The organism is Streptosporangium sp. NPDC004631 (genome assembly GCF_053601935.1).
On record NZ_JBSGCR010000002.1, the window covers coordinates 1 to 57,040 of the forward strand.

A 57,040-nucleotide genomic window follows, 5' to 3' on the forward strand; every position below is an offset into this window, starting at 1 on the left:
GGCTACCTCGCCGGCCTCTACCTGCGCGCCTCAATGATCTGGATCAAGGACCTCACCCGAACCACACATTGATCACGACCCAATACATGCCCTAGGGCCGGGCCCAGAGCCGTACGGTCGGCGGGGCTGTCGATCACGCTCGCCGCGGCGGCGATCACCGGCGGGGGCGTTTGCGCCAGCGCTTCCCGCAGGTGCCGTGACTCCCGCTCGTGGAGCACGTCCGCGCCCTCCAGGACGAAGGTCTCCGCCGCGGTCCTGCCGCCGTACCGCGCGGCGAGGTCGGGGTCGCTGTCCCGCAGGCTCCGGTCGAGCGCGGCGGCCAGGAGCCGGGCGACGGATGACTTTCCCGAGCCCATCAGGCCCATGACGACGATCGGGCTGTCATATTTCAACGGCTCCTCCAGGGATGACGTTTGAGATTCGCATGGAGGATAGGTGATGAGGCGCTGGTTCGAAGGAGGGAATCCCCATGACCATCGCAGGTGGCATCATCCTCATCATGCTCGGCGCCATCCTCACGTGGGCGGTCGAGTTCGACATCGCCGGGTTCGACGTCAACGTCGTCGGGGTCATTCTGATGCTCGGCGGCCTCGTCTGGCTGCTGTTCGCGATCTACCGGCTCAGCGTCGCCCGCCGGGCCGTGGCCCCCACCACCACCGTGATCGAGGACCCGGTGACCCACCGGCGCGTCTACGAGGAGCGCCACTACGACGACCCCCCGGTCGTGTGACATTCCGCCGTTCCCGGGGGAGGGGCGGCGGGTCCGGGGTTCCCCACCTCGGCCGCCCCGGTTCTGAGGTTCGCACCGGCCCCGGCCGGCCTGGGAGATCCGTTGGTCCAGGCCGTGCCAGGGGAGGTGCCACCTCCCATCAGGTCCTTCCGAGGGGGCCGTTGCCTTCGGGCGACGGGAAATCCGAGGGCGGGGTTTGCCCTTCGTCGGGCTGCGCGAGCGGCTTGGCGAGAAGCCGCTCCCTTCGGGGAGTGGAGGAGTCACCGAGTGTGAAACGGAGGACGGGACATTGAGCAGGGTCGTATCCCGAGGGGCGGGCGCCGTGAGCGGAATGCTCGGCGGTGCCATCGCCGGTGTCGTTTTCAAGCAGGTATGGAAGCTCGCGTCGGGCAAGGAGGACGCGCCACAGGCCACATCCGGAGAGTACGGCTGGGGCGAGATCCTGGTCGCGGCCGCGATTCAAGGAGCGATCTTCGGCGTGGTCAAGGCGGCGATCGACCGCTCGGCGGCCCGGAGTGTCCACCGAGCCACCGGCAGGTGACCTCGGGAGGGGAGTCCCGGTCCCGATACCAGGGGCCGGGGCTCCTCGCGTCCACGGGCGGCACGGCGCGCGGGTCGAGGGCGCTCTCCAGCGGCGTGAGGCCGGGCTCCTCGCGTCCACGGGCGGCGCCTCGGGTGCCCGGCTCCCGGAGGGTCGCCCGGCCCGCCGCCGGTCCGTCACCACCCCGACCTCGTTCTCCGTGATCTCCCCCTCCGCGGCCGGCTCAGGCGGCTCCCGTACCCGGGCAGGCGTCGCCTCCCGCGGGTGCCCGGCCGCGGAAGGCGAGTACCTCGGTGTAGACGGCGGCGGTCCCGGCGGCCACCCGGGCCCAGCCGTAGCGGGACCTCGCCCGGGCGGCGGCGGCCGTGCCGTACGACGTGAGCGAGCGGGGGTCGGCGAGCAGCCCTCGCAGCGCGCGGCCGAGGGGCTCCTCCTCACGTGGTGGGACCAGCAGGCCGGTGACGCCGGGGACGACCGTGTCCAGATGGCCGCCCACGGCCGAGGCGACCACCGGGACACCGCAGGCCATGGCCTCCAGCGGCACGATGCCGAACGGTTCGTACCACGGCACGCTCACCACGACGTCCGCCGAGCGCATAAGCGCCGGAACGTCGTCGCGGCTCACGTGGCCGAGAAAACGGACACGGTCCGCCACGCCGCACCTGTCGGCGATCCGCGCCAGACGCTCCGGTTCGGGTTCGCCGGGACGGCCTCCCGCGATCACGAGGGTGGCTTCGGGCACGTGGCGGAGAGCGCGGATCGTGGTCTCCACACCCTTGCGCGGTACCGCCCGGCCGATGGCGAGCAGGACCGGCCCCGGCCCCAGGTCCGTCCTCGGGCCCGAAGGGGTGAAGGCGCGCAGGTCGACGCCGCAGGGGACGACTCTCGTGGTGCCGCCGGGTGTCCGCATCCGGCGTAACTCGGCCACCTCGTCGGCGCAGGTCGCGATCACCCTGTCCGCCTGGCGGGCGATGAGCCTCTCCGTCTCGACGCGCTCGCGTGGGCTGGTGTCGGCACCGCCCTGGTGGCGCCGTTTGACGGTGCCGAGGGCGTGGAAGGTGTGCACGACGGGCACCCCGCTGTCGCGGGCCGCGGCCAGCGTGGCCAGGCCGCTCATCCAGAAGTGGCTGTGCGCGATGTCGGGCGGCGCGGTGCGCCAGTGCCGGATGAGCAGGCGGCCGAAGTCCGGCATCCAGGGGAGCAGGTCGTCCTTGGCCATGGTCACGGCGGGCCCCGCCGGGATGTGGACCACGGTGACCCCCGGGGCGAAGGCGACCTCTTCCGGCTGGCGCGCCGATTCCCGGCGGGTGTAGACGGTCACCCGGTGTCCCCGTGCGGCGAGCGCGCGGGAGAGGGCGGCGACGTGGACGTTCTGTCCTCCCGCGTCGACACCTCCCACGGTGGCCAGGGGACTGGCGTGCTCGGACACCATTGCGATCTTCACAGGCACTGCCTCCGCGGCGGTACGCGACAGAAAAAGTGCCTGCGTCTTAGGCATCCGATCGTCCTGACTTCCCTCCGGCGGTCTTTTAAACGCGTTTCACGCCGGGTCTGCCGGGAACGCGAGGTTTCTGAGGGAAAGGAGTTCGACGATGGAGGCTCCGCAGTACGTCGCCGCGCGCGTGCAACGCGCACTGGCCGAAGACGAGAGAACCCACGAGCTCGGCATCCGGGTGGACGTCCGGGGCGAACAGCTCTTCCTGCGCGGCCAGGTGACGTGTGACGAGCGCCGCCTGCTGATCGCCGACGTGGCCGGCGAGGCGGCTCCCGGCCTGACCGTCCGCAACGAGGTCACCGTCACGGAGGTCCGGGGACCGGGGGAGGGGGAGAGGCTGTGAGAGGGCTGCGGATCGCGGCGGTCGGCGACATCCACCTCGACGAGAGCCTCGGGGGGCGTTACCGCAAGCAGCTGGACGACATCGAGGAGCACGCCGACGTGCTGCTGCTCGCCGGGGACCTGACCCGGCACGGCACGCTGGAGGAGGCGCGGGTGGTGGCGGACGAGTTCCGTGATCTGCCGGTCCCGGTGGTCGCCGTGCTCGGCAACCACGATCATCACTCCGACCACCCGGCGGAGATCGCCGCCATGCTCTCCGACGTGGGCATCAGGGTCCTGCACGACGAGGCCACCGTGCTCGGCATCGGCGGGGTACGGCTGGGCGTGGTCGGCGGCAAGGGCTTCGGAGGGGGATACGCGGGCAAGTGCGCCAGCGACTTCGGTGAACCGGAGATCAAGGCGTTCGTCGGGCACACCAAACGGATCGCCGAGCGCTGGCGGACGGCGCTCAAGGAGCTGGAGGCCGACCGCCGGGTCGTGCTGTCGCACTACTCGCCGGTCAAGGACACCCTGACGGGGGAGCCGCTGGAGATCTACCCCTTCCTGGGCAGTTATCTGCTGGCCGAGGCGGTGGACGCGGAGGGCGCCGACCTGGTCGTCCACGGTCACGCGCACGCGGGCACGGAGAAGGGCGTCACCCCCGGCGGCATTCGGGTGCGCAACGTGGCGCTGCCGGTGCTGGGACGGGCGTACGGGGTGTACTACCTGTAGTCGTCCCGTGGCTCTGTGGTTCCGGTGATGTCCGGGGCCGGGGCGGAAACGAAGAAGCGGGCCGGGTGAGAACCCGGCCCGCTAAGGCTTCTGGTGGGAAATTCGGGGCGACTTGTGTTTGATGTGTGGTTGTGCGAGCGGCGGGCCCGCATCAGACATTGAAGATGCTCACCCCTCCGGGCCCGACGAGGAAGCCGAGAACGATGAGGACGATCCCCCAGAGGAGGTCGCGGCGGGCCAGGATCACGTAGATCCCGGAGATGACGAGAACGACTGCGATGATCCACAGCAAGGTAGCCATAAGAAGCCCCTGCCCTCCTAATTCATGATTTAACATCTTTGATTCGGTAGAGATCCACAACCGGCTGGAGGATCCACAACCACGCGCTGGACAGGGCGATCGCTGCGCCGAACAGCGCGGCCGGCCACGCGTTGACGACCGTCTCCGCCACGAGGGCCACCGAACTGGTCATCGCGATCGCGAGCCCGACGGCTCCGGCGATGCCCAGCTCGTTGGCGCGGTGCAGCATCTTCTCCTTCAGCGGGGTCCTGAACAGCAGGCGGTGCTGGGCCGCGGGGGTGATGAAGCAGATGGAGGCCAGCGCGGCGCTCAGCAGGGCGATGAAGAAAAGCCAGCGGCCCAGGAGGTCCACCTTGTGAAAGCCCGCGGCGAAGGGCAGCGTCAGCAGGAAGGCGAACAGGACCTGCACCCCGGTCACGGCGACCCGCAGGCCCTGTAACAGCTCGCCGAGCTCCCGGTCCACCCGCTCCTTGTGGGTTTCGCCGGACTCGGCGTCCTCGTCGGGTACGTGTTCCGAATCAATCATGGGGGTGCGCTGCCCGAGTCAAGGTTTACTATGCCTACCTGCTGACCTATGGGGTACCCGGGGTGATATGGGAAGCCACAGTCACGAGGTAACCGACGCGATCCTGGAGACGCTGAAGCGGGCGAGCACCGGATTGAAGGACGCGGACGTCAGGTTCGCGCTGGCCGGAGGATGCGCGGCGTACGCGCGCGGGGCCGCGCCCTCGCTGCACGACGTGGACTTCGTCCTGCCCAGGGAGGATGTGCCGGTCGCCTTGGACGCGCTGCGGAGCCTGGGTTTTGAGACGGTCAAGCCACCGGAGGACTGGCTGGTCAAAGCCTATGACGAGGGCAGGCTGGTGGATTTGATCTTCAGTATCTGCGATCGCCCCGTCACCTCCGGGCTGCTGGCGCGGGCCGAGCCGTTGAAGGCGTCCGCGGTGATCCTGCCCGTGCTGGAGGCCACCGACCTCGTCATCACCTGGCTGCTGCCGCTCTCGGAGCACAGTTGCGACTACGGTTCGCTGCTCTCCCAGGTCAGGGCGTTGCGTGAGCAGGTCGACTGGGACCGCGTCGCGGCGGTCACGCGCGACTCGCCGTACGCCCTCACCTTTCTCACCCTGCTGGAACGGCTCGGCGTGCTTCCCGGCCCCGCCGACCCCTCCGGGGAGCCGTCCTGGCCCTGATCACGGGACCGGAAGCCGGAGAAATCGATGTATCGACCACATGTCCTGGTCCGGTAGTCTTATCCGGGTTGGGCGCCGCTAGCTCAGTTGGTTAGAGCAGCTGACTCTTAATCAGCGGGTCCGGGGTTCGAGTCCCTGGCGGCGCACCGGTGAAAAGCCCAGGTCGGCATGTCCGACCTGGGCTTTCGCCATGTGGCGACCATCTCCGCGGTGACACCGGGTCCGGGTACGGTGTCGCGCTCCGGCGTTTCAGCGGGACGGGGCCTCCGGGTGGATTCCCGCCAGGCGGGCCACCTTGAGCCCGAGGTGGAGGGCGAGGCGGTTGTTTCCGTCCGACAGGGTGAGGCCGGTGATCTCCTCGGCCCGGGAAAGCCGGTAGTAGAGGCTGGTCCGGTGGAGGTTGAGGATCTCGGAGGTCTCCTTGACGTTGCCGGCGTGGTCGAGGAACGCCTCAAGAGTGTGCGTGAGAGTGCCGTCCTTGTCGGAGGCGAGCAGGCGGTTGACGCCGGGTTCGAGGACGTTGCGCGTCAGCTTGTCGGTGGGGAGGAGCGCGATGATGCGGTAGACGCCGAGCCGGTCCCATCGGGCGACGTCGCCGGTCGTGGGCACGACCTCGGCGACGTGGACGGCCTGGAGGGCCTGCTCGTAGGAGGCGTTGGCGTCGACGAGACCCGCCTGGGGCTCCCCGACGCCGACGATGACCCGGGCGGGCTGTTCGATGTCCCCCATACCGCGTGACATCGCCTTGCGCAGCACCTCGCCGAGATCGTCGATGGTCCTGGCGCCCGCCGGATCGCCGGGGGTGACGATGAGGATGCCGTGGTCCGGCTTCGCGAGGTGCAGCGCGCGCCGAATCGGGATCTGCCGCCGGGCCTCGGCCAGGGCGGTGTCCAGGGCGAGCTGGGTTCGCTCTCCGGTGCTCTGGGCTCCCAGGGCGCGCACGACGAGGCAGACGACCGTCCCGGTCGAGGGGAACAGCTCCTGGTCGATGAGTTTGGCCGCCGCGTCGCGCCGCAGGTCGGGCCGGTGGTTGAGGAGGTCGCGGATGAGCTCCCGTTCGCGGGAACGCTCCACCTGCTGGACGAGGCTGTTCCGGTAGAGGATCGCGCCCGCCTCCTCCGCCGCGGCCGCCGCCTGGGAGATCTGTTCCCTGGAAAGACTCTCGTCGGCGTCGATCAGCCAGAGATAGCCGAGGTGGAGCCTGCGCTGCCTGATGGGCACGCACAGGCGCGCCATCATCTTCAGGTCCGTGCTGGCGGGCACCCGCATCGGTGACCTGGCCGATCGGATACCCAGGCCGAGGATGTAGGCGACCTCCCTCTCCGGCGCGCGCCTGTGCAGGATCGAGCTGAGCCTGGCGCCGTCGACAGGGCCGTAGTGCGGGCTGTAGGCCAGCAGGTTCAGGTTCGGGTCGTCGATGGCGACCGACCGTTGCAGCACGCCGGCCAGGTTCTCCGCGATGTCCTGCAAGGTCAGCTCCACACCGGTTATTCCAACACACGCCGTCCGTCGTTTGTAGGCTTCGCTGTCCCCGAGTTCTACACCTGTCGAAGTGGCGTTATCGGGTGTCCTTTACCACCAGGCCGTCCTTGACGACGACGACCACCCGCGAGTCGTCGGCGAAGCACTCCGGCGACGCCAGCGGATCGAAGTCGACCGCGACGAGATCCGCGACCTTGCCGACCTCGACGGTCCCGATCCGATCGGCCATCCCGATGATCTCGGCGTTGCGCCGGGTCGCCGAGACGATGGCCTCCATCGCGCCGAGCGCGCGGGCCTTGAGCGAGATCTCCAGGCCCCGCGCGACCTGGCCGGGTCCCAGGAGGTCGGTGCCGGAGCCGATCCGGACCCCCGCGGCGTGCGCCAGTCGCAGTGAGGTCACCATCGCGTCCTGGATGCCGGCCAGCCGGGGGAGCACCTCTTCGGGAACCCCCCACTCCCTCCACCTGTCATGCATGAGGTGGACGACGGTGAGCGTGGGCACCAGGGAGACCTTGGCCCTGGCCATCTCCGCCGCGGTGCCCTCGTCGAGGAAACTTCCGTGCTCGAAGCAGTCGAAGCCCGCCTTCAGGCCCCTGCGGATGCTCTCCGCATTGTGGGCGTGGCCGGTGACGTAGGTGCCGCGCGCCCGGGCCTCCTCCACGGCGGCCGTCAGTTCCTCGATGCTGAACTGGGTGTCCTCCAGCCGATCGGTCAGGGACACGATCCCGCCGGAGATGCACATCTTGATCTGGGTGGCGCCACGCTGGAACGCTCTGCGGGCGGCGATCCGGACCTCCGTGGGGCCGTCCACCAGGTTCGCCAGCGTGGAGAGTCCCGGGGTTCCACTCACCAGCGGACCGTGGTGGTGGTCGAGCAGCCGTGACCACGGCGAGCCGTAGTCGACGTGGCCTCCGGACTGGCAGAGGATCGGCCCGGAGGGAAGCAGCCGCGGGCCGGGGATCAGACCCGCGTCGATCGCCTGTCTGAGGCCGCCGTCCGCGCCGCCGACCTCGCGTGCCGTGGTGTGGCCGGACAGCAGGCACAGTTCGGCGTTGCGGAACAGGTGGGCGGCGTGGAGCGCCGTGGACATCGCGTCGCCGGCCACGGTCTCGACCACGTCGATGATCCCCATGTGCGTGTGCAGGTCGATGAGGCCGGGAAGCAGCCAGAGCCCGGTGAGGTCGAGATCCTCGCCGGCACGGGGGGAACGGCCGGAGAGTTCGGCGATCCGGCCGTCGACGATGCCCACCCGGGCTCGTTCGACCGGTTCCCGCCCGGTGCCGTCGATGAGTGTTGCGCCGTCAAGCACGAGATCCATGGTGTGACGGTAATGAGGCCGGGCGCTCACGCTGACCGACGTTTGTCGAAGGAAGCCGAGCCGGGTTCCGTCAGCCGGCTGTAGGGGGCCGGCGGACGGCGCATTAGCGTCGCTGAATCGACGCCCTCGGTGAACGACACGTTCCCAGTTCTTCGCCAGAGATGAGAGTGATGCCCTGATGATCAACGTTGCGGTACGGAGATCAGCCGCCTGTCCGGCTGCGGCCTAGGGGGACGGCGTGACGAGTACAGCGGACGCCGTGGTCATCGGCGCCGGCGTGATCGGATCGTCGGTCGCCTGCGAGCTGGCCAGGACGGGGCGCCGCGTCACCGTCGTCGAGAAGCTGAACGACGTGGCCGCGGGGTCCACCGGCTTCTCCTCGGCCGTGGTGCGGTTCCACTACTCGACGTGGGACGGCGTCGTCGCCGCCTGGGAGTCGAAGTTCGGCTGGGAGAACTGGCGGCAGCACGTCCGAGCCCCCGCCTCCGAGGAGGTCGCCTCGTTCGTCCGGACCGGCGTCGTCATCCTCGACAGCCCGCGCCTGCGGATGGAGCGGATAGTCCCGTTTCTCGACAGACTCGGGATTCCCTGCGAACGGTGGTCGTCCGACGACATCCGCACACGGGTTCCGGCGCTCGACCCGCGGATGTTCGGGCCGCCGAAGGACGTGGACTCGCCCGCGTTCCTCGACGATCCCGGCGGCGAGCTCGGCGCCTACTACATGCCCGACGCCGGCTTCGTGGACGATCCGCAACTGGCCGCCCGGAACCTGATCGACGAGGCGCGACGGCACGGGGCGGAGCTCCGGCTCCGGAGCGAGGTGATCGGGATCGAGCGTCGCGGCGACCGGGTCACGGGGGTAAGGCTCGCCGGCGGCGAGCTGATCTCCGCCCCCGTCGTGGTCAACGTGTCGGGGCCGCACTCCTCACGGGTCAACCAGATGGCGGGGGCGACCGGCATCCGGATCGGCACCCGTCCACTCCGTCAGGAGGTGCACAGCATCCCCCTCCCGCCCACGTTCGGCTCCGCCACGGCCATGGGGCCGATCGTCATCGACGACGACCTCGGGACCTACTTCCGGCCGCACCTCGACGGGAGGCTGCTGATCGGCGGCACCGAGCCGGAGTGCGACCCGCTGGTCTGGATCGACGATCCCGACACCTACGGACCCCACCCCACGGCGGACGTGTTCAACGCCCAGGTCCTCCGCGCCGCCCGGCGCATGCCGGACGTGGCGGTCCCGCCCCGCCCCAGCGGGATCGCCGGCCTCTACGACGTCGCCGACGACTGGGCGCCCATCTACGACCGGACCGACCTGGACGGCTACTACGTCGCCATCGGGACCAGCGGAAACCAGTTCAAGAACGCTCCGACCGTCGGCGGGCTCATGTCGGCCCTCATAGACGCCGTCGAGGGCGGCCACGACCACGACGCGGACCCGGTCCGCTTCCGGTGCCGTCACATCGACCACGAGATCAACGTCGGCGCCTACTCACGGCGCCGCGAACCCAACCCCGCCAGCCCGATGAACGCCAACGGCTAGCCGACGCTCGAAGGAGCCCGTCCATGAAGACCCAATCAGGCCCCAGATCCGGCAGCCGGAGGCGACACGCCGTCGCCGGCGTCCTGGCCGCGGCCGCCATGGCGATGACCGCCTGCGGCGGCTCCACGTCCGGGGGCGCCCCCAAGCCGAGCGGCGGGGAGATTCCCGAGTTCGTCTTCGCGACCCAGGGCACGATCGGATCACTCGACCTCACCAAGGACTTCGGCGCCTTCGGGCCCGTGGCACTGATCAACGAGCAGCTGGAGCACTCCCATTCGGACGGGGGCTTCGCTCCCGGGCTGGCGGCCGAGGTGTCGGAGACGCCGAAGTCCCTGGTCTACCGCCTCCGTCCCGACGCGAAGTTCACCGACGGAAAGCCGGTGACGGCGGCCGACGTGGTCTTCTCGATCGAGCGCGCCCGCGCCGCCGGCGCGCAGACCGCGTCGTACCTCACGTCGGTCGTGAAGGCCGAGGCCACCGGCGACAACCAGGTCACGGTGACGCTGTCACGTCCCGACCCCGCCCTGCGCGCGCTGTTCGCGGGGGCCGTCGCCGTGGTCCAGAAGGCCTACGTGGAGGCGCACCCGGAGAACTACGGCTCCTCGTCCGCCCTGCCGGTCGGAAGCGGACCCTACTCGGTGGGGAGTTTCACCCCGGAGCAGATCGTGCTGAACCGCAACGACCGGTACTGGGGTGAGAAGCCGAAGATCAGGCAACTGACGATCAGGCTGCTCAAGGACGACGACACCACCCAGCTGGCGATGCGTTCCGGCGACGTCGACTCGACCATCCTCATCGACGTCGGCAACGCTCGCAGATACCAGAGCATCGAGGGGACGACGCTCATCCCGATCACCGGGAACTCGATCAGCTACCTGTCGCTGGACACCGGGCAGGCGCCGTTGAGCGACCAGCACGTCAGGAAGGCGATCGCCTACGCGATCGACCGGAAACCGCTCTTCGACACCCTGTTCGCCGGCTACTGGAAGAACCTTGAGGGCTTCATGACCCCCGACCAGCTCGCGTCGGTGTCGTCCCCCTCCGAGGCCGCGGACTTCCTCAAGGGCCTGCCCCAGTACCCGTTCGACATGGAGAGGGCGAAGTCCGAACTGGCGCGGTCCAGGTATCCCGAGGGCTTCGATCTCACGGTGAAGGTCTCCCCGACGTTCGCGTGGAGCGAGAAGCTCATGCTCAGCCTCAAGCAGAACCTCAAGCCTCTGGGAATCGACATCGAGGTCAAGGTCGTCGACCCGAAGGCGTACGTCGCCGAGGTGTACGCCCACAGGAACCTCGGCGTCAAGCCACTCGAACTGGGCGCGCTGACCCCCGACGCGGCCTACATCCTCAAGCTGCTCGTCGGCTCCTCCACCGCAGTGCAGAACGGCCTGAACACGGCGAACTTCGCCTCAGCGGACATCGACGCGGCGATCGCGGTCCTCACCTCGTCGCCGGACAGGGCCAAGCGGTTCGAGGCGGCCAAGCGGCTCCTCGGATGGATCGCGGAGCAGGTGCCCTACATTCCGCTCTTCAACCAGCAGACCGTCCGCGTCATGGGCAGGGGATTCGCCTACGACGCCGCCGTCGCGGACCAGAACGACTACGCGAACGGATCCTGGATCTACAAGATCAGCGCGACCTCCTGAAGAGGGCGCGTCACGCAATGATGTATGGGGCCCCTTTATGACCGCCCTCCGTTTCATCGCCCGCCGGCTCGGAGCGCTCCTGCTGCTGCTGGTCATCGTCTCCTTCGTGGTGTTCAGCCTGCTCTCCCTCGCGCCCGGCAGTCTGGAGCAGACGCTCCTCGGGCCGACGGGCATGACGGACCCGGCGTCGGTCGAGGCCATCCGTGAGAAGTACCACCTCGACGACTCCTTCCTGGAGCGCTACCTCCACTGGGCGGCGGCGGCTCTGCGGCTCGACTTCGGCCGGTCCGTTCACTCCGGTCAGCCGGTCATGGACGTCATAGTCCAGCGACTGCCGATCACGGCGCAGCTGGGCCTGCTGACCCTTCTCCTCGTGATCGCCTTCGGCCTCCCCGCCGGGATGATCAGTGCGATCCGGCGGGGCCGGTTCGCGGACCGCCTGATCAGCTCGGTGTCCATCGTGGCGACGAGCGCCCCGGCGTTCGCGGTGGCGGTCATCCTGATCTACGTCTTCGGAGTCCAGCTGGCCTGGTTCCCGCCGTTCGGCACGGGCTCCGGCCTGGTCGACCGGCTCCACCACCTGGCCCTGCCCGCCGTCGCCCTCGCCGTCGGGCAGTTCGCCTTCATGACCAGGCAGACCCGTGCCGCGGCGATGGACGTCGTGGACCAGGACTTCGTGGTGTTCGCGCGCGGTCGGGGCCTGAGCCGTTCCCAGGTGCTGTTCGGCTACCAGATCCGTAACGCCGCCCTGCCGGTGATCGCGTCGGTCGGGCTGCTTCTGATCGTCAGCTTGTCGGGCACCGTGCTCGTCGAGACCGCCTTCTCCCTGCCGGGGGTCGGCTCACTGATGATCGACTCAGTGTCCAGCGACGACATTCCCGTCGTGCAGGGGCTGACCCTCCTGGCGGCGGCGATGGTGGTGGTCGTCAACCTGCTCGCCGACCTCGCGATGCTGGCTCTGGATCCCCGGATACGGATGGAGGGGAAGGGATGACGACCACCGAGACGACGGCCGCGCCGACCAGGACGGGGCTCCTGCGGCGACGGCCCCGGCCGCCGATCCTGGTCGTGGTGTCGCTGCTGATCCTGCTCGTCGTCGTGGTGAGCGCGGTGGCGGGTGTCGCGCTGGCCCCCGACGACCCCGACCGGCAGCGGCTGGCGCTGGGCGTCACGGGGCCGGGGGCCGGCCATCCGCTGGGGACCGACGATCTCGGAAGGGACATCCTGTCCCGGTTGATCGCCGGCACCCGGATCGCCGTGGTCGGTCCCCTGATCGTCGCCGTGGTCACGGTCGTGGTGGGGACGACGCTCGGGATGCTGTCCGCGCTCCGCGGCGGCTGGACGGACACCGTGATCAGCCGGTTCGTCGACTTCGTCTACGCCCTGCCCGCCCTCCTGATGGCGGTGGTCGTCGTGGGCGTGGTGGACGGCGGCTACCCGGTCGCGCTCGGCGTGTTCGTCTTCTTCTCCGCGCCGGTCGCCATTCGCCTGGTCCGCAGTGCCACCCAGAGTCAGGCCCGCCTGCCGTACATCGACGCCGCCCGCACGCTCGGCATGGGCGACCGCCGGATCCTCTTCGTCCACCTGCTTCCCAACGTGATGCCGACCGTCGTGGCCACCGGGCTCCTCGACTATGTCGGCGCCCTCGTCGGGCTGTCCTCGCTGGCGTTCCTGGGCCTCGGCGTGGCCCCGGGGACGGCGGACTGGGGACTCATGCTCGCCGACAGCCGGTCCTACCTGGACCTCAACCCCTGGGCGGCGCTCGCTCCCGCCCTCGCGATCATCCTTACCGCGTCCGCGGTGACCGTCTTGGGAGACTGGATGTACGACCGATTCTCGATGGGCGTGACCCGATGAACGAGGCCGCCGAGGTTCCCGTCCTGGGAACGGAACGGACCGGGGAGGTGGCGGGTGCCCTGGAGGTGCGCGGGCTCAGCGTCAGCGCGCGGGGCCGGGACGGCGCGAGAACCCTGGTGCGCGATGTGTCGTTCACCGTCGGACCGGGGATGAGCCTCGGCATCGTGGGCGAGTCGGGCAGCGGGAAGTCCCTGACCGCCCGCGCGCTGGTCGGGCTGCTGCCGCGCGGGGTCAGCGCCACGGGCCTCGTCACGTTCGACGGGCGCCCCCTGCTCGGCCGCCCGGAGCCGGAACTGCGCGCGGTCAGGGGCGGCGACATCGCGCTGCTCCTCCAGGACCCCTTCACCATGCTCAACCCGCTGCAGACGGTCGCGCGGCATGTCGTCCAGTCTTTGCCCAGAAGGCGGCGTTCTCGGGCCGAGGCCGCTTCGGAGATCCACCGGCGGCTGCGGGAGGTCGGGATCACCGATCCGGACGTCGCGCTGCGCTACCCGTTCCAGCTCTCCGGCGGGATGCGGCAGCGGATCGCCATCGCGTGCGCGCTGGCGAAGGACCCGCGCCTGCTCATCGCGGACGAGCCCACCACGGCGCTGGACGCCACCGTCCAGTCCGAGGTGCTGGACCTGCTCCGCCGGATCGGGGCCGACCGGGGGATGAGCCTGATCCTCATCACCCACGACCTGCGCGTCGCGTTCTCGGCCTGTTCGCGAATCTCGGTCATGTACGCGGGCGGCATCATCGAGAACGGTCCGTCGGACGCCCTGCGCGACCGGCCGCTCCACCCGTACTCACTCGGGCTCCTGCTCGCCGACCCGCCGTTGACGCACCTCCGGGAGCGGCTGGCCGGTATTCCGGGCGGCGTTCCTGAGCCGGACGAGGTCGCGCGCGCCTGCGCCTTCGCCGCGCGGTGCGACTGGGCCCGCCCCGAGTGCGAGGAGAGCCGCCCTCCGCTGGTCGAGACCGAGCCGTCCCACTCCACGGCCTGCCGCCGGATCGGCGACATCCGCGCGGACCTGGGGGATCGCATGCGGGCGGCGGATCGGATACAGCCGCCGCCGGTGCCGCGGCCCGCCACGCCCTTCCTGACCGTGACCGGCCTCCGTCAGACGTACCGGCGGGGGTCGATGTTCGGACGGCCGGCCACCGTCGAGGTGCTGCGGGGGGTGAGCTTCGAGGTCGGCGTGGGCGAGAGCGTCGCGCTCGTCGGCGAGTCGGGTTCGGGCAAGACGACGATCGCCCGCTGCGTCCTCGGCCTCGCGACACCCACGGCCGGCTCCATCAGGGTCGACACGGACGAGGTCGGCGACTACGCCGCGCTGGACCGGGCGGCGCGCCTGAGGGTCAGGCGGTCGGTGCAGTGCGTCTTCCAGGATCCCTACGCGTCGCTGAACCCCGCGCACTCGCTTGAGGCGATGCTCCGCGAGGCCATCGCCCGGAGGGCCGGTCGTGTCGATCCGCGACCGGAGGTCGCCCGCCTGCTCCGGCTCGTCGGGCTTCCCGCCGGCTACGCCGGCCGGCGCCCCGCCGCGCTGTCGGGAGGGGAGAGGCAGCGCGCGGCGATCGCGCGGGCGCTCGCCGTCCACCCCAAGCTCCTGATCTGTGACGAGGCGGTCGCCGCACTCGACGTGTCCGTCCAGGCTCAGGTGCTCGAACTGCTCCGCGACATCAGGCGGACGACGGACATCGGCATGCTGTTCATCTCGCACGACCTGGCCGTGGTCCGGCAGGCCACCGACCGTGTCATCGTGCTCTACCGGGGAGAGATCGTCGAAGAGGGCCCGACCGGCCGGGTGCTCGACCGGCCCGAGCACCCCTACACCCGGAGGCTGGTCGAGTCGGCCCGGCTCAGATAGATGAGCCCGGCGGTCGCCGGAGGCGGCGTGCCCGACCTCTCAGGGCAGTACACCTAGGCCGTGAGCTCCTGGCGGAAGAGGCGCATCAGGTTTCCTCCCAGGATGCCCGTGACTGTGGCCTCGTCGAATCCGCGCCGCAGCAACGCGGCGGTGACCAGGGGGAGTCCACTCGGGCCTCGCAGGCCGGCCACGTGCGCCAGCGGGTCGAGGCCCTCCACCGAGAGGTCGTCGCACCAGCGCGGCGTGAGCTCGGAGAAGACCTGCCATACGAAGTCGGGGCCGATGCCCACGTGCTCGGGCCCGGCGACCCCGACCATGTGCTCGAAGTGGTCCACGAGCCGTTCCATGGAGGGGTCGCTCTCGTGGACGAACGCCGCGAGGAAGTTGACGCAGATGACGCCGCCGGTGTTCGCGATGCCCCTCAGCTGCTCGTCGGTCAGGTTGCGGTGATGGTCGCGCAGCGCCCGCGCGCAGGAGTGGGTCGCGAGGACCGGCCGGTTGGCGATCTCCAGTACGTGGGCGACGCCCTCGGCTCCGAGATGGGAGACGTCGAGGAGCATGCCGAGCTCCTCCATCAGGCCGACCGCGTCGACGCCGGCGCGGGTCAGCCTGCCCCCTGTGGCGTCCTCACCGCTCCCGTCGGCGAGCGCCGACCGTCCGAAGTGCGTGAACGACGTGATCCGCACACCCAGGCGGTAGAGGGTGGACAGCAGTTCCACATCGGTGTCGACCGCGGGGCAGCCCTCAAGCGCGAGCACGAGGGCGATCCTCCCCTCGGCCACGGCCCGGTCGATCTCGTCGGCGTCGCGGCAGAGGGCCACGTCACCCGGGGAGCCGCCGGCGATCGTGTGCGCCGACTCGATCATGCGCAGTGTCTGGCGCAGCGCCTGTTCCGGCTGGAACGCCGTGTCGATGAAGACCGGAAGCACCTGGACGTCGACGCCGCCCTCGCGGAGCTGCGGCAGCCAGTTCGCGCGGAAGAACGCGGACCACTGGGCGGGCGGCCTCGCCGCGACGGTCATGAGAAGGTCGTTGTGGGCGTCCACGACAACTGACTCACGGTGCAGTACAGGCGCGTCTGGCATTTGGAAACCCCCATTGAGACTCGGATCTGCGAAACGTACTCACCGGCGCCCGGATATCGCACCCGCATATCGACGTGCCCGTCTGCCGGAAGCTTCGACATTTGTCGATCAGCCCAGGGAAAGGCCCCCGTTAATTTGATGTGACAATCCGTTCCCGACTTTTTCGGGCGCCCCTGGAGGGTGACATGACCACCATATGTGCCATTGTCGGCGCCGAGATCGTGCGCCACGACGGCTCCGTCGAACGCGCGGACGTCGTCCTCCACGACGACCGCGTCGCCCGGATCACGGCGGCGGCCGACACCGGCGGCGCGACGGTCGTCGAGGCGTACGGCATGACGGTCCTACCGGGACTCGTCGACGCGCACGTCCACCTGAGCCTGGCCGGTCACGCCGCGCTGCCGAAGACGTTGCCGGAGCTGACCACCAGGGCGGCCGCGAACCTCGCGGCGTTGCTGGAATCGGGGGTCACCGCGGCGCGGGATGTCGGCGGCCACGACGGAGTCGCCGTCGCGCTGAGCCGGGCGGTCGAGCGAGGCTGGCTGCCGGGGCCCGCCGTGTGGGCCGCGAACCGGATCCTCTGTGTGAGCGGCGGTCACGGGTCGACCGTCGCCGGTGTCGGGCTGGAGAGCGACGGCCCCGGTCAGATGCGCGCGGCCGTGCGGGCCCAGGCCCGGAGCGGCGCGCGCCTGGTGAAGATCGCGATCAACTCCGGCCGTAACCGGGTCGAGGTGACCCACGGGGAGATGGCGGCCGTCGTGGACGAGGCCCACCGGCTGGGGCTGCGCGTGGCCTGCCACGCCTCGGTCCCCGACGCGGTGGAGCTGGCCGTCGAGTGCGGCGTCGACACCGTGGAGCACGGCAACGGCGCGCGCCCCGAACACCTGCGGGCGATGGCCGCGGCGGGCACGGTACTGGTGCCGACCGCCTGGGCGTTCCGGCGCGGTCTCCAGGCCGCGGGCAGGGCGCTGGCCGAGGCGGCGGGCGGTCGGGCAGAGGAGGCGATCAGGGCCGCCTGGCAGGGACGGGTCGACGCGCACACGGACACGGTCGCGGCGGCGGTCGCCGCCGGGGTCCGGATCGCGGTCGGCACCGACGCGACGGTCGGCCAGCCGGTCACCTGGTACGCGAAGGAGCTGGAGACCCTGGTGGAGCTCGGCCTGTCCCCGGCGCAGGCCGTCGTCGCCGCGACCGCCGGCGGGAGCGCCGCCCTCGCCGAGCCCGACGTCGGGCGGCTCTACGAGGGGGGTCCGGCCGACCTCGTCGTCGTGGACCGTCCGGCCGGCGAGGTCCTGGCCGGCGTCGGCCGGCCGCTCATGGTGATCCGCGCCGGTCGGGTGGTGGTCGACAACCGCGCGGCCCGGGAGGCCGCCGGCGCGGGACAGGGGGGTGTGCGATGACCGTCCGTCTCGACCACGTCGGGGTACTCGGCGCGGGCATGGTCGGCCTGTCCACGGCCTGGTTCCTCCAGGAGCAGGGCATCCGCGTGACCGTGCTCGATCAGGGCGACGTCGGCGCGGGCGCGTCGTGGGGCAACGCCGGCTGGGTCACCCCGAGCATGGTCGCGCCGCTCGCGGATCCGGCGGTCCTGCGGTACGGGATCCGCGCGATCCTGAGCCCGTCGTCCCCGGTGTACGTCCCGCCGGCCGCCGTACCCGGACTGATCGGTTTCCTGACCCGCTTCGCGCTTCACTCCACGCCGTGGACGTGGCGCCGCGGCATGCGGGCGATGGCGGCGCTGGCCGGAGAGGCCTTCGCGGCCTACGACGTCCTCGCCGCGGCGGGCGTCGCGACCGACGCGATCCGGACCGCGCCGGTGCTCGCGTGCGGTCGCGGGCCGAAGGACCTGGACGGTGTCCTGCACGAGCTGCGGCAGGCCGCCGAACACGGTGTGGCGGTCGACTACGAGCGGCTCACCCCGGCGCGGGCCCGCGAGGTCGCGCCGATCCTCGGTGACGGGGTCGGTGCCGCGCTCAGGATCTCAGGTCAGCGGTACGTCGACCCGGGGCGGTTCGTCGCCGCGCTGGGCGACGCCGTGCGCAGGCGGGGAGGGACGATATCCGAGCGGACCGCCGTGTGCGCCCTTGAGGCCGGTTCCGGTGGCGCGATCGTGCGCGTCGAGGGAGGCGAGGAGCTCCGCTTCGACGCCGTCGCCGTCGCGACCGGCGCGCGGTTGCCGGAGACGGTGCGCCGGTTCGGCGTCAGGGTCCAGGTCAGGGCGGGGCGTGGGTACAGCTTCCGGGTCTCGCCGGAGCACGTTCCGAGCGGCCCGCTCTACTTCCCCGGTCAGCGGGTCGCCGCGACGCCTCTCGGAGACTCGCTGCGCCTCGCCGGGATGATGGAGTTCCGGGCCCCGGGCGCCCCACCGGACGAACGCCGGGTCCGCGCGATCGTCGAGTCGATGCGCCCCTTCCTCACCGGCGTCGATCTCGACACCAGGGCGGACGTCTGGGTCGGCTCCCGTCCGTGCACGCCGGACGGCCTGCCGGTCATCGGGGCCACGGCGTCGGAGCGGATCTGGACGGCGGGCGGTCACGGCATGTGGGGGATCACCCTGGGCCCGGCGACCGGCCGGCTGCTCGCCGGCGCCATGACGGGTGACCGGCGACCGGTGGATCTGGCCCCCTTCGACCCGCTCCGCTGAGCGCCGTGGCCGCCGGGTCCCCGAGTGCCGGTACGCGGCGGCTCGAATCGGACGGGGCCACGGCCGCGTGCGGGAACCCGGCGGCCGCGGAGCCGGCTCAGACGACGCGGCGCAGCCAGCGGTAGGGGTCGGCCGTGCGGCCGAACTGGAGGTCGAGCAGGGCCGAACGGAGCGCCGAGGCGACGGGTCCGCAGGTCCTCCCGTCGCCCACGGTCACCTCGCCGTGCCGCCACGACAGGTGGGCGATCGGGCTGAGCACGGCGGCGGTGCCGCAGGCGAAGACCTCGCGGATCCGCCCGGTCCGCGCGCCGTCGCTCCACTCGTGCAGGGAGACCCGCCGCTCCTCGACCGGGTGGCCCATGTCCTTGGCCAGTCGCAGGACGGAGTCGCGGGTCACGCCCGCCAGGATCGTCCCCGACAGCCCGGGGGTGACGAGCGTGCCGTCCTCCAGCACGAAGAACAGGTTCATCGCGTCGAGGTCCTCGACCCAGCGCCGCTCGACGGCGTCCAGGAACACCACGTGGTCGCACCCGCGGGCGCGGGCCTCCTGGTGTGCGATCATGCTCGCGGCGTGGTTCCCCGCGAACTTCGCCGCACCCGTGCCGCCCGGCGCGGCGCGGACGTAGTCCTCGGACAGCCAGACCGACATCGGACGGTCGTGCGCCGACGCCGGCGGGCCCACGGGCGACGCCACGATCACGAGGGTCACGTCCCGCGCCGGCTTGAGCCCCAGACCGGCGTCGGCGGCGAACATGACGGGACGGATGTAGAGGCTGCGGCCGTCGTCTCGGGAGACCCACGCGCTGTCGGCGCGGACGAGCGCGTCGCAGACGTCGAGGAACGGCTCGACCGGGAACTCGGGCAGCGCCAGCCGCCCGGCGGACTCCGCGAAGCGGACGGCGTTGGCGCCCGGCCGGAACGTCCAGATCGAGGCGTCGGGGTGGCGGTAGGCCTTGAACCCCTCGAAGACGGACTGTCCACGGTGGAGGACCGCGGCGGCCGGGTCCATCGTGATCGGGGCGTACGCCGAGAGTCTCAGATCGTGCCAGCCGTCGTCCGGCGTCCACCGGCCGGTCACCATGTGATCGGTGAAGTACCTGCCGAACCCCGGGTCGCCGAGGATGGCGGCCCGTTCGGCTTCGGTGCGCGGGGCCGGGTTCGGCTCGATCGCGTAATCGGTCAACGACTCCTCGTTTCGCGTCGGCGCGGGCGGACAGGGCCACAGAGATACTCGTCGGCGCGCGAGAACGGATCAAGGTCATATCGTCGGAACGACGGTGCCCGCCGTCCGACGATCGTACGAACCGCGCCCCCGCCGACGGCGGCCGCGGCCGCGCGCTCCCCCCGACGAACGTCGGAACAGTCGAGGGCCGAATTCCGACAGACCGAGCACGAGCCGAGCGTGACGGTCCGGAAGACTGGAGGCCTCAGACGAGGCGGAGCCAGCCGTGGGCGGCTCCGGAGAGAAGGGCGGCCAACGAGCTATGAGCGGTACCGCGGTACGGGAAGTGACGGTCGACGGCCCCGTGGGCACGCTCGCCGCGGTCGACTACGGCGGCGAGGGGCCGGACGTCCTGCTCGTCCACGGCGGCAACCGCACGCTCCTGGACTGGGAGCCGATCCGTTCCCACCTCGGCGGGATGAGGCTGGCCGCGTTCGACCTCCGCGGGCACGGCCGGTCGGCGTCGCCGCCGGACCGGGACTTCCGCCTCGCCGGCCACGAGGCCGACGTGGAGGCGGTCGTCGACGCGCTCGGGCTGCGCGGGCCGGTCGTGGTGGGCCACTCGATCGGCGCGAACATCGCCGTCTTCCACGCGGACAGACATCGGGACTGTCCGGGGATCGTGGTCATCGACGGCTACGGGGCCGGAGTTCCGGACGCCGCCTCGGGGCTGAAGGCCGAGGACGTCGCCCGGATGCGTGCGCGGCTGTACGCCGGCGTGTTCGCGCAGCTGCCCCCCGAGGCGCTCACGGCCGCCGAGGCCGAGGCCGTGATCGAGGGGGCCAGGGCGTACGTGACGTCGCTCGGGCTTGATCCCGACCTCGGTACGGCGACCGCCCGCCGCGCGCTGGCGCCCGGACCGGACGGAACCCTCCTGCGCCGGCCGTCCCCCCTGGACCAGCCCGCGCTGACCGAGGCCCTGGAGGAGCTGGACTTCTTCGGCACGCTGAGCCGCGTCGCCTGCCCCGTCCTGATGGTCAAGTCCGACCGGCCGACCCCGACCGGGCACCTCGACGCCGACGGCAGGCGGCTGGTCGAGGCGCTGGGCCGCGGTGTCGACGAGGAACTCCGCCGGGTCGAGGCGGCCTGCCCCAACGTCGAGGTCCACCGCCTGGACGGCAGCCACATGCTGCATCTGGAGCTGGCCGCGGCGGTCGGCGGCCTGATCGAGAAGTTCGTCGGCTCGCTCGCGCGGTGATCTCCGCGGACAGGTCCGTTCCGGCTGCGACGCCGCCGATCTCAGGAGGAGGAAACCCCCGGTGCCTGTAGGGAAGACGCTGTGGAACAGGCGCGTCGTCATGCGCGACGGTGTCGCTCTCGCGGCCGACGTGCTCCTTCCACCCGGCGACGGGCCGTTCCCGACGGTGATGACCCGGACGCCGTACATGAGGGTCCACCTGCTCGGCCCGCACGGCTGGGGAGGCCTGGTCGAGCACGGCTACGCCTACGTCGGGGTCGACATGCGCGGGCGCGGAGACTCCGAGGGTGAGTTCCGCCCGTTCACGCACGACGCCGACGACGGTTACGACACGACCGAGTGGATCGCCGCCCAGCCGTGGTCCAACGGCAGGGTCGGAATGGTCGGCAGCAGCTACGAGGCGCTGACGCAGTGGTGGACGGCCAAGGCCGGACCGCCGCACCTGAGATGTATCGCCCCGATGGCCGTCGGCGCCGCCCGGCCCGGTCCGCGACCGCACGCCGACTCCGGCGTGCCGGGCGTCTACTACCTGATGCTGCTGCACCGGTTGAGCGGCCGCACCCTGCAGTACGTGTACTCGCCGTCGTGGTACGACGGGCTCGGCCACCTGCCCATGCGAGACCTGGCCGAGCGGCTCGGGATCGAGCCGACCCTGTGGAACCACTACGTGGACGGTGAGATCGACTACCTGTCCGAGGAGTTCGCCCTCTCCGGCGAGGACTGGCGGCGGCTCGACATACCCGCGCTGATCACGGTCGGATGGTGGGACGACGAGAGCACCATGGACACCTGGGACGCCGTGAGGAGATCCCCCGGCGGGAGTCACGCCCGGCTGCTGATCGGACCGTGGGACCACGTCGGCAACACCAGGCCGCGACCGGTCGTGCGGGGCGTCGACACCTCCGCCGGCGTCATGGACACCATCGCCTATCTGGAGCGGTTCCTGGCCCGGCACCTGAAGGAGGACGGGCCGGACCTGCCCCGCTGCCGTGTCTTCCGCACCGGTGCGATGCGGTGGGAGGAGCCGGCCGAATGGCCCGCTCCGGACGCCGAGCCGCGGCACTGGTACCTTCACGGCCGACCGGCGGGCGGCGACGGCGCCGGACTGCTCTCCCTCGACGCGCCCGTCGCCGAGGACGCGCGCGACTCCTTCACCTATGACCCGGCCGAGCCCGGGGGGGACCTGTCCACGATGGACCCGTGGGGTGATCCGCCGCTGGATCGGCGGTTCCTCTACCGCAGGGAGGACCGCCTGGTCTACCGCAGCGAGCCGTTGACCGAGCCGGTCGACGTGTCGGGGCGGGCCGAGCTCCGGCTCTCCTTCTCCAGCGACCGTCCCGACACCGACCTGTTCGCGGAACTCGTCGACGTGTCCCCCGACGGTGGATCACTCGCGTTGATCGGCGCCAACGCCGGGCGGTTGCGGCTGCGCTACCGCGACGGGGCGGTCGCGGAGCCGCTCACCCCCGGCACCGTGGTCACCGCGACGGTCCGGCTGGGCTGGACCCACCACCGGTTCCTGCCCGGACACCGGATCCAGGTGGTCGTCAGCTCCAGCGACTACCCCTTCAACGCGCGCAATCTCAACACGGGCGGGTTCTGGGCGGACGAGACCCGCGCCGACGTGGCTCACAACACCGTTCACTGCGGCTCCGGGGACCGGTCGTCGCTGGTTCTCCCCGTCCAGCCGGCGGCCGGGTCATGACCGGCTTCGTCGACGTCGGCCGGGTCCGCTGCCGGTTCCTCCGCACCTTCACCACCCGTGACGGGGTCGAGCTCTCCGCCGACGTCTACCTCCCGCCCGAGCCGGGCAGATACCCGGTGCTCGTCACCAGGACCCCCTACGACAACAACCGGACCGGCGCCCTGGTCGGGCTCACGCGGTTGCCGGCGCCGTCCGACCGGCACAAGCACTACGCCGCGCACGGGTACGTCGTGGTCGCGGTCGACGTCCGGGGGCGAGGCGACTCCGGCGGCGGCTTCACGCCGTTCCGGCACGAGGCCGAGGACGGCGCCGACACCGTCGCGTGGGCGCGGCGGTTGCCGGAGTGCGACGGACGGGTCGCCGTGTTCGGGACCGGGTACGCCGGCTTCTGCGCGTGGGCCGCGGCGGCCGAGTCGCGGCAGGTGGACGCGGTCGCCGCGATCAGCCCGTTCGGCGGTCCCGGGGCCGGGCTGCCGTGGACGGGGGGCGCGCTGCGGCTGGACTGGCTGTTCTGGATGCACCTCGTGGGCGGCCGGACCGTGCAGCCCGCGGACGTCCCGCCGTGGTCCTCGGTCTGGCGGCACCTTCCCGCGGCGACCATGCACGAGGCGCTGGGCCGCGACGACATCTGGTGGAGCGACTGGAGCGCGCATCCGGATCCGGACGACCCCTACTGGGCCGCCCTGCGCCTCGCGGACCGGATCGCCGGGCTCGACGTGCCGGCGCTGCACGTGACCGGGTGGTGGGACGGGCAACTGGCGGCGACCACGGCGTACTGGGAGGCCGCCCGCCGTTCCCCGGGCGGCGCGCGCCAGCGGCTCGTCGTCGGCCCCTGGGACACCAGGGCGGTACGGCGTCCGACCAGGGAGGTCGGCGGCTTCGACTGGGGGGTCGACAGCGTCGTCGACATCGACCGGACCGTCCTTGACTTCTTCGGCGAGCAGTTCACGACGGCCCCGCAGGCCGGGCCGGCCACCCGGATCTTCGTGACCGGCCGCAACTCTTGGACGGACGGCCGGGGAATGCCCGAGTCGCCGGGTATCCGGTCGCTGTGGCTCTCCTCGGGCGGCCGGGCCAACACCCGGCAGGGCGACGGAAGGCTCGTGGCCGCCCCCGTCGAGGGCGGTGAGCCCGCGGATCGATACGACTACGATCCGGCCAGGCCGGTCGCCTGGCAGCCGAGGTTCGCCTCCCACGCCGTGAACGCCTCACCGGGGCTCGGACTCGACGAGGGCCACGCGACCAACCGCGACGACGTCCTCTGTTACACCGGTGAACCGTTCACGGAGGCGACGGAGCTGTTCGGCACGCCGTCGCTGGAGCTCTGGGCCTCGACCGACGCGCCCGACACGGACTGGGTCGCCACCCTCTCCGACGTGCTGCCCTCCTCCGGCCGCACGCTCCACCTGGGACACGCCGTCGTGCGGGCGGGAGCCCGGAACGCCGTCGTGCCCGGCGAGCCGGCTCGGTACACTCTCCGGTTCCCGCCGCTCGCCCACGTCCTGCTGCCGGGACATCGACTGCGTCTGGCCGTCACGTCGAGCCTGTTCCCGCTCTACGCGCGCAACCCGAACACCGGGGAGTACGCGGAGGGGGAGACGTGCCGGACCGCTCGGCAGGAGATCTTGCACGGCGGCCGGCACCCCAGCCGCCTCGTCCTGCCGATGTCCGACGGACCGGACACCGCGCGCACAACCGATACGGCGTGATACGCGAAATCCCCGAGGAGGAGTGAGTCGTGGCCTTTGCCGACACCGACCTATCCCGATTCCGCACGCTGCTCGGCTTCGCCGACCTCGTCCGCGGCGGCCGCATCAGCCCGCTCTGGCACCCCGACGGGCGGTCGTTCAGCTACCTGGACGACGAGCCCGGCGGCTCCTCGATCGTCTCGGTCGACCCCGCCACCGGCGAGCGGCGGACCGAGCTGACGATCGACTCGGTCCGCGGCGCGGTCGAGCGGGAGATCCCCGGCGGTGCGCCCGCGACCGGGCTGCGGTTCGAGCGGCTCCGCGCCCCGGACCGGGAGGGGGCGGTCGAGGTCAGGATCGCGGGAACGTGGTTCCGGTGGCCCGGAGAGGGCCACGAACCGGTCCCCCTGTCACCGGCGGAGCAGCAACTCCGGCACCGGCGGATCCCACGGGTCGTCCGCGAGGCATTCCTGTCGAACAGTCCGCCGATCACGGAGGTGCCCTCGCCGGACGGCCAGTGGCTGGCCACCGAACGCGGCGACGACCTGTGGCTGCGCTCTCCCCTGGACGACAGGGCGGAGCGGCTGACCTCCGACGGCGAGCCGGACTTCGGCTGGAAGGTCGACGGGGCGTCGTGGTCCCCGGACGGCCTCCGGCTGGCGGCCCGGCGGGTCGACACCCGCGCGGTACGCCGGATACCGGTCGTGCACTGGCTCAAGCCGGTGGAGGACGTCGAGTGGGCGCCGTACACCAAGAGCGGCGGCCCGTATCCGCGATCCACCCTCCACATCATCGACGTGCTCGGCAGGCGGGCGATCCCGGTCGACGTCGGCGACGACGAGCCCTACTTCGTGCACCCGCTGCGCTGGCTTCCCTCCGGCGAGCTCCTCGTGCTCACCCTCGACCGGACCATGAAGGCGCTCCGCCTGCTGGCCGCCGACCGGGCGACCGGGCGCGTCCGCACCGTGGTCGAGGAGCGTCAGGACTCCTTCGTGATCGGGATCAGACAGGGGATGCTCGAAAGCTGTCACCTGGTCGACGGCGATCGGCTGCTGTGGGCGTCCGAACGCGACGGCTGGCGCCACTTCTACCTGTACTCGCTCGACGGAACGCTCCACCACCGGGTCACGTCGGGAGAGTTCGAGGTCGACCAGGTGGTCGGCGTGGACACCGGCCTCGGCGTGGCCTACGTGCTCGCGCACTCCGACCCGCTCCGCCCCTACGACGTCCACGTGTGCCGGGTCGGCCTGGACGGCACCGGCTTCCGGCAGCTCACCGGAGATCCGGGGATGCACAGCGCGACGCTCGCACCCGCCGGCGACCTCCTGGTGGACACGCACTCCAGCCTGGGCCGGCCGCCCCGTACCGACCTGCTCCGCACCGACGGGCGGCTCGTCGCCACCCTGGCGACCGCCGACGTCTCGGAGATCGTCAAGCTGGGCTGGGAGCCGCCGGAGGAGTTCACCGCACTCGCGGCGGACGGCCGGACCGTCCTGCACGGGGTGCTCTGGAAGCCGCCGGGGTTCGATCCCTCGAAGCGGTATCCGGTGGTCGAGTACATCTACGCCGGCCCGCAGATGGTCTGCCATCCCCGCGACTTCGCCCAGACCCCGACCCGGGGGATCGCACAGGCGCTGGCCCGGCTGGGGTTCGTCACGTACATCGTGGACGGCCGTGGCACGCCCGAACGGGGCAAGGCCTTCCAGGACGTCGTCTACGGCCGGTTCGGTCAGTACGAGATCGACGACCACCGCGCCGTCCTGCGCGGGCTCGGCGAGTCGCGGCAGTACCTCGACCTCAGCCGGGTGGGGGTGGTCGGAGGGTCCTGGGGCGGCTACATGACGGTGCGCGCCCTGCTCACCGCCCCGGACGACTACCACGTCGGCTGCGCGCTGTACCTCGCCGGCGATCTGGTCGACCACATCGCGCTGGCGATCGAGCCCTACATGGGTCTCATCCAGGACGACCCCGACGGCTACCGGCGAGGTTCGCTGCTCCCCCTGGCCGAACGCCTGAGGGGGCACCTGCTCCTGATCCACGGCACCAGCGACGTCAACGGCTCGATGTCGGGCACGATGAAGCTGGTCGACGCCTTCGCCCGGGCCGACCGGCCCGTCGACCTCCTCGTCCTTCCCGAGCTGGACCATTCGCTCAACGGCTACCAGGGCGCGTACGCGCTGGGAGCGATCGGCCGCTACCTCGTGGAGCACCTCCGCCCGGAGTCGGGGTGACCACCCGATGACCGGGCAACGGCGGGATCAGGAGGGGGCGCCGGCCGGCGCGAGGCCGTCGGAGCGCCTCGCGCGGCTGGCCGACCGGATCTGGCGGCAGCGGATCGACAGCGACCCCTACCTCCGGGTCCGCCACGGCCTGCCGGTCACCGAACTGCGCGGGTTCTCCCTCGACGTCACGGCGCTGCGGGGGTACGCCCTGGACGAGGTCGAGCAGGAGGCGCGGGCCGCGGGCCGGGCGCTGGCCGACCTCCGTGAGATCGACCTCGCGGGGCTCTCCACGACCGACCGGCTGACATGGAGGTTCCTCGACCACGCGCTCACCGTCACCGCCGAGGCTCCGCGCGCGTACTGGTTCGAGTTCCCGGTGACCGGCTTCGCCATGACCCCGCTGACCTTCTACCCTCGGACGCTCCTCCTGCCGTTCCGGCTCGACTCGCCGGCCCAGGCGGATCTCTACCTGTGGCTCGTCCGCGAGTACGCGCGGCTCCTGCACGAGATGCGCGTCAAGCTCGAAGGGCAGGCCCGGCGGGGGATCAGGCTTCCACGGCCGGCCCTGCCCGCGGTGAGAACGGCGCTTTTCGGCCTGCGAGACGAGGTGCTCCCCCTCCTCGTCCCCGCCGCCGATCGCCTCGCCCGTCTGGGGGCGGCGTCCGGCGGGTTCGCCGATCGGGTCGTCCGCCTGGTGGGCGGCGAGGTGGCGGCCGGCTTCGACCGCCTGCTCGCGTCGCTCGGCCCGGCGTACGAGGAGTCGGCGCCGGAGGAGGTCGGCGCCGGGACGCTTCCCGGTGGGGAGGAGTACTACCGCTATGCGATCCGCCTGCACACCACACTGCCCCTGGAGCCGGAGGAGGTGCACCGGCTCGGTGTCGAGCAGGTCGCGACGCTGGCCGACAGGATGCGGGAGGTCCGCTCCGAGCTGGGCTTCTCCGGGAGCGAGTCCGACTTCCACCGGAGGCTGCGCGGCGAGCCCCGGCTGTTCGCGTCGTCCGTCGAGGAGCTGGAGTCGTGCTACCGCGGGCACGTCGACCGGCTGACGCCTCTGGTCCGGGAGTGCTTCAGGGTTCTTCCGAGGGCGCCGTACCGCGTCGAGCGCCTGGACCGCGCCCTTGAGGCGGTCATGACCTACGGCTACTACGAGCAGCCGACGGGAGACGAGCCGGTCGGACGGTACCGGTACAACGCGGCGGGTCTGGAGCACCGGTCGCTTCTCGGCGCGGCGGCGTTGATCTACCACGAGCTCGTCCCCGGCCACCACTTCCACCTCGCCAGGCAGGCCGAGAACACCGCCCTGCCGATGATCCGGCGCGAGGCGGCCGACCTGTGCGTCTTCAACGAGGGGTGGGCGGAGTACGCGGCCGGGCTGGGCTGGGAACTCGGCCTCTACCGGGACCCGTACGACGCCTACGGCCGGCTGGCCCACGAACGGCTGGTGGCGCAGCGGCTCGTGGTCGACACCGGGCTGAACGCGCTGGGGTGGACGCTGGAGCGGGGGCGCGAGTACATGCGCGCGAACTGCGCGGAGTCCGACGCGCAGATCGCGAGCGAACTGCTCCGCTACTCGACCGGGCACCCCGCGCAGGCGCTCGGATACCGGATCGGTCACCTCAGAATCCAGGCGATGCGGGAGCGCGCGGAGCGCGCCCTGGGCGGGGGCTTCGACGTCCGCGACTTCCACGAGGCGGTCCTCGCCCAGGGCGCGCTCCCGCTCGGGCTGCTGGAGGAGCAGGTCGACGACTACGTGGCGGGCGCGAAGAGGCCTGCCCGGGAGGCGTAGCGGCCAGATGGGCCGGCGCGGGGGGCGCCCGGCGTCCCATACGTCGTGCCCGGAACGCCGGGTGAGCCGGACACTCAGCGCTGCCGCCTCCGGTGTGGACGTCGTGCCCGGAATGCCGGGTGAGCCGGACATTCAGCGCCGCCGCCTCCGGTGTGGACGCTACGCGACGCCCGGCCCCGCCGCCGACCGACAGAGGACGCAACGACGACGTGCCGGTTCCGTCAGATGTCGGTTAGCGGCGGGCGTCCGGCGCCGTAGCGTCGAGCCACGCGGCACCGAGATCGGTGAGACGGCGCACCGCCACCGTCACCGCCCGCGTCCCGGCGGTCGGCGGTCGGCGGGACGCGGTGCTCCTCGTCTCCGGTGACCCGCGTGGAAGGGGCTCGACCTCGTCAGGCGGCACGTCCCGGCCGGGCAGCCGGTCGGCGTGCTTGGCGGGCATACGCCGGCACTACCAAGTGAGGAGGCCTTACACCATGACTTCACCATCGATGGAGCTGGACTCGGAGCACGCCGCGTTCTCGGTGATGTGCCGGGACTTCGTCGCCGACCGGGTACTGCCGCTCGTCGACGAGGCCGAACGGACGCGGACATTCCCGCCGAGGCTCTGGCGCGACCTCGCCGACGCGGGGTTGCTCGGCCTCGGTCACCCCGAACACCACGGCGGATCCGGTGGCGACCCGCTGGCGATCGCGTTGCTGTCCGAGCACCTCGCCCGCGCCTCCGGCGGCGTCGCCGTCACGCCCCTGGTGAGTTCGTACATGGCCGCGCCTCATCTGGCCCGATTCGGAACGGAACGGCAGCAGGAGCGCTACCTGGCGCCCGTCCTCGCCGGTGACGCGGTGGCCGCCATCGCCGTGTCCGAGCCGGGCGCGGGCTCGGACGTCGCCGGTATCGCCACCACCGCGCAGGAGGTCCCGGGTGGCTGGCGGCTCCGCGGAACCAAGACGTTCATCACCAACGGCGGGCTCGCCGACGTTCTGATCGTCGCCGCGGTCACCTCGCCCGGCGCACGTCACCGCGGGATCACGACCTTCCTCGTCGAGCGGGAAGACCGCGGATTCTCCGTCGGGCGGGCGCTCGACAAGATCGGCTGGCGGACGTCGGACACCAGGGAGCTGGTCTTCGACGACTGTTTCCTCCCCGGTGAGCGGGTCCTGGGCCAGGCCGGCCGGGGCTTCCACCAGATCATGGCGGCGTTCCAGACCGAGCGGATCGTGCTGGCCGGCATGGGCGTGGGGCTGGCACAGGCGGCGTTCGACGACGCGCTCGCCCACGCGAGGCAGCGTGTCGCGTTCGGTGCTCCGATCGGGACCTTCCAGGCCGTGCGCCACCGGCTGGGCGAGATGCTGGCCGGCATCTCGGCGGCCCGGCTGCTCACCTACCAGGCGGCCGCCCGTGCCGAGTCGGCCCATTCGGGCGCGTCCGCCTCGGTGGCCATGGCGAAACTCGTCGCCGCCCGGACGGCGAACGACGTCGCCGACGCCGCGGTGCAGATCTTCGGCGGATACGGATTCATTGAGGAGACCAGAGTCGCCATGCACTACCGAGATGCCCGGATCCTCCGCATAGGCGGAGGAACCGATGAGATCCAGCTGGAGATCCTCGCGAAGGGGCTGGGGTTGTGAGCGGGGGACGCGCCGACCTGGACGCCGCCGTCGCCCGTGCCGAGGCGGGCGGCGACCGGTCGAGGCTGGGCACGAAGCTCGCCGTGCGGGACCGGCTGCGGCTGCTGCTCGACGAGGACTCGTGGGTGGAGGACGGCCTCCTCGCGCACGCCACGGCGGAGGGCTATCCGGCGGACGGGGTGCTCACGGGAACCGGCCGGGTGGACGGCAGGACGGTCGCGGTCATCGCCCACGATCCGACGGTCAAGGCCGGATCCTGGGGGCTGCGCACGGTCGAGAAGCAGATCCGAATACTCGAACGTGCCGACCGCGACCTCCTGCCGGTCTTCTACCTGGTCGACTCCGCGGGAGGGCGCCTCACCGACATGGCGGGCTTCTTCGCCCATCGACGCGGCGCCGCGCGGATCTTCCACCTCCAGGTCCGCCTCAGCGGGCGGGTGCCGCAGCTCTGCTGCCTCTTCGGCCCGAGCGCCGCCGGCGGGGCGTACATGCCGGCGTTCTGCGACTGGGTCGCGATGGTCGACGGGAACGCCTCGATGTACCTCGCGTCGCCGAGGATCGCCGAGATGGTCATCGGAGAGAAGGTGACCCTTGAGGAGATGGGCGGCGCGAAGATGCACACGACCGTCTCCGGCTGCGCGGACCGCCTCTGCGCCGACGACGCCGAGGCCATCGGTGCGGCCCGGCGGCTGTTCTCCTACCTGCCGGGCAACTGGTCGGTGAGACCCGGCCACCTGGAGCCCGACGCCGCGGAGAGCGACGACTGGGACGGCGTCGTCCCCGACAACCCGAAGAGCCCGTACGACGTCCGCCTGGTGGTTCGGCGGATCGTCGACTCCGGCAGCTTCTTCGAGGTGAAACCGGAGTACGCGCGGGAGATCGTCGTCGGCTTCGCCCGGCTCGGCGGCCGCGTGGTCGGGCTGATCGCCAACCAGCCGCTCGTCAACGGCGGGGCGATCTTCGTCGACTCCGCGGACAAGGCCGCGCGCTTCATCATGCTGGCCGACGCCTTCAACATCCCGGTCGTCTTCCTTCAGGACGTACCCGGATTCATGATCGGATCCGCGGTGGAGCGCCGCGGCATCATCCGCCACGGTGCCAAGATGATCACCGCGATGGCCTCCGCGGAGGTGCCGCGGTTCACGGTCGTCGTGCGCAAGGCCTACGCGGCCGGGTTCTACGCCATGTGCGCGCCCGGTTTCGAGCCGACCGCGACCCTCGCGCTGCCGACCGCCCAGATCGGAGCGATGGCCGCCGAGGCCGCCGTCAACGCCGTGTACGCCAATCGGCTCGCGGCGATCACGGACCCCGTCGAACGCGCCGAGTTCACGGCGGCCAGACGCGCGGAGTACGACAGGGAGATCGACCTGCTGCGGAACGCCTCCGACCTGGTCGTGGACGAGGTCGTGCAGCCGCACGCACTACGGGACGCGTTGATCGCCCGGCTGCGCGCCGCCGAAGGCTGGGAACGTCGTCCGGCCGGCCGGCACCATCCGGTCTGGCCCGTCTAGCGGAGGTCGTCGTAGATGTCAGGAATGCCGTACGAGGAGCTGGCCGTCGGCCAGATCATCCCGCACGCCACCACGCGGACGGTGACCGAGGCGGACAACACGCTGTTCACGTGCATGACCATGAACCCGCAGCCGCTGCACCTGGACGCGGAGTTCGCCGGGGCGAGCGAGTTCGGCCGGCGGCTGGTCAACTCGCTGTTCACCCTGGGGCTGGTCGTGGGCCTGTCCGTCCCCGAGCTCACCCTCGGCACGACCATCGCCAATCTGGGGTTCGAGAGGATCGACTTCCCGAAGCCGGTGTTCCACGGCGACACGATCCGCGCGGAGAGCGAGATCGTCGCACTGCGGGAATCCAGGTCACGTCCGGACGCCGGGCTGATGACGGTCGACCACCGTGGGATCAACCAGCGGGGCGAGGTCGTGTGCCTCGCACGCCGCGTCGCCCTGATGCGGAGGAGACCGTGAGCGCCCGCCCGGCTCCGGCGGTGCTCTTCGCCCCCGGCCACCGGGCCGAGGTGCTGAGAAAACTGCCCAGGAGCGCGCCGGACGCGGTGGTCATCGACCTTGAGGACAGCGTGCCGGCCGCGGCGAAACCGCTCGCCCGGGAGAACGCGCGCGACCTGACGGCGGAGCTCGCCGCGGTGGCTCCGGCGCTGCCCGTCTATCTGAGGGTCAACCCCGCGGGCTCCCCCTTCTTCGAGGACGATCTCGCCGCGCTGCCGGACGGCCTGGCCGGCGTCGTCCTGCCCAAGCTGGAGTCGCCCGGCCGGCTGGCCCGTATCCCGGGGCTGCCGGTGATCGCCGGAATCGAGACCGCGGCCGGTGTGGCGCGAGTGGAGCGGCTGCTCGTGGGCCCGGTCGTCGCGTGCTACTTCGGTGCCGAGGACTTCGTCACCGACATGGGCGGGCGGAGGACCCCGGCGTCGACCGAGGTGCTCTACGCCCGGTCCCGTGTCGCGCTGGCCGCGCGCCTGGCGAATGTCGTCGCCCTCGACCAGGCGGTGGTCGAGATCTACGACACCGAACGGTTCCGCCGGGACGCGGCGGTGGGCCGCGCGATCGGCTACGCGGGCAAGCTCTGCCTTCACCCCGCCCAGGTCCCCCTCGCCCAGGCGGCCTTCGGGCCGTCGGCCGCGGAGGCCGAGCGGGCCGAACGGATCATCCGCGCCTACGAGGCCGCCGGGGAGGGCGTCATCGTCGACGACGGACAGATGATCGACGGACCGCTCGTCCAGCGGGCCCGCGCGATCGTCGACGCCGCAAGGAGACTGAAAGGAGATCCGCGATGAGTGTGTTCGGCAGAATGGCCGGGTCCGGGTACGAGCAGGTGGTGTTCGGCCACGACGAGGAGACCGGGCTGCGCTCGATCATCGTCATCCACGACACCTCGCTCGGCCCCGCCCTCGGCGGCGTTCGGATGCACCCGTACGACAGTGAGGACGCGGCGCTGGAGGACTGCCTGCGGCTGGCACGCGGCATGACCTTCAAGGCGGCCGTGGCCGGACTGCACCTCGGCGGGGGCAAGAGCGTGATCATAGGGGATCCTCGGACCCAGAAGACCGAGGCGCTGCTGCGGGCGCACGGCCGGCTCATCCAGACCCTGGGCGGCCGCTACATCCCCGGCATCGACATCGGCACGGATCAGGCCGACATGGACGTCCTCGCCCACGAGGTCGCGACCGTGTCCTGCGACGGAGAGGACCCGTCCCCGCAGACCGCCCTCGGCGTGCTGGAGGCGATCAGGGCCGGCGTGCGCGCGGCGTTCGGCACCGACGTCCTGTCCGGTGTCCGCGTGGCGGTCCAGGGGGTCGGGCACGTCGGCGGCGCGCTCGCACGCCTGCTCTCCGCCGAGGGCGCGAGACTCCTGATCGCCGACGTCGACGAGACGAGGGCGGCGGCACTGGCCGAGGAGCTTGGCGCTGAGGTCGTCGACGTGGCCGATGTCGCGTCGGTGTCGTGCGACGTCTACGCTCCGTGCGCGTTCGGCGGGGTCGTCAACGAGACGACGCTGTCAGGGCTGAGGTGCAGGGTCGTCGCCGGCGCGGCCAACAACGTGCTCAGCCACGATCGGCTCGCGGAGAGGCTGCGGGACCTCGGCGTCGTCTACGTGCCCGACTATCTCGCCAACGCCGGCGGACTCGTCTTCCTTGAGGAGGAACTGCTCGGCCACTCCCGGGCGGAACGTGAGAAGCGGATCCGGGGCATCTACCACCTGGCCACCCGGGTCGTCGAGGAGTCGAACCGGCGCGGGGTCTCGACCGTGGTCGCGGCCGACGCGATCGTCCGGGAGCGACTGGCCGCCGCGCGGTCGGCGGGCGCGGCCCAGGTCGCGGTCTGGAGGACACCGTGACCGGTCCGAGAACGGTCGCGCTCACCGACAGGTACAGGCTACTGGACGGGCTGGTACACCTGACCGGTATCCAGGCGCTCGCCCGGCTCCCGCTTGAGCAGGCACGGCTGGACGCGCGAGCCGGCCGGAACACCGCCACGTTCATCAGCGGGTACGAGGGCTCCCCCCTGTCCGGCTACGATCTCGAACTCGCACGCCACATCGACCTGCTGCGCGAGCACAACGTCGTCTTCCAACCCGGCCTGAACGAGGAACTGGCGGCCACGTCGGTCGCGGGCAGCCAGCTCGCGGCGTCGGTCGAGGGTTTCCGGTACGACGGCGTGGTCGGTATCTGGTACGGGAAGGCGCCGGGGCTGGACCGCGCGTCCGACGCGTTGCGGCACGCCAACCTGGCGGGCACCTCCCCCCTGGGCGGAGCGCTCGCCGTCGTCGGCGACGACGGCGGGGCGAAGTCGTCCAGTGTGCCGTCGTCCTCCGAACCGGCCCTCGCCGACCTAGGGATGCCCACGCTCTCACCGGGCGACTCTCAGGAGGTCCTCGAACTCGGCCTGCACGGGGTCGCGCTGTCGAGGGCAAGCGGTCTCTGGGTCGGGCTGAAGATCGCCACCGCGGTCGCCGACGGGGCGTGCACCGTGCGCGTCACACCTGACCTGGTCAACCCGTCGCAGCCGGATATCGAGATCGACGGGCGTCCGTACCGGCACACCGTGACCGGTTTCCTGCTGCCGCCGTGGCTGGCGTCGCTCGAACGGGACCTCTACCGCGCCCGGATGGAGATCGCCCGCCGCTACGCCCGGCTCAACGGCCTCAACCGGATCACCCGTTCCGCGCCGGACGCCCGGATCGGGATCGTCGCCGCCGGAAAGAGCTACCTCGACCTGCGGCAGGCGTTGCGCGCCCTCGGCCTCGACGACGCCGAGCCGGCCGCACGCGGCATCCGGCTGCTCAAGGTCGGCATGGTCTGGCCGCTGGAGCCGGAGATCACACGGGAGTTCGCCGCCGGACTGCGGGAGATCGTGGTGGTCGAGGAGAAGCGGGCGTTCCTTGAGACACAGCTGAAGGAGGTGCTGTACGGGGTGCCGGGGGCGCCGGCCGTCCACGGCAAGACCGGACCGGACGGCAGGCCCCTGCTGGCCCTCGACGGCGAGCTGGACGTCGACGTCATCGCCGCGGCACTCGCCGGACGGCTGGCGGCCCACGGAGACTTTCCCTCCGTCCGGGCATGGCGGGAGCGACGACGTCCCCCCGGGGGCCGGTCACGTCCGCCGCTCCCGTTGCTGACCCGCACTCCGTACTTCTGTTCCGGCTGCCCCCACAACACCTCGACCAAGCCCCCGGAGGGCTCCCTCATCGGCGGCGGCATCGGCTGCCACGCCATGGTCCTGCTCATGGATCCCGGGCAGGTCGGAGACGTGCTCGGACTGACCCAGATGGGCGGGGAGGGAACCCAGTGGATCGGCATGGCCCCGTTCGTCGACAGCGCGCACCTGGTGCAGAACATCGGCGACGGCACCTTCCACCATTCGGGAAGCCTGGCCGTCCGAGCCGCCGTCGCGGCGGGAGTCTCGATCACCTACCGGCTGCTCCACAACTCCGCGGTGGCCATGACCGGCGGACAGCGCGCGGTCGGCGCGCTGTCCGTCCCCGACCTCACCCGGCTCCTGACCACCGAGGGCGTACGGCGCGTCATCGTCACCACCGACGATCCGAAACGGTACGGGAAGGCCGACTTTCCCGTCGGCACGGAGGTCTGGCACCGCGACCGCATCGACGAGGCGCAGCGGGTTCTCGCCGGGGTGGAAGGCGTGACCGTGCTGATCCACGACCAGGAGTGCGCCGCGGAGAAGCGTCGCAAGCGCAAGCGCGGCACGCTTCCGGCCCCGCCGACGAGGGTGGTGATCAACGAGCGGCTCTGCGAGGGCTGCGGCGACTGCGCCTGGAAGTCGAACTGCCTGTCCGTGCAGCCCGTTCAGACCGAGTTCGGGCGCAAGACCCGAATCCACCAGTCCTCCTGCAACGTCGACTACTCCTGCCTCGAAGGGGACTGTCCCTCCTTCCTGGTCGTGCGGCCGGGCCGCGGCGGTCCCCGGCGCCCGCAGGCGCCGGACATCGCGGCCGACGAGCAGCCCACCCCACCGCGGATCGTCGGCGATGAGGACTTCGCCATGCGGATCACCGGCGTGGGCGGCACCGGAGTGGTCACGGTCGCCCAGGTGCTGGCGACGGCGGCCCTGATCGCCGGACGCCACGTACGCGCCCTGGACCAGACGGGCATGGCCCAGAAGGGGGGCGCGGTCGTCTCCGACCTCAAGATCAGCGCTGCCCCCAGGGAGGCGGCCGGCAAGCTCGCCGCCGGCGAGGCCGACCTCTACCTCGGCTGCGACCTTCTGGTGGCGGCCGATCCGAAGAACCTCGCCGTGGCCCACCCGGGGCGTACCGTCACGGTGGCCTCGACGGCGCAGGTGCCGACCGGTGAGATGGTCGTCAACCCCGACGTCGGCTTTCCCGATCCCGACGGCGTCCTCGATCGGCTCCGTGCCGCCGGTCGCGCCGCCGAGAGCGTGTTCGTCGACGCCGGAGCGCTGTCGGAGGAACTCCTCGGCGACAGCCAGTACGCCAACATGCTGCTCGTCGGTGCCGCCTACCAGGCCGGGGCGATCCCCCTGCCGGTCGAGGCCATCGAGGAGGCGATCGGACTCAACGGAGCGGCGGTGGAGGCGAACCGGCAGGCGTTCCGGTGGGGGCGGCAGACCGTCGCCTCCCCCGAGGCGCTCGCCGAGACCCGGGCCCGGCTGCGCTCACCCGGACCGGGCACGCCACCCCCGCCGCCGGAGGGCGTCGGTCGGATACTGCGCCTGGTCGCCGCGGAGCCGGACTCCGAACTGACCCGGCTGGTCGCGATCAGGGTCCCCGACCTCGCCGGTTACGCCGACGCCCGGTACGCCGCCGACTACGCCGGAGTGGTCGAGCGGGTGCGGGCGCGCGAGGCGGCCCTGCTGCCCGGCTCCACCGCGCTCGCCGAGGTCGTCGCGCGTAACCTGTACAGGCTGATGGCCTACAAGGACGAGTACGAGGTCGCCAGGCTGGCCCTGGATCCGGCCGTCGCCGCGGACATCACCACCCGGTTCGGGCCGGGCGCGAGTTACTCGTGGAAGCTGCACCCGCCGATCCTGCGGACTCTGGGGATGCGCCGGAAGATCACTCTGGGGCCGTGGTTCCGCCCGGCGTACCGTGTCCTGCGGGGGATGCGGCGGCTACGGGGCACGGTGTTCGACCCCTTCGGACACGCGGCGGTCCGCCGGGTCGAGCGCGCCCTGATCACCGAGTACCGTGACGTGGTCGACCGTCTGCTCGACGAGCTGACCGCCGGCAACCATCCCGCGGCCGTCGAGATCGCCGAACTGCCGGAGCTCGTGCGAGGCTACGAACACGTCAAGCTGGGCAACGTTGACCGCTACCGCCTCCGGCTCGCCGAGCTGCTGTCGGCCTTCGCCCGGACCGGGCCGCCGGCCGAACCCTGACGTCGCGTGTTCCGGCTCGGCGCAGGGAGGGAAGGGCGACGACGCCTCGCGCGGAGTCGGGCCGGGACGACGCCCGGCGAACCCGGAACGTGACGCCTGGGGGGCGCGCTCCCGGTGCCCCGGTTCTGTCGGCGGGGTGGCGTAGGGTCCCTCCCATGTGCCGGAGTATCAAAACCCTTCGGGAGCCCTACGCCAGCGACGTGACCGACGAGGATGTGCGGGCCGCCGCGCTGCAGTACGTCCGTAAGGTCTCCGGGTTCCGGGCTCCGTCCACGCGCAACGCCGAGGCTTTCGAGCGGGCCGTGGACGTCGTCGCCGCCGCGACGCAGGCCCTTCTCGAAGACCTCCAGCTGAGACAGGCCCCCCGCCGGCGGTCACAGGCGTGAGACCCGGCCCGGTCACCGGGGAAATCCTGCCCGGTCACCGGGGGAGACCCTGGCCGGGCCCCGGGGCGTTCGGCCAGGGAGGACGCGGGCGTGGCTAGCCGACGTTGGCGCAGATCACGTAGACGCTGATGCCGACGTCGTTGTAGCCGTCCTGGCGGCCGAGGCCGATCCAACCGGCCCCGTCGTCGGTGGGGAAGGAGCCGACCAGGATCGCGCGGTTGCCCTGGGCCTCGGCGCCCCCTCCGATGGCCCGCTTGCCGCCGGGGCAGCGGACGACGCGCCGGGTGAAGTTGGGCACGTTGGCGTTGGGCAGCTTGACGATCTGGTAGCCGCTGAAGTCGGCCGCGGAGGGCAGGGGGGCGGAGGCGGCGGCCGGGCCGGCCGCGGCGACCGTCGTCAGACCGGCGCAGCCGATCAGGGCGGCCATGGCGATGGTCGTGAGCCTGCTGTGACGCATGTTCTCTCCTGGGTCTGGTGGTGCCGATGTGGTCACACAAAGTAAATAGATGGATACCTGGAGTGTCCAGGCATGATTCTGTGACCATGAGGTGACTTGCCGTGAGCGGCCCCTCGGCCGTACAAGACCTCGTCGCCGCCCCCGCCCGCCCGGGATGGATGGCCCGCCGGCGCGGGCGGGTGGACGCGGCCGGCGGGCTCACCCTCCGGGCCGCCCCCTCTCGCCGCGCCTCCGGCGTCTCCCGTGTCCCCGGTGGCCCGGTGGTCACGGTGGTTTCGGAGGGGGCGCCGAACTCGCCGTAATCACGTGGGTCTCAGGGGTTGACGGGCCGTGTCCACGCCGTACCATGACGTAAAGTAATCGAACGCGAACCCTCTGTTGTTGGACGGCCGCCCGTTCGGTCCCCTCGCCTCTCGCGTGCGATTACGGGAGCCAAGGAAAGTGTGCAAACCAGACATTTAACTCAACTTCGCTCTGCTCGCCATGTCGGCGGCGCGGTTGTGTCTGGAGGTCCACCCCCCGGCCGATGGAGAACGGCATGCGTCAGTTACGGAAGGTAATCGTCAGGACTCTCTGCGTCGCCCTCATGCTCGCGGCCGGGCTCGTCGCCGTGAACACGAGCGCGCAGGCCGCGGTCCCCAACCGGTGGGGCTTCGCCTACGTCGACGTCCCCAACGGCGTCCCCAACCCCACCCACCAGGCGGGAAGCTGGCCGGCCGCCTTCAACGTCTCGGTCGCGACCCCGCTCGGCGGGCCGACCCTGGTGAGGTTCCCGCAGATCGCGACCAACGGCGGTGTCGTGCACGTCACGGCCGTCTCCGACGGTCCCCACTGGTGCCAGGCCCTGTGGTGGGGGCCTTCGGGCGCCGACCAGTTCGTGGCGGTGCGCTGCTACCGGTACGGCGGGGCCCCGGTGGTCATCCCCTTCACCGTCGTCTTCGAGCAGAGCAGCGGGGTGCTGCCCGCGCCCCAGGGGTTCGGCTACGTCCACTACAGCGGGGTCACGATCGCCACGCAGTTCAACTCCGCCGGAGGCCCGCCCAACACCGTCGTCCCCGGTCCCCCGGGGGTCTGGACGGTCACGCTGCCCGGCCTCGGCTCGACGGGCCGGACCGGCGGCGTCCAGGTGACCGCGCTCAACCCCACGCAGCCGGCCCGCTGCAAGGTGGGCGGATGGGCGTCGGCGCCGGGCGCCCAGGTGGTCCAGGTGCGCTGCCACAACGCTCTCAACGTCCCGCTCAACACCGGCTGGACGCTGACCTACCAGCGCGAACGGGCCATCACCGGGGCGGCGGTCCCGCCGAAGAACTTCGCCTACACCTTCGACAACAACCCGGCCAACCCCGGCCCCTACTCCCCGCTGCCGGTGGCGGTCAACTACAACTCCCAGGGCGGCCTGAACACCGTGCAGACCGCCGGTCCCGGCTTCCGCCTGATCACCTTCCCGGCGGTCGGAGTCCTGCCCGACCACGTCCAGGTCACCGCCTACGGCCCCGGCCCGGAATACTGCAACCTGCTCACCCTCTGGGGCACCGGCGGGCTGAACGCGACCGTCCGTGACGTCGTCTGCTACAACGCCGTCGCCCGAGTGAACCAGCGCTCCCTGACCTCCTACACCTCGGCCCGCTGATCCCGGGCCCGGCACGGGTCTCCCCGCACGGACGCGGCGCCCTGCCCGGCGCCGGCGGCCTCCCCTCGGGAGTCGCCGGCTCCGGCCTCCGCGTGGAAGGCCCGCCTCGCGCGCGGGAATGCCCTCTCACGCGCGGGAAGGCCCGCCGCGCACGGGAGGGCCCGCCTCACATGTTGATCATGTGACCCGCCAGTCCGTGGATCGCCTCCTTGACCGCCTCACCGAGCGTGGGGTGGGCGTGCACGTTCCGCGCCACCTCGGCGACCGTCAGATCCCACTGCTGGGCCAGCGTCAGCTCGGGCAGCAGCTCGGTGACCTCAGGGCCGATCAGGTGGGCGCCGATCAGCTCGCCGTGCTCGGCGTCGCTCAGGATCTTGACGAACCCCGTGATGTCGCCCAGGCCGTGGGCCTTGCCGTTGGCGCTGAACGGGAACTTGGCCACCTTCACGTCGAAGCCCAGCTCCCTGGCTTGGGCCTCGGTGAAGCCGAAGCTGGCGATCTGGGGCTGGCAGTACGTCGCCCGGGGGATCATCACGTAGTCGAGCTCCATCGTCTCGGCGTCCGCGATGGTCTCCGCCGCGACGATCCCCATCGCCTCGGCGGCGTGCGCGAGCATCAGCTTGGCGGTCACGTCGCCGATGGCGAAGATGTGCGGCACGTTCGTACGGCCCCGGCCGTCGACGCGGATGGCGCCCCGGTCGGTCAGGGCGACCCCGGTCCGCTCCAGCCCGTACCCCTCCACTCTGGGCTGGAAGCCGATCGCCTGCAGCACCCTGTCGGTTTCGAGAACCTGCTGCCGCCCGTCACGCGAGACCGTCACGCGGACCCTGTCGCCGGAGTCGTCGATGGACTCCACGCGGGTCGAGGTCAGGATCTCGATGCCGAGCCGCTTGTAACGCCGTGCCAGCTCGGCCGAGACCTCCTCGTCCTCCAGCGGGACGACGCGGTCGAGGAACTCCACGATCGTCACCTTGACCCCGTAGTTGTGCAGGATGTAGGCGAACTCGACGCCGATCGCGCCCGCGCCCGCGATGACGATGCTCTCGGGCAGTTCCTCGCTCAGGATCTGCTCCTCGTACGTCACCACCCGGTCCGTCACCGACGTCCCCGGCAGCAACCTCGTGGTCGCCCCCGTCGCGATGACGCAGTGGTCGAACGTCACCGTCCGCTCGCCGCCGTCACGGCCGGTCACCAGCAGGGTGCCGGCGTCGGCGAACGTTCCCCACCCGTCGTACTCGGTGATGCCGTTCTTCTTCATCAGGTAGTGCACGCCCTTGACGCGCCCGTCGGCGACCTTGCGGCTGCGCCTGAACGCCTCGCCGTAGTCGAAGGTGACCTCGCCCTCGACGCGGATGCCGAACGTCTTGGCCTCGCGGGTGAACAGGTGGGCGAGTTCGGCGTTGCGCAGCAGCGCCTTGGAGGGGATGCATCCCACGTTGAGACAGACGCCGCCCCAGTAACGGTCTTCGACAATCGCGGTGCTCAGCCCCAGCTGGGCGGCCCGGATCGCGGCCACGTATCCTCCGGGGCCCGCACCGAGGACTACCACGTCATAGTGAGTGCTCATGGATCGGACAATATTCAATGCGGGGCCGTCCGGGGTGTGGCGGGATCCGATTTCGCGTCACCGTCACCGTGGGCGGCGGGTGTGCCCCGGGGCGGGCGGTGGTGGGGGGAAGGGAGACCCTGGAGGAGAGACCCGGGCGCGGAAACCGGCCGATCGGGATGGGAGAACCGGCGGGAACCCCTCCGTTTGTGGTCGACCCGTTCGCCGGGCATGCTGGCCGGCCAGGACGAGGGGTTGGACAACCCGATACGGCGGAGAGGGGTTCCGATGACCGATGAGGACGGCAGGAAGGCGGGGGGCGACCTGTCCGGGGACGGCGCGGAGGTCTTCGTCTCGGTCGCGGAACGGGTACGGCGCAGCCTGACCGACTCCTCGCCGGGGGAGCGGCTGATCGCCAGGACCCTGCTGGCGAACTACCCCACGGCCGGGCTGGAGACCACGGCGCGACTGGCCGAACGCGCGGGGGTGAGCGCCCCGACCGTGGTCAGGTTCGTGGCCCGGCTGGGTTTCGGGGGATACCGGGCGTTCCAGCAGGCGCTGCGGGACGAGATCGAGGCCCGGCGGGCCTCGCCGCTCACGCTCGCCCAGCAGCTCGGCTACGGGGTGAGCCCGGACTCGCTGCGGGTGACGGCCGGATCGACCTTCCGGCAGCGGCTGGACGAGTCCTTCGCGGCGCTGTCGGACTCCGAGCTGGAGGCGGTGGTCGCCCTGCTGGCCGACCCGGGCCGCCGGATCGCGTCGATCGGGGGACGGTTCTCGCACCTTCTCGCCGAATATCTCGACCTGCATCTGCGGCAGCTGCGGCCGGGTACCCGCGTGCTCGACGCCCGGCCGGAGAGCCTGGCCGCCTTCTCGGTGGACATCGGGCGGCGCGATGTCGTCGTGGTCTTCGACTACCGCCGCTATCAGCGTGACATCGTGGAGTTCGCCCGCCGCGCGCACGACAGGGGGGCCAAGGTGGTGCTCTTCACCGATCCGTGGCTCTCTCCCGCGTCGGAGATCGCGGATCTGGTGATCTCCGTCCGGGTCGAGGTGCCGAGCCCGTTCGACAGTCTCGTCCCGGCGCTCGCGCTGGTGGAGACGGTGGTCGCGGGGGTGACGGTGCGGCTGGGGAAGGCCGGTGAGGAACGACTGCGGCAGTGTGAGGAGATCGTGGGCGACGTCACGCTCGGCTGACCGGCATGTCCGGATAGATCTGCAATAAAAATTTCACAAGTTCTTGTTAACGGTCTTGGTGAAAGCTAAATTTCATCGACAAGTGCTGGTTGTGTCACCGGCGCCGTTGTCACCCCAGGAGGTGCCATGACCGAAGAACTGCGCCCGCCTCGCAAATTACGCCTGTGGGAGGCGCTGGCCCTGTCCGTCGGGCTGATGAGCCCCACCCTCGCCATGGCCCTGAACGGCGCCGGAGTGGTGACCAAGGTCGGCAAGGCCGTGCCGCTGGTCTTCGTGCTCGGGCTGTTCGGGGTGGCGCTGGTCGCCTACGGGTTCGTACGGCTGACCCGCCACTTCAACCACGCCGGATCGGTCTACGCCCTGGCCGGGGTCACCCTGGGGCCCCGGGCCGGGTTCTTCGGCGGATTCGCGCTGGTGGGAACCTACGTCTTCTTCACCGTGTGCACGCTGGCGGCGACCCCGGTGTTCATCGAGGCGTTCGCCACCGCGGTCGGCTTCTCGCTGCACATCCCCTGGTCCGTCGTGGCGGCCGTGGCGTGCGCCGGTGTCTGGATGGTGAACTCCCGCGAGTCCCGCATCACCGCCAGGACCCTGCTGCTCGTCGAGGGCGTCGGCATCGCCGGCATGCTGGTGCTCAGCGCCGTCATCGTCTTCCGCACCGGGAGCGGGAGCGCCCCCGCCGGGCAGACGCTCGACCTGTCGGCGTTCGGATTCGGCGGCACCACGGCGAGCGCGGTGATGACCGCCCTGGTGTTCGCGTTCCTGTCCTGGGCGGGCTTCGAGGCGTGCGCCTCGCTGGGCGAGGAGACCGCCGACCCCCGGCGTAACGTGCCGCGCGCCCTGGTGGGAAGCGTGCTGCTCACCGGCGGCCTGTACATCTTCGTGATGTTCGCCCAGACCATCGGCTTCGGCACCGACGCCAAGGGGGTCGCCGCGTTCGCCGGCGCCGAGTCCTCGCTGTCGGCCCTGGCGCAGAACTACCTCGGCACCTGGTTCCTGCTGGTCATCGCCTTCACCGCCGCGGCGTCGGCGTTCGCGTCCGCGATCAGCTCCAGTGCGGCGGCGAGCCGCCTCATGTTCGCCCTCGCCAGGGACGGCTTCGGCCCGAAGCCTCTCGCCCGGGTCAACCCGCGCTCCGGGACCCCCAACGTCGCCCTGGGCGCCGCGCTGGCCGTCGCCCTGATCGGCGACCTGATCCTCAACGTCACCGGCGTCTCCGCCTTCGACACCTACTACTGGTTCGCCACGCTCGGCGTGCTCTGCCTGCTGGTGGCCTACGCGGTCGCCGGGGCGGGCGTGATCGCCTTCATTCTCTCCGGCCGGGGGCGGATCCCCCGGTATGAGATCGTGATACCGGTGCTGGCCATCGGCTTCCTCTGCTTCGTCTTCTACCAGCAGTCGGTGGGACAGACCAGCCCGTACAACTACTTCCCGTGGATCGCCGGCGCCTGGTGCCTGGCGGGACTGGCGACCGTGCTGGTCGCGCCGCAACTGGCCCGCCGGATCGGCGAACGCCTCACCGCCGAGCTGACCAGGACCGACGCCATCGCCGCCGCCGAGAAGGAGGCGGCCCAGGCATGATCCTGTCCCCCTACCAGGAGAATCCCGCCATGAACGCAGCAGTGCCCACCGTCTTCACGGCGACCTGCGACCTGGCCGCGCAGTTCCGCGGCCGTGCCGTACCCGCCTCGCGTGAGGAGGCGCTGCTGCGTGGCGGGACCGGGTGGGTCCCCGCGGACCTGGCCATCACCTGCTTCGGGCCGATCGCCGACAACGTGTTCGGCTCCACGGGTGACCTGCGGCTCATGCCCGACCCCGCCACCCGCGTCGACATCCCCGCGGACGGCGACATACCGGGCACGCGGCTCTACCTGGCCGACCAGACGCTGCCCGACGGAACACCCTGGCAGTGCTGTCCCCGGAGGTTCCTGGCCTCGGCGGTCGAGGAGTTCGGCGCCGAACTCGGCGTCACCGTGATCGCCGCGTTCGAACACGAGTTCACCCTGACGGGCATGCCCTCGGGCCCGTCGTTCTCCTTCGAGAAGTACCGGTCCGCCGAACCGTTCGGCACCGACCTGGTGACGCTCCTGGAACAGGCCGGGTTCGCCCCCGAGACCTGGCTGCCGGAGTACGGCGACGCGCAGTACGAGATCACGCTCAGCCCGGTCGAGGCCCGCGTGGCCGCCGACCGGGCTGTACTGCTGCGCGAACTGGTCCGCGACCTCGCCCGGCGGCGCGGGCTGCGGGCCTGTTTCGCCCCGCTCCCCAACCTGGAGGGCAGCGGGAACGGCGTGCACATCCACCTGTCGTTCTACGACGCCGACGGCAACCCCGCGCTCCACGACCCGTCCAGGCCGGGCGGGCTGTCGGCGCTGGGGACGGGGTTCTCCGCCGGAATCCTGCGCCACGCCCCGGCCGTTACCGCCGTGACGGCCGCGAGCCCGGTGTCGTTCCTGCGCCTGACCCCGCACCGGTGGAGCGCGGGCGGGGCCTTCCTCGCCGAGCGCAACCGGGAGGCCATGCTCCGGATCTGCCCGGGGACAGGCCCGGACGCCGGAGCTCAGCTCAACCTGGAATACCGGGCCGCCGACGCGACCGCCAACCCCTGGCTCGCGCTCGGCGTCCTGCTCAGGGCGGGGCTGGAGGGGATCCGCCGAGGCTACCCGGAGCCGGTCGTCTGGCCGGAGTCGGCCACCGAGTCCGACCTCGTCGTCGTGCCGCCGCTGCCCAAGACGCAGGAGGAGGCGCTGAACGAACTGGAGAGGGACGAGGTCGTCGGCGGTTTCCTCGCCCCCGACCTGCTGCACACCTACCTGTCGGTCAAACGGGCCGAGCTGAACACGCTGGCCGGGCTGGACGACGCGGAGCGCTGCCGGAGGATGGCCGATGTCCACTGAATCCCTTGAGCCTCCGAGTCGGGACGGGTCCCTGGCACGGGCGATCGAGGCGATCCCGCTGGTGGATCACCACGTTCACGGCGCCTTGGCCGAGGACGTGTCCCGGCGGGAGTTCGAGGAGCTGATCACCGAGTCCAACCGGCCGGTGCCCGGCTGGATGACCCAGTTCGACTCCCAGGTCGGCTTCGCCGTCCTGCGGCACTGCGCGCCCGTGCTCGGCCTCGACCCGCATCCGGACCCCGAGACCTACCTCGCGCGCCGTACCGAACTCGGCACCGAGGAGGTCAACAGGCGCCTGCTCGCCGCCGGCGGGATCGGTCACTTCCTGGTCGAGACGGGCTACCTGGGGGAGCGGATCCTCGGCCCCGGCCGGATGTCCACCGTCACCGGCCGCCCGGCCGACGAGGTCGTCCGGCTGGAGTCGGTCGCCGAACGGGTCGTCGCCGACGGGACCGACGCCGCCGGCTTCGCCGCCCGCTTCGAGGCGGCCCTGTGGCAGCGCAGCCGTACGGCACGCGGCCTGAAGACGATCGTCGCCTACCGCCACGGGCTCGACTTCGACCCCCGTCCGCCCACCCCCAACGAGGTGACGGCGGCGGCCGGCCGCTGGCTGCGCACGGTCGAGCGGACCGGGACGGTCCGGGTCGACGACCCCGTGCTGCTGCGCCACCTGATCTGGCAGGGGATCGAGCGCGGCCTGCCGCTGCAGTTCCACATCGGGTACGGCGACCCCGACGTGGACCTCCACCGCTCCGACCCGCTCCTGCTGCGGGGGCTCATCGAGCTGGCCGAGCCCCGGGCGGTCCCCCTGCTCCTGCTGCACTGCTACCCGTTCCACCGCAACGCCGGCTATCTCGCCCAGGTCTATCCGAACGTCTACTTCGACGTCGGCCTGGGAGTGAGCTACACCGGGGCGCGCAGCGTGGCCGTCGTGGCCGAGAGCCTGGAACTGGCCCCGTTCGCCAAGATTCTCTTCTCCTCGGACGCCTGGGGCCCCGCGGAGCTGCACCACCTGGGCGCCCTGCTCTGGCGCCGCGCGATGACCCGGGTCCTCTCCGGCTTCGTCGCGGACGGGGAGTGGACCGAGAGCCAGGCGGTACGGGTCGCCACCATGGTCGGCGCCCAGAACGCCCGTCGTGTCTACGGCCTCGGAGAGGCCGAGTGAACCGCGTCGGCCCTTACCGTTATGAAGAGATCGGCGTTGACGACAGGCACGTCCACACGCTCAGGGGGATTGTGTGAACGACATCCACAGACGGCTCCGGGCCGCGCTCCGCGTCGAGCTGCCCGCGGCCTACGACCTGCGGCGGGAGCTGCACGCCGAGCCGTACGTGTCCGGCAGGGAGGAACCGACGCTCAAGCGTGTGCTGGACGCGCTGCCCCAGGGCACCGCGTCCGAGCGGGTGGCGGAGACCGGCGCCCTTCTCCGCATCGGCGGTGACGGGCCCGCCGTGGGGGTCCGCGGCGAGCTGGACGCCCTGCCGATCATGGAGGAGACCGGCGTTCCCTGGGCGGCGCGGAACGGCGTCATGCACGCCTGCGGCCACGATGTGCACCTGGCCGCGCTGGTCGCGCTGGCCAGGGCGGTCGACCGGGTGGACGGCGTGCCCGCCCCGATGGTCGCGGTGCTGCAACCACGCGAGGAGACCTACCCCTCAGGGGCCCTCGACATCGTCGAGTCCGGCGCGCTGGGCCGCCACCAGGTGGCCGCGATGGTCGCCGCGCACGTCCAGCCGGTGCTCGCCGCCGGGCAGACGGCCTGCACCCCCGGCGCGGTCAACGCCTCCGCCGACGAGTTCACGCTGATCGTCCGGGGGCAGGGCGGCCACGCGGCCTACCCTCAGCTCTCCCGCGACCCGGTCCTGGCGCTCGCCCAGATCATCGTGGCCGCGCAGCAGCTCGTTAGCCGTGACGCCGACCCGATGACGCCGACCGTGGTCACCTTCGGGACGGTGTCGGCGGGCACCGCCCCCAACGCCACCCCGGCCGAGGCGGTCGCCCGGGGTACGCTCCGCACGATGTCGGAGGCCTGGCGCGACCAGCTCCACGACCGGTTCGGCGTGATCGCGGACGGGGTCGCCCGCGCCCACGGCTGCGAGGCGGAGGTGCGGATCGTGCGCGGCGAGCCGGTGCTCGTCAACGACACCCGCCTCGCCGAGGAGACCGCCCGCCTGCTCAACGGCGCGACCCGCCACTCGGCCGCCACCCTGCGCTCCTGCGGAGCCGACGACTTCGCCTACTTCACCTCCCTCGTGCCGTCCCTGATGCTGTTCGTGGGCACCGACACCTCGTCGGGGCTGCACAGCCCAGGGTTCCTGCCGGGTGACGAGACGGTGGCGGCGGTCGCCGAGAGCCTCCTGGCCGCCTACCTCGCCGCCGCCCACCTGATCGGCGGCGGATGAGGGCGACGGGGGCTCAGACCTCCGCGCTTATGCGAACGGGGCCGCCCTTGAGGTCGACCGAGGTGAGGATCCCCGTCGGGACACGGAACACCCGGCCGGGAGCCACCGGCCACCAGAGCCGCCTCCGCGCGACGATCTTTCCGCCCTGCCGGAGGACGACGCGGGGAAACGGGATGTAGCCGAACTCCTCGACACTCGCGGAGGTCTCCTGATCGTCGGGCGCGGGTGGTGAATACTGGGTCATGGATCCCAACTCCTATGTTTCCTGTCAGAGGGCGCATCGGCTGGGGCTCCGGAGCCGGGTGGCGTTGCAGCGCCGCCCGGCTCCTCGAACCATCGGAACCTTCAGGACAGAACGATCACCCCGCCCTTGCGTGTGACGGCGTCCTGAATGCTTGACGGCGGTTCCGCCTCGGTGATGAGACCGGCGAACTCGCCCACGTCGGCGACCCGGTGTCGGGCGATCCGCCCGAACTTGCCGGAGTCGGCCAGCACGTACGAGCGCGTCGCGTTCCTGAGGATCGTCCTGCGTACGGCGATCTCGTCCAGGTAGTAGTCGGTCAGGCCGGCCACGGCGTCGACGCCGCCGGACCCCAGGAACGCGATGTCCGGGTTCAGGTCGGCGAAGAACGCCTGGGCGACCGAGTTGGAGAGCGCCAGATCCCCTCCCCGGAGCCTGCCCCCGCAGACCAGGACCTCCACGCCGGCCCGCTCGGAGAGCTCGGCCGCGACCAGGAGGGAGCAGGTGGCCACGGTTCCGGAGAAGTCCAGCGGCAGGGCACGGGCCACGTCGACGGCGGTGGTCCCCACGTCGATCACGATCGTCTGACCGGGGTGCGTGAGCGCCGCCGCGGCACGCCCGATGCGCGTCTTGGCCTCCGCGGCGGTCCCGGCCCGCTCGGCGAACGGGGTCTCCTCCCCGGCCGCCTGCCCGAGCGCGATCGTCGCGCCCCCGTGAACGCGCGCCAGCCTCCCCCGGCGCTCCAGCAGCACGAAGTCACGCCGGATCGTCTCCGCCGACACGCCGAGCTCGCGCGCGATCTCGTCTGTGCTGACCACCCGGGAGGTCCGCAGCGCCTCCCCGATCCGCGAATGCCGCTCAGCGGGCAGCATGCTTGACCGCTTCTGTGGAATTCTGTGCGTCCATGACGGGAAGTATGCTTCGGTGTTGTTTACACGTCAATACACAACCTTGACGTAAGCGGACTTTTTACCCAAAACGCCGCGGTCGCCCTGGGACGCCTCCGTACGAGGTCAACGGCCTGGCGTGACCCGGATCCGCGTGATCGTCGGCGCTGCCGCCCGCTCCCGGGAAGAAGAGTTCCGGTTACCGGTTCCATACGATGACGTCGACCAGGACGCCCCCCTCCGACGGGGCGGGTGGTCAGTATCCGGTGGCGGGATCAACGAGCCCCTCCAACGGATGACCCGCCCGCAGGTTGCGCACGTTCCGCTCGACCCGCTCGCAGAACATCCGCGTGACGTACTCCGCCGAGTCCGCGCAGTGCGAGGTGATGAGGACCCTCGCGTCGCTCCACAGCGGGTGCCCCTCGGGCAGCGGCTCGGGTTCCGTCACGTCCAGCCCGGCCGCGGAGATCGTCCCCGCCCTGAGGGCCTCGACGAGCGCGTCGGTGTCGATGTGCGCACCACGCGCGACGTTGACGACGACGGCGTGCGCGGGCAGCAGCGCCAGTTCGGCGGCGCCGACGATGTGCCTCGTCTCCGGCGTCAGCGCGAGGGCCAGCACCAGGACGTCGGTCTCGGGAAGTACGGCGTGCAACGCCGACGAGGGCAGCGTCTCCTCGGCCCCCTCGATCTGCTCTGGGCGGCGGCGCACCACTGTGACCCGGCAGCCGAACGGCCGCAGAAGACGGATGAACTCCGAGGCTATGCCGCCGCCACCGAGGATCGTCACCCGCAGACCGTGCAGGGACCGGGGATCCACCGAACACCAGTGAGGCGTCCGGGCCTGCAGGGAGACACCGCGCAGGCAGGCCAGCGTCAACATCAGCGCGTGCTCGCTCACCTGCCCCGCGAACGCCCCCTTCGCGCACGTGAAGACCACGGGACGCCGGAAGACCCCCGACGCCGTGAATCTCTCCACCCCCGCCCACGGAAACTGCACCCACCCGATCCCGGGATGACCGTCCAGCACCGGCCCGAGCCGCTCCGGCTCTCCGGGCACGAGCCACACGAGCCCGTTGGCCTCGGCCGGCGGGACATTGACGCCGCCACCGGCGACCACGGCCTCCAGGACCCTGGAGCGCAGCCGGTCCAGGTCGGGGGAGTTGGCACGGCCGTCGGCCGCTACCTCTTCGACGGACGGGGCGATCGCGATACGGGCTTCCATACCCGACATTCTGTCGCGGTCCATCAGCCGGGATCGGGGCGGTACCAGAGCCACCCGGTTCGAGGAGAGCGAAGAGGAGCCCCGTACCGTCCGCGAGTCTGATCTTGCGTCGAGGGAGTCGCCGGGCGCCTCGATCGGTTCTGGGCCACCGTGGCCGGCCGGCTATGACCGGCAAGCCGCGGCCGACGGAAAAAGACGGTCCCCGGGACTAGACTCTGCGCGGAGGAATGGAGGGGCTTGTGGAGTCCGGAAGCAGGCGCTGGGTGGAGGTCACGCCCTCCGAGCACGCCCACGAGCGCGGCGGCCTCGCCGCGATCAAGGCCGCGCTGGACGACGAGGCCCCCTACCGGGCGTGGAGCAACTTCAGCTTCACCACCCGCAGCGGCCGTCAGTACGAAGTCGACCTCCTCGTCATCGGCAAGGGCGGCATCTACCTTCTGGAGCTCAAGCACTGGTCGGGCCAGATCACCGGCGACCACCAGACCTGGTTCCACAACGGCGTCGCAGAGGACAACCCTCGCATCCTCGCCGACACCAAGGCCAAGCACTTCAAGCAGCTCCTCCTCGACGCAGGGGGCAGGGACCTGCCGTTCGTCCACGCGGGCGTGGTTCTCCACCAGCCGTCCGCCGAGGTCAAACTCACCGGCAGGGGCAAACAGGGCGTCTACCGGATCGACGGGCAGGGTCCCGAGAGGCTGGACGAGCTGATCAAGGACGAGCTGGCCGTTACGCCGCGCAACCCGCGCAACGCGGTCGACAGCAGGCGCTCGATCGAGCTGGCCAGGCTGATCGAGCGAGCGGGCGTCCGCCGGAGTGTCCGGCATCGGCGGGTCGGCAACCTGGAGCTGGCGGACACCCCCCTGGCCGAGGGGCCGGGCTGGCAGGACTACCTCGCCTGCCATCCGCTGCTCGACAGCGTCAGGCGGGTCCGCTTCTACCTCGTCCAGCCCGGCGTCTCGCAGGAGGAACGCGCCACGACCCTGCGCGCCGCCCGGCGCGAGTTCGTGGCCCTGGAGAACGTCAACCACCCGGGCATCGCCCGCGCCATCGAGTTCTACGAGCACGATCGCGGCCTCGCCGTCGTCTTCGAGCATGACGCGACCGAGGTGCGTCTCGACCACTTCCTGATCCAGAAGGACGGAGATCTCTCCGTCGATGACCGCATCGGCCTGGTCCGCACCCTGGCCAACACTCTGCGTTACGCCCACTCGCGAAGACTGGTCCACCGCAGGCTCAGCCCGCTGTCGGTCTTCGTGCGCACCCTCGCCCATGGTCGCTACGGCGTGCGGGTTCGCGACTGGCACACCGCCGGGCGGCTCGCCTCGGGGTCTCCCGGCCATGGCAGCCACGTCGCCGGCACCCGTACGCTTGAGGCGTTGACCGACCGGGCAGCCCACGGCTATCTCGCCCCGGAGACGCTCCACGGCCTCGACGCCGATCCGATCCTCGCCGACGTCTTCGGCGTCGGAGCGCTCTCCTTCCTGATCTTCACGGGGACCGCTCCCGCCGACACGAGCGAGGGGCTCCAGCAGCGGCTCACCCGCGAGCGCGGCCTCGACGTCGGCGTCGAGCTGGACGGCGTCCCCCAGAAAATGATCGACCTGGTCAGGAACGCCACGGCGGGCGACGTCGACCTGCGCACCGAGTCGGCCGAGAGGTTCGCCCAGGACCTGGAGGCGCTGGTCGAGGAGATCCTGCTGCGCGAGGAGGTCGCCCAGCAGGTCGATCCGCTGGACGCCACGCCCGGCTCGATGATCGGCACGAGAGAGCAGCAGGGGCGCTTCGAGGTCCTCCAACGCCTCGGCCAGGGCTCGACCGCCCTCGCTCTGCTGGTCAAGGATTCCACGCACGGGCAGGCCGTGCTGAAGGTGGCGCTCGACGAGGAGGGCGCCCGCCGGAGGCTGCTCGACGAGGCCGAGGTGCTCCAGTTCGCCCGCGACCCGCGCATCGCGCGTGGCCTGGAGGGGCCGCTGGCGGTCGGAGGTCGTACGGCGCTGCTCCTGGAGGACGCGGGCCGGGAAAGCCTGGCTGCCATGATCCGCCGTGAGGGGCGGCTCTCACTCGATTTCCTCGCACGCTGGGGCAAGGACCTCCTGGAGATCCTCGCCGCGCTGGATCTGGCCGGCATCAACCACCGGGACATCAAGCCCGACAACCTGGCCTTCCGCGAGCAGGGCAAGAGTCGCGAGGTGCACCTCACGCTCTTCGACTTCTCGCTGTCTCGGGCGCCGCTCGAGCAGACCGGGGTCGGCACCCCGCCGTACCTCGACCCTTTCTTCGATCCGGTCCACCGGCCCCGATACGACGCGGCGGCCGAGCGCTACGCGGCGGCGGTCACCCTTTACGAGATGGCCACCGGCCGCACCCCCGTCTACGGCACCGGCGGCAGCCATCCGGCGGTCATCGAAGGCGACGTCACGATCGATCTCGACACCTTCGAGCCGGGCCCCGCTCGTGACGGGGTTGTCGCCTTCTTCCGCGGCGCGCTCTCCCGCGACGTCAAGGCCCGCCACGACTCGATCGAGACCATGCGGATCGCCTGGCAGGTGGCCTTCGAAGCCGTTCCGCCCGCCGCCGCGACGCCGGCCAGCGTCAACCCGGTCACCGGAGAGGAGCTCGACCAGGCCGTTGCCAGGGCGGTCCTCGACACCGCCATCGCCGCCGCAGGCCTCACGCCCCGCGCCGTCGACGCGCTGCACCGCATCGACGTCAGGACCGTTCGCGACCTGCTGGCCCGCTCACCGTTCGAGCTGTCCAGGCTGTCCGGAGTGGCCGATCCCACCAAGCGTGAGATCAGGCGCCGGGCCAAGCAGTGGCGCGGGCGGCTCCAGCCGGTCACGTCCGTCCCCGATGTGGAGGACCTCCAGGGCGACTCCGACCGTGGCATCGGTTCGGTGCTCGCCGCTCTCTTCCCGAAGAGCATCCGCAAGGACTCCACCGAGGAGCAGGTGCTGCGGCTCTACCTCGGACTCGAGGAGACCGCCTCCGAATGGCCGGGCAACGCCGAGCTGGCAGGGGCGGCGGGCGTCACCGCGGGCCGGGTGGGGCAGATCATCCCTACGGCACGTAAGGGGTGGCGGTCGAGGAGAAGTCTCACCCAGGTCCGCGACGAGGTCGTGGAGACCGTCGAGGACGCCGGAGGCGTGATCGCCGTGGCCGGCGTCGCCGAGGCGCTGCTCGCCTCCCGCAGCCCCGACGCCGTGGGTGGACGGTGGATGCGCCGAGCCCTCGGCCTGGTCCGTGCCGCCGTCGAGGTCGAGACCGAACGCGGCGGGGAGGCCCGCCTCCTGCAGCGGCACTGCCACGGCTCGGTGATCGTCGCGCTGGAGAAGCCCACCGATCCCGACGCCGTTCCGGGCACCGACCTGCTCGACTACGCCGTACGGCTGGGCAAGGTCGCAGACCAGCTCGCCGCTGAGGCCCCGCTGCCGACCGCCGCGCGCACCGAGGCCAGGCTCCGCTCCGTACGGCTGCCGCAGGGGATGGCCGAGCTGCGGGCGGAGAGGCTGGCCCTGCTGGCCGCCGCCGCCTCGCGTGGAGCCGCGGCCAACGGTCGAGGCGAGATCTACCCCGATGGGCTGGACCCGCGCCGTGCCCTGGAGCAGATGGCCTCCTCACTTGGCGTGATCCGCCACGGCATGGATCCCGAGCAGCTCAAGGCCAGGGTTCGTGCCCGCTACCCAAGAGTCGGCGCGTTCCCCGAGCGCCGTCAGGACCTGGACGTCCTCCTCAAGAGGGCGGGGGTCCCGCTGGTTCCGGACCAGGGCGGCTACGCGCCGCGCGACGCCCGTGCCACCCTTCTGCCCTCCTCCAAGAGCCGGGTGTTCACGACCCTGAGCGAGGGACCGAAGGACAGGGAGTTCGCCGACTTCGAGCGCCGTATGGAGCTGTCGTCGCGTGAGCGCGGATTCGTCACCCTCAGCGTGGACTACCGCCTCTACGCCGACGCCATCGCGACGCTCGGCGCCCGCTTCGGAGCGGAGGTGGTGGACATCACCGCCGAGCTTCTCACCGCGATGCGGTCCACCGCGGGCGCTTTCAACGTCGACTGGTCTCTGGTGCTCCGCTCCGACCGCCCTGACGCGGCCCCCCAGGACGCCGCCAACCTGCGGCGGCTCGTCGCGATGGCGGCGGAGAAGCTGGAGGAGCGGCTGCTCACGGATCCGCAGCCGCTGCTGATCGTCGAGGCGGCGCCGCTGGCCCGTTACGACCGGCTGGCCGTGCTCGAGCGCCTGGCGGACAAGGCGACCGCCAGGCCCGCGGCCCGCTGGCTGCTCCTCCCCGTGGAGCGGGGCGGCGTGCCGTACATCGACGACCGCCCCGCCCCGGGCACCCTGGGCGCGCTGAAGGTCTCCACCAAATGGGTCGAGGCCCATCACCGCTCCAGGGTGTCGTAGCGGTCGGAGCGTCCGAGCGCTCGGAGTCAGTCGAGGTTGTTCCGCATCTCCAGGCTTGGTGGAGATCCTCGAAGGCCACCTGTCCTTGTCGCTGCCTCTGGCTCGCGGACGAGTTCATCCGGTTGTAGAGCGGTAGAGGCAGGCCAAGTTCCTTGGCGAGGTGACGGAGGTCGTGACTTCTAAGGTCGCTGGGATCGTGGAGAACAGATCATTCGAGCAGGTCGCACAGGTCCTGCCCGAGGTCGTCGCCGACCAGGCGCAGGGCCGTCTCGGCGCGGGATGCGAGGGCGATGGGGGAGATCCCGGTGGCCAGGTGGGCGTGGGTGAGGCGGTCGAGGGCCGCACCGACCAGCGGGGCCGTCACACGGAGGGTGGCGGGCAGCGCTACGCCCCCGGTCGAGCCGCCGTGCAGCACGATGTTGCGGCAGCGGTACAGCCGGCGCAGCGACACCTCCACGTAGCCGCGCACCCGTTCGAGCACCCGTCTCTCGTCGGCGAGCAGCTCGCGCAGGCGCAGCACCGACGCGACGTCGCTGCCCATCCGCCAGGAACGGACCAGCGGCAGGGAGCTCCGGTTCCGCAGCTCGGCGGCGATGACCGCGGCGCGGTCGCGGTTGGAGACGCAGGCGCCGAGGCGGGCGGCGAGATCGTCGCCCTTCACCTCGCGGATCCGGTGGGAGAGCGCGGTGAGTTCGGCACGCGGCCACGAGGCGGCGACCAGGGCGGCGGCCCGGGTCGCCGCCACCGCCTTTCCCCGCTCGTCGGGGTCGCGCGCCTCGGTGAGCAGTGACTCCAGGGCTGCCCAGCCTCCGGCGAGCGCGGGGGCGAGCGGTCCGTGGTTGAGTCCGGAGGCGATCTCCAGGGCGTCGTCGACCGTGCTCCTGGCCTGCTCTCCGAAGCGCTGCACCTCACCGCCGACCACGTAGAGCCGGCGTTCCGCGGCCAGCGACAGCACCTGGGCTCCTCGCGCGGGCTGCTGCAGCGGCACGGGTTTCGTCTCTCCCGCCACGTAGGCGTCGCCGAGGGGGAGGACGGGGCCACCTGCGGCGAACCTGGCCCTGGCCTGCATCCGATCGACCAGGTCGGAGACGGTCTCCACCGCGCGCGTCGAATCTCTCGCCTCGACGGTGAAGACCAGCGAGCCCACGGTCCGCTCCGGCGGTGTGAGTCCCGCCTTCGCGATCAGCGCCCGCGTCTCGTCGGCCGTCCGCCAGTGGGGCAGGTGCGCGGCCAGCTCCTCGTGCCGGTGCAGCGCGTGGAAGGGGACGACGACGCTCCAGCCGCGTGGCGGCCTGGCGAGCAGGGAGGCCGCCTCGGAGAGCAGATCGACGGCGGACAGGTTCTGCCGCCCGTCGCGCAGCCACCGCTGCAGCCCGGCGAGGCTGTGCCCGCTGTCCAGCAGGTGGGCGGCGACGGCCCTGGCGACCAGCTCCGGCTTCGGCGGTTCGTCGACGGCGACGCAGGCGGCCCAGCGGTCCAGATAGCCGGAACGGCCGACGTCGATGAGGTGGCGCAGCTTACGGCGCCCCTCGCTGGCGATCGTCAGGGTGGTCTTGACGCACTCCTGCAGCTCGCGCCGGTAGGTCTTGGAACCTAGCGCGGGGTCGCCGCCCAGCAGGCGCTCCAGTGCCTGGCGCTGCCAGTCGACCGCGCTCTGCGACAGGACTTTCCGGTCGACCCAGACACCCGCCTCGTGCAGCTCCTCTAGGGCGAGGAAGGAGCCGACGTCCCACAGCCTGCGGGTCCAGGGGGTGGTGACACCGGTGAAGTCGAGCAGGCGGGTGGTGATGTGCCGGGAGTAGGCGGACCTGGGGTCACGCCCGACGGGAGTCGCGTTCATGGCGGCGCAGCCTCGGGACGGAGGGGGAGGTGGGGGAGAAGTAAAGAGGGCGCGGTCCGAAGACCGCGCCCTCGGGGGCATGAAGCCCCGGTTAAGCCTGTGCTCGCTTTCGCGACTCTTCGAATATACCCCTCCTCACGATGATCGACCGCGATTTTCCGGCGAAGTCCCGGGTGCGGCTTCGCGCTCCGGCGGACGGGCGGTGAGGAGACCGCGAGTCGGGGGTCTCAGGGGGATCGGGTCATCCTCCGGCGAGCTGGAACCAGACCACACGTCCGGCCGGGGTCTCGTACCAGCCCCAGGCCGACGACAGCTCGTGGACCAGCCAGAGCCCCCGGCCCCCGCCGCTGTCGGCGTTCACGCCGGGGCGCA

At 71.5% G+C, this 57,040-nt stretch carries 48 protein-coding genes and 1 tRNA gene (1 of these 49 cut by a window edge); 33 read left to right on the forward strand and 16 right to left on the reverse strand.

Features of this window, described 5'->3' with window-relative positions; all coding sequences use genetic code 11:
* Positions 1-17 precede the first annotated feature (17 nt).
* On the reverse strand, positions 18-392 hold the full coding sequence (locus ACWEF2_RS01695; RefSeq protein WP_453811083.1) for a shikimate kinase: 375 nt from the start codon (positions 390-392) through the stop codon (positions 18-20).
* Positions 393-469: 77 nt separating this feature from the next.
* Here ACWEF2_RS01695 and ACWEF2_RS01700 point away from each other — a divergent pair, with 77 nt between their 5' ends.
* Together ACWEF2_RS01700 and ACWEF2_RS01705 are read left to right on the forward strand one after the other, a co-directional pair.
* Entirely contained in the window at positions 470-730 is a 261-nt protein-coding gene (locus ACWEF2_RS01700) for a DUF6458 family protein (RefSeq protein ID WP_453811084.1), read from the forward strand.
* 322 nt (positions 731-1,052) lie between these two features.
* Positions 1,053-1,271: a DUF4235 domain-containing protein gene (locus tag ACWEF2_RS01705; protein ID WP_355592371.1), complete on the forward strand. Its 219-nt coding sequence runs from the start codon at positions 1,053-1,055 to the stop codon at positions 1,269-1,271.
* A gap of 223 nt (positions 1,272-1,494) precedes the next feature.
* Here the strand turns inward: ACWEF2_RS01705 and ACWEF2_RS01710 are convergent, their stop codons facing one another.
* Positions 1,495-2,715: a glycosyltransferase gene (locus ACWEF2_RS01710; RefSeq protein ID WP_453811085.1), complete on the reverse strand. Its 1,221-nt coding sequence runs from the start codon at positions 2,713-2,715 to the stop codon at positions 1,495-1,497.
* Positions 2,716-2,863: 148 nt separating this feature from the next.
* On the opposite strand from ACWEF2_RS01710, the gene ACWEF2_RS01715 reads away from it, so the two are divergent.
* Positions 2,864-3,109, forward strand: a complete 246-nt coding sequence (locus tag ACWEF2_RS01715) for a BON domain-containing protein (RefSeq protein ID WP_453811086.1) — start codon at positions 2,864-2,866, stop codon at positions 3,107-3,109.
* Complete coding sequence (locus ACWEF2_RS01720) at positions 3,106-3,819, forward strand: metallophosphoesterase family protein (protein WP_453811087.1); 714 nt, start codon at positions 3,106-3,108, stop codon at positions 3,817-3,819. The genes ACWEF2_RS01715 and ACWEF2_RS01720 overlap by 4 nt, the downstream gene beginning before the upstream one ends.
* A 151-nt stretch (positions 3,820-3,970) precedes the next feature.
* Here the strand turns inward: ACWEF2_RS01720 and ACWEF2_RS01725 are convergent, their stop codons facing one another.
* Both ACWEF2_RS01725 and ACWEF2_RS01730 read right to left on the reverse strand, forming a co-directional pair.
* Positions 3,971-4,120 (reverse strand): GPGG-motif small membrane protein, encoded by a 150-nt coding sequence (locus ACWEF2_RS01725; RefSeq protein WP_184719841.1) that lies wholly within the window; start codon positions 4,118-4,120, stop codon positions 3,971-3,973.
* A 22-nt stretch (positions 4,121-4,142) separates the two neighbouring features.
* Positions 4,143-4,646 carry a DUF6328 family protein gene (locus ACWEF2_RS01730; protein WP_453811088.1) on the reverse strand — a complete coding sequence of 168 codons (504 nt, stop codon included), beginning with the start codon at positions 4,644-4,646 and terminating at the stop codon, positions 4,143-4,145.
* Between the two features lie 67 nt (positions 4,647-4,713).
* On the opposite strand from ACWEF2_RS01730, the gene ACWEF2_RS01735 reads away from it, so the two are divergent.
* Together ACWEF2_RS01735 and ACWEF2_RS01740 are read left to right on the forward strand one after the other, a co-directional pair.
* Positions 4,714-5,310 (forward strand): nucleotidyltransferase family protein, encoded by a 597-nt coding sequence (locus tag ACWEF2_RS01735; RefSeq protein ID WP_355592382.1) that lies wholly within the window; start codon positions 4,714-4,716, stop codon positions 5,308-5,310.
* A 72-nt stretch (positions 5,311-5,382) separates the two neighbouring features.
* Positions 5,383-5,456, forward strand: a tRNA-Lys gene (locus ACWEF2_RS01740).
* A gap of 103 nt (positions 5,457-5,559) precedes the next feature.
* Here the strand turns inward: ACWEF2_RS01740 and ACWEF2_RS01745 are convergent.
* Positions 5,560-6,792: a PucR family transcriptional regulator gene (locus ACWEF2_RS01745; protein WP_453811089.1), complete on the reverse strand. Its 1,233-nt coding sequence runs from the start codon at positions 6,790-6,792 to the stop codon at positions 5,560-5,562.
* A gap of 76 nt (positions 6,793-6,868) precedes the next feature.
* Positions 6,869-8,101 carry an amidohydrolase family protein gene (locus ACWEF2_RS01750; protein ID WP_453811090.1) on the reverse strand — a complete coding sequence of 411 codons (1,233 nt, stop codon included), beginning with the start codon at positions 8,099-8,101 and terminating at the stop codon, positions 6,869-6,871.
* A 247-nt stretch (positions 8,102-8,348) separates the two neighbouring features.
* Between ACWEF2_RS01750 and ACWEF2_RS01755 the strand changes: the two genes are divergently transcribed.
* Genes ACWEF2_RS01755 through ACWEF2_RS01775 form a run of 5 tightly spaced genes read left to right on the forward strand, consistent with a single transcriptional unit; the run spans position 8,349 to position 15,006 of the window.
* Positions 8,349-9,653, forward strand: coding sequence for an NAD(P)/FAD-dependent oxidoreductase (locus tag ACWEF2_RS01755; RefSeq protein ID WP_453811091.1), 1,305 nt, complete (start codon positions 8,349-8,351; stop codon positions 9,651-9,653).
* A 23-nt stretch (positions 9,654-9,676) separates the two neighbouring features.
* The gene (locus tag ACWEF2_RS01760; protein WP_453811092.1) at positions 9,677-11,296 is read left to right on the forward strand and encodes an ABC transporter substrate-binding protein; all 1,620 of its coding nucleotides are present in this window, start codon (positions 9,677-9,679) and stop codon (positions 11,294-11,296) included.
* Between the two features lie 37 nt (positions 11,297-11,333).
* Positions 11,334-12,290, forward strand: coding sequence for an ABC transporter permease (locus tag ACWEF2_RS01765; protein WP_453811093.1), 957 nt, complete (start codon positions 11,334-11,336; stop codon positions 12,288-12,290).
* Positions 12,287-13,153, forward strand: a complete 867-nt coding sequence (locus ACWEF2_RS01770; RefSeq protein ID WP_453811094.1) for an ABC transporter permease — start codon at positions 12,287-12,289, stop codon at positions 13,151-13,153. Before ACWEF2_RS01765 ends, ACWEF2_RS01770 begins: the two co-directional genes overlap by 4 nt.
* The gene (locus ACWEF2_RS01775) at positions 13,150-15,006 is read left to right on the forward strand and encodes a dipeptide ABC transporter ATP-binding protein (protein WP_453811095.1); all 1,857 of its coding nucleotides are present in this window, start codon (positions 13,150-13,152) and stop codon (positions 15,004-15,006) included. The genes ACWEF2_RS01770 and ACWEF2_RS01775 overlap by 4 nt, the downstream gene beginning before the upstream one ends.
* Before the next feature lie 53 nt (positions 15,007-15,059).
* On the opposite strand, the gene ACWEF2_RS01780 is transcribed toward ACWEF2_RS01775, so the two are convergent.
* The gene (locus ACWEF2_RS01780; protein WP_453811096.1) at positions 15,060-16,091 is read right to left on the reverse strand and encodes a dipeptidase; all 1,032 of its coding nucleotides are present in this window, start codon (positions 16,089-16,091) and stop codon (positions 15,060-15,062) included.
* Positions 16,092-16,276: 185 nt separating this feature from the next.
* On the opposite strand from ACWEF2_RS01780, the gene ACWEF2_RS01785 reads away from it, so the two are divergent.
* Entirely contained in the window at positions 16,277-17,491 is a 1,215-nt protein-coding gene (locus ACWEF2_RS01785) for an amidohydrolase family protein (RefSeq protein ID WP_453811097.1), read from the forward strand.
* Positions 17,488-18,735: an NAD(P)/FAD-dependent oxidoreductase gene (locus tag ACWEF2_RS01790; protein WP_453811098.1), complete on the forward strand. Its 1,248-nt coding sequence runs from the start codon at positions 17,488-17,490 to the stop codon at positions 18,733-18,735. The genes ACWEF2_RS01785 and ACWEF2_RS01790 overlap by 4 nt, the downstream gene beginning before the upstream one ends.
* A 97-nt stretch (positions 18,736-18,832) precedes the next feature.
* Here the strand turns inward: ACWEF2_RS01790 and ACWEF2_RS01795 are convergent, their stop codons facing one another.
* A complete protein-coding gene (locus ACWEF2_RS01795; RefSeq protein ID WP_453811099.1) occupies positions 18,833-19,918 on the reverse strand; it encodes a branched-chain amino acid aminotransferase in 1,086 nt (361 codons plus the stop codon).
* 301 nt (positions 19,919-20,219) lie between these two features.
* Here ACWEF2_RS01795 and ACWEF2_RS01800 point away from each other — a divergent pair, with 301 nt between their 5' ends.
* The 5 genes from ACWEF2_RS01800 (at position 20,220) to ACWEF2_RS01820 (ending at position 28,556) form a co-directional block, all read left to right on the forward strand.
* The gene (locus tag ACWEF2_RS01800) at positions 20,220-21,155 is read left to right on the forward strand and encodes an alpha/beta fold hydrolase (RefSeq protein ID WP_453811100.1); all 936 of its coding nucleotides are present in this window, start codon (positions 20,220-20,222) and stop codon (positions 21,153-21,155) included.
* A gap of 61 nt (positions 21,156-21,216) precedes the next feature.
* Positions 21,217-22,860: a CocE/NonD family hydrolase gene (locus ACWEF2_RS01805; RefSeq protein WP_453811101.1), complete on the forward strand. Its 1,644-nt coding sequence runs from the start codon at positions 21,217-21,219 to the stop codon at positions 22,858-22,860.
* Positions 22,857-24,569 (forward strand): CocE/NonD family hydrolase, encoded by a 1,713-nt coding sequence (locus ACWEF2_RS01810; protein WP_453811102.1) that lies wholly within the window; start codon positions 22,857-22,859, stop codon positions 24,567-24,569. Before ACWEF2_RS01805 ends, ACWEF2_RS01810 begins: the two co-directional genes overlap by 4 nt.
* 29 nt (positions 24,570-24,598) lie before the next feature.
* Positions 24,599-26,779 carry a DPP IV N-terminal domain-containing protein gene (locus ACWEF2_RS01815; protein WP_453811103.1) on the forward strand — a complete coding sequence of 727 codons (2,181 nt, stop codon included), beginning with the start codon at positions 24,599-24,601 and terminating at the stop codon, positions 26,777-26,779.
* Between the two features lie 7 nt (positions 26,780-26,786).
* A complete protein-coding gene (locus tag ACWEF2_RS01820) occupies positions 26,787-28,556 on the forward strand; it encodes a DUF885 domain-containing protein (RefSeq protein ID WP_453811104.1) in 1,770 nt (589 codons plus the stop codon).
* A gap of 232 nt (positions 28,557-28,788) precedes the next feature.
* Here ACWEF2_RS01820 and ACWEF2_RS01825 read toward each other — a convergent pair whose 3' ends face one another.
* The gene (locus ACWEF2_RS01825) at positions 28,789-28,998 is read right to left on the reverse strand and encodes a hypothetical protein (protein ID WP_453811105.1); all 210 of its coding nucleotides are present in this window, start codon (positions 28,996-28,998) and stop codon (positions 28,789-28,791) included.
* 34 nt (positions 28,999-29,032) lie between these two features.
* Here ACWEF2_RS01825 and ACWEF2_RS01830 point away from each other — a divergent pair, with 34 nt between their 5' ends.
* The 7 genes from ACWEF2_RS01830 to ACWEF2_RS01860 all read left to right on the forward strand — a co-directional run bounded on the left by ACWEF2_RS01830 (position 29,033) and on the right by ACWEF2_RS01860 (position 37,952).
* On the forward strand, positions 29,033-30,184 hold the full coding sequence (locus ACWEF2_RS01830) for an acyl-CoA dehydrogenase family protein (protein ID WP_453811106.1): 1,152 nt from the start codon (positions 29,033-29,035) through the stop codon (positions 30,182-30,184).
* Complete coding sequence (locus tag ACWEF2_RS01835; protein ID WP_453811107.1) at positions 30,181-31,695, forward strand: acyl-CoA carboxylase subunit beta; 1,515 nt, start codon at positions 30,181-30,183, stop codon at positions 31,693-31,695. The genes ACWEF2_RS01830 and ACWEF2_RS01835 overlap by 4 nt, the downstream gene beginning before the upstream one ends.
* Positions 31,696-31,710: 15 nt before the next feature.
* Positions 31,711-32,160, forward strand: coding sequence for a MaoC family dehydratase (locus ACWEF2_RS01840; protein ID WP_453811108.1), 450 nt, complete (start codon positions 31,711-31,713; stop codon positions 32,158-32,160).
* On the forward strand, positions 32,157-32,984 hold the full coding sequence (locus ACWEF2_RS01845; RefSeq protein ID WP_453811109.1) for an HpcH/HpaI aldolase/citrate lyase family protein: 828 nt from the start codon (positions 32,157-32,159) through the stop codon (positions 32,982-32,984). Before ACWEF2_RS01840 ends, ACWEF2_RS01845 begins: the two co-directional genes overlap by 4 nt.
* Positions 32,981-34,045 carry a Glu/Leu/Phe/Val family dehydrogenase gene (locus ACWEF2_RS01850; protein ID WP_453811110.1) on the forward strand — a complete coding sequence of 355 codons (1,065 nt, stop codon included), beginning with the start codon at positions 32,981-32,983 and terminating at the stop codon, positions 34,043-34,045. The genes ACWEF2_RS01845 and ACWEF2_RS01850 overlap by 4 nt, the downstream gene beginning before the upstream one ends.
* The gene (locus ACWEF2_RS01855) at positions 34,042-37,566 is read left to right on the forward strand and encodes an indolepyruvate ferredoxin oxidoreductase family protein (protein ID WP_453811111.1); all 3,525 of its coding nucleotides are present in this window, start codon (positions 34,042-34,044) and stop codon (positions 37,564-37,566) included. The genes ACWEF2_RS01850 and ACWEF2_RS01855 overlap by 4 nt, the downstream gene beginning before the upstream one ends.
* 155 nt (positions 37,567-37,721) lie before the next feature.
* Positions 37,722-37,952, forward strand: a complete 231-nt coding sequence (locus tag ACWEF2_RS01860; RefSeq protein WP_453811112.1) for a DUF2277 domain-containing protein — start codon at positions 37,722-37,724, stop codon at positions 37,950-37,952.
* Between the two features lie 94 nt (positions 37,953-38,046).
* Here ACWEF2_RS01860 and ACWEF2_RS01865 read toward each other — a convergent pair whose 3' ends face one another.
* Complete coding sequence (locus tag ACWEF2_RS01865) at positions 38,047-38,409, reverse strand: hypothetical protein (RefSeq protein ID WP_453811113.1); 363 nt, start codon at positions 38,407-38,409, stop codon at positions 38,047-38,049.
* Positions 38,410-38,510: 101 nt separating this feature from the next.
* Here ACWEF2_RS01865 and ACWEF2_RS01870 point away from each other — a divergent pair, with 101 nt between their 5' ends.
* Both ACWEF2_RS01870 and ACWEF2_RS01875 read left to right on the forward strand, forming a co-directional pair.
* A complete protein-coding gene (locus tag ACWEF2_RS01870; RefSeq protein ID WP_453811114.1) occupies positions 38,511-38,711 on the forward strand; it encodes a hypothetical protein in 201 nt (66 codons plus the stop codon).
* A 236-nt stretch (positions 38,712-38,947) separates the two neighbouring features.
* Entirely contained in the window at positions 38,948-40,039 is a 1,092-nt protein-coding gene (locus ACWEF2_RS01875) for a hypothetical protein (protein WP_453811115.1), read from the forward strand.
* 166 nt (positions 40,040-40,205) lie between these two features.
* Here ACWEF2_RS01875 and lpdA read toward each other — a convergent pair whose 3' ends face one another.
* On the reverse strand, positions 40,206-41,606 hold the full coding sequence (gene lpdA / locus ACWEF2_RS01880) for a dihydrolipoyl dehydrogenase (RefSeq protein ID WP_453811116.1): 1,401 nt from the start codon (positions 41,604-41,606) through the stop codon (positions 40,206-40,208).
* Positions 41,607-41,873: 267 nt separating this feature from the next.
* Here lpdA and ACWEF2_RS01885 point away from each other — a divergent pair, with 267 nt between their 5' ends.
* From ACWEF2_RS01885 to ACWEF2_RS01905, 5 genes are all read left to right on the forward strand, one after another.
* Positions 41,874-42,782, forward strand: coding sequence for a MurR/RpiR family transcriptional regulator (locus tag ACWEF2_RS01885; protein ID WP_453811117.1), 909 nt, complete (start codon positions 41,874-41,876; stop codon positions 42,780-42,782).
* Positions 42,783-42,908: 126 nt separating this feature from the next.
* The gene (locus ACWEF2_RS01890) at positions 42,909-44,363 is read left to right on the forward strand and encodes an APC family permease (RefSeq protein ID WP_453811118.1); all 1,455 of its coding nucleotides are present in this window, start codon (positions 42,909-42,911) and stop codon (positions 44,361-44,363) included.
* Positions 44,360-45,679 (forward strand): glutamine synthetase family protein, encoded by a 1,320-nt coding sequence (locus ACWEF2_RS01895; protein ID WP_453811119.1) that lies wholly within the window; start codon positions 44,360-44,362, stop codon positions 45,677-45,679. The genes ACWEF2_RS01890 and ACWEF2_RS01895 overlap by 4 nt, the downstream gene beginning before the upstream one ends.
* Positions 45,669-46,844 (forward strand): amidohydrolase family protein, encoded by a 1,176-nt coding sequence (locus ACWEF2_RS01900; RefSeq protein ID WP_453811120.1) that lies wholly within the window; start codon positions 45,669-45,671, stop codon positions 46,842-46,844. Before ACWEF2_RS01895 ends, ACWEF2_RS01900 begins: the two co-directional genes overlap by 11 nt.
* Before the next feature lie 73 nt (positions 46,845-46,917).
* The gene (locus ACWEF2_RS01905) at positions 46,918-48,081 is read left to right on the forward strand and encodes a M20 metallopeptidase family protein (protein WP_453811121.1); all 1,164 of its coding nucleotides are present in this window, start codon (positions 46,918-46,920) and stop codon (positions 48,079-48,081) included.
* A 13-nt stretch (positions 48,082-48,094) separates the two neighbouring features.
* Here the strand turns inward: ACWEF2_RS01905 and ACWEF2_RS01910 are convergent, their stop codons facing one another.
* The 3 genes from ACWEF2_RS01910 to ACWEF2_RS01920 all read right to left on the reverse strand — a co-directional run bounded on the left by ACWEF2_RS01910 (position 48,095) and on the right by ACWEF2_RS01920 (position 50,431).
* A complete protein-coding gene (locus ACWEF2_RS01910; protein ID WP_453811122.1) occupies positions 48,095-48,325 on the reverse strand; it encodes a hypothetical protein in 231 nt (76 codons plus the stop codon).
* Positions 48,326-48,426: 101 nt separating this feature from the next.
* Positions 48,427-49,194: a DeoR/GlpR family DNA-binding transcription regulator gene (locus tag ACWEF2_RS01915; protein ID WP_453811123.1), complete on the reverse strand. Its 768-nt coding sequence runs from the start codon at positions 49,192-49,194 to the stop codon at positions 48,427-48,429.
* 271 nt (positions 49,195-49,465) lie between these two features.
* Positions 49,466-50,431: a D-isomer specific 2-hydroxyacid dehydrogenase family protein gene (locus ACWEF2_RS01920; RefSeq protein WP_453811124.1), complete on the reverse strand. Its 966-nt coding sequence runs from the start codon at positions 50,429-50,431 to the stop codon at positions 49,466-49,468.
* Between the two features lie 239 nt (positions 50,432-50,670).
* Between ACWEF2_RS01920 and pglW the strand changes: the two genes are divergently transcribed.
* Positions 50,671-54,828, forward strand: coding sequence for a BREX system serine/threonine kinase PglW (gene pglW / locus ACWEF2_RS01925; protein WP_453811125.1), 4,158 nt, complete (start codon positions 50,671-50,673; stop codon positions 54,826-54,828).
* 208 nt (positions 54,829-55,036) lie between these two features.
* Here pglW and ACWEF2_RS01930 read toward each other — a convergent pair whose 3' ends face one another.
* A complete protein-coding gene (locus ACWEF2_RS01930; RefSeq protein WP_453811126.1) occupies positions 55,037-56,668 on the reverse strand; it encodes a hypothetical protein in 1,632 nt (543 codons plus the stop codon).
* 241 nt (positions 56,669-56,909) lie between these two features.
* Positions 56,910-57,040 carry the 3' end of an ATP-binding protein gene (locus ACWEF2_RS01935; protein ID WP_453811127.1) on the reverse strand. The gene runs 280 nt beyond the window's last position, so only the last 131 of its 411 coding nucleotides appear in the window; its start codon lies beyond the right edge, outside the window; its stop codon occupies positions 56,910-56,912.

Coding starts and splice junctions, on each gene's coding strand:
- ACWEF2_RS01700 (WP_453811084.1), top strand. CDS start 470: ATGACCATCGCAGGTGGCATCATCCTCATCATGCTCGGCGCCATCCTC.
- ACWEF2_RS01715 (WP_453811086.1), top strand. CDS start 2,864: ATGGAGGCTCCGCAGTACGTCGCCGCGCGCGTGCAACGCGCACTGGCC.
- ACWEF2_RS01725 (WP_184719841.1), bottom strand. CDS start 4,120: ATGGCTACCTTGCTGTGGATCATCGCAGTCGTTCTCGTCATCTCCGGG.
- ACWEF2_RS01730 (WP_453811088.1), bottom strand. CDS start 4,646: ATGATTGATTCGGAACACGTACCCGACGAGGACGCCGAGTCCGGCGAA.
- ACWEF2_RS01735 (WP_355592382.1), top strand. CDS start 4,714: ATGGGAAGCCACAGTCACGAGGTAACCGACGCGATCCTGGAGACGCTG.
- ACWEF2_RS01760 (WP_453811092.1), top strand. CDS start 9,677: ATGAAGACCCAATCAGGCCCCAGATCCGGCAGCCGGAGGCGACACGCC.
- ACWEF2_RS01765 (WP_453811093.1), top strand. CDS start 11,334: ATGACCGCCCTCCGTTTCATCGCCCGCCGGCTCGGAGCGCTCCTGCTG.
- ACWEF2_RS01770 (WP_453811094.1), top strand. CDS start 12,287: ATGACGACCACCGAGACGACGGCCGCGCCGACCAGGACGGGGCTCCTG.
- ACWEF2_RS01775 (WP_453811095.1), top strand. CDS start 13,150: ATGAACGAGGCCGCCGAGGTTCCCGTCCTGGGAACGGAACGGACCGGG.
- ACWEF2_RS01780 (WP_453811096.1), bottom strand. CDS start 16,091: ATGCCAGACGCGCCTGTACTGCACCGTGAGTCAGTTGTCGTGGACGCC.
- ACWEF2_RS01785 (WP_453811097.1), top strand. CDS start 16,277: ATGACCACCATATGTGCCATTGTCGGCGCCGAGATCGTGCGCCACGAC.
- ACWEF2_RS01790 (WP_453811098.1), top strand. CDS start 17,488: ATGACCGTCCGTCTCGACCACGTCGGGGTACTCGGCGCGGGCATGGTC.
- ACWEF2_RS01800 (WP_453811100.1), top strand. CDS start 20,220: ATGAGCGGTACCGCGGTACGGGAAGTGACGGTCGACGGCCCCGTGGGC.
- ACWEF2_RS01810 (WP_453811102.1), top strand. CDS start 22,857: ATGACCGGCTTCGTCGACGTCGGCCGGGTCCGCTGCCGGTTCCTCCGC.
- ACWEF2_RS01820 (WP_453811104.1), top strand. CDS start 26,787: ATGACCGGGCAACGGCGGGATCAGGAGGGGGCGCCGGCCGGCGCGAGG.
- ACWEF2_RS01825 (WP_453811105.1), bottom strand. CDS start 28,998: ATGCCCGCCAAGCACGCCGACCGGCTGCCCGGCCGGGACGTGCCGCCT.
- ACWEF2_RS01830 (WP_453811106.1), top strand. CDS start 29,033: ATGACTTCACCATCGATGGAGCTGGACTCGGAGCACGCCGCGTTCTCG.
- ACWEF2_RS01840 (WP_453811108.1), top strand. CDS start 31,711: ATGTCAGGAATGCCGTACGAGGAGCTGGCCGTCGGCCAGATCATCCCG.
- ACWEF2_RS01850 (WP_453811110.1), top strand. CDS start 32,981: ATGAGTGTGTTCGGCAGAATGGCCGGGTCCGGGTACGAGCAGGTGGTG.
- ACWEF2_RS01860 (WP_453811112.1), top strand. CDS start 37,722: ATGTGCCGGAGTATCAAAACCCTTCGGGAGCCCTACGCCAGCGACGTG.
- ACWEF2_RS01865 (WP_453811113.1), bottom strand. CDS start 38,409: ATGCGTCACAGCAGGCTCACGACCATCGCCATGGCCGCCCTGATCGGC.
- ACWEF2_RS01875 (WP_453811115.1), top strand. CDS start 38,948: ATGCGTCAGTTACGGAAGGTAATCGTCAGGACTCTCTGCGTCGCCCTC.
- lpdA (WP_453811116.1), bottom strand. CDS start 41,606: ATGAGCACTCACTATGACGTGGTAGTCCTCGGTGCGGGCCCCGGAGGA.
- ACWEF2_RS01885 (WP_453811117.1), top strand. CDS start 41,874: ATGACCGATGAGGACGGCAGGAAGGCGGGGGGCGACCTGTCCGGGGAC.
- ACWEF2_RS01890 (WP_453811118.1), top strand. CDS start 42,909: ATGACCGAAGAACTGCGCCCGCCTCGCAAATTACGCCTGTGGGAGGCG.
- ACWEF2_RS01895 (WP_453811119.1), top strand. CDS start 44,360: ATGATCCTGTCCCCCTACCAGGAGAATCCCGCCATGAACGCAGCAGTG.
- ACWEF2_RS01900 (WP_453811120.1), top strand. CDS start 45,669: ATGTCCACTGAATCCCTTGAGCCTCCGAGTCGGGACGGGTCCCTGGCA.
- ACWEF2_RS01910 (WP_453811122.1), bottom strand. CDS start 48,325: ATGACCCAGTATTCACCACCCGCGCCCGACGATCAGGAGACCTCCGCG.
- ACWEF2_RS01915 (WP_453811123.1), bottom strand. CDS start 49,194: ATGCTGCCCGCTGAGCGGCATTCGCGGATCGGGGAGGCGCTGCGGACC.
- ACWEF2_RS01920 (WP_453811124.1), bottom strand. CDS start 50,431: ATGGAAGCCCGTATCGCGATCGCCCCGTCCGTCGAAGAGGTAGCGGCC.
- ACWEF2_RS01930 (WP_453811126.1), bottom strand. CDS start 56,668: ATGAACGCGACTCCCGTCGGGCGTGACCCCAGGTCCGCCTACTCCCGG.